The 57,671-nt window shown below is 60.2% G+C and carries 47 protein-coding genes; 28 read left to right on the top strand and 19 right to left on the bottom strand.

Annotated elements, in window-relative coordinates:
• Nucleotides 1-837, top strand: coding sequence for an IclR family transcriptional regulator (locus AC30D7_RS14045; protein ID WP_349746471.1), 837 nt, complete (start codon nt 1-3; stop codon nt 835-837).
• A 12-nt stretch (nt 838-849) separates the two neighbouring features.
• Here AC30D7_RS14045 and AC30D7_RS14040 read toward each other — a convergent pair whose 3' ends face one another.
• Together AC30D7_RS14040 and AC30D7_RS14035 are read right to left on the bottom strand one after the other, a co-directional pair.
• Complete coding sequence (locus AC30D7_RS14040; protein WP_490134460.1) at nt 850-1,602, bottom strand: anti-sigma factor family protein; 753 nt, start codon at nt 1,600-1,602, stop codon at nt 850-852.
• Nucleotides 1,599-2,105, bottom strand: a complete 507-nt coding sequence (locus tag AC30D7_RS14035) for an RNA polymerase sigma factor (protein ID WP_490134459.1) — start codon at nt 2,103-2,105, stop codon at nt 1,599-1,601. Before AC30D7_RS14035 ends, AC30D7_RS14040 begins: the two co-directional genes overlap by 4 nt.
• A gap of 164 nt (nt 2,106-2,269) precedes the next feature.
• Between AC30D7_RS14035 and AC30D7_RS14030 the strand changes: the two genes are divergently transcribed.
• Together AC30D7_RS14030 and AC30D7_RS14025 are read left to right on the top strand one after the other, a co-directional pair.
• Nucleotides 2,270-3,364, top strand: coding sequence for a catalase family peroxidase (locus AC30D7_RS14030; RefSeq protein WP_490134458.1), 1,095 nt, complete (start codon nt 2,270-2,272; stop codon nt 3,362-3,364).
• Nucleotides 3,361-3,906, top strand: coding sequence for a cytochrome b (locus AC30D7_RS14025; RefSeq protein WP_490134457.1), 546 nt, complete (start codon nt 3,361-3,363; stop codon nt 3,904-3,906). The genes AC30D7_RS14030 and AC30D7_RS14025 overlap by 4 nt, the downstream gene beginning before the upstream one ends.
• On the opposite strand, the gene AC30D7_RS14020 is transcribed toward AC30D7_RS14025, so the two are convergent.
• Complete coding sequence (locus tag AC30D7_RS14020; protein WP_490134456.1) at nt 3,799-5,130, bottom strand: MFS transporter; 1,332 nt, start codon at nt 5,128-5,130, stop codon at nt 3,799-3,801. The genes AC30D7_RS14025 and AC30D7_RS14020 overlap by 108 nt on opposite strands.
• 95 nt (nt 5,131-5,225) lie before the next feature.
• Between AC30D7_RS14020 and AC30D7_RS14015 the strand changes: the two genes are divergently transcribed.
• Nucleotides 5,226-5,672 carry a winged helix-turn-helix transcriptional regulator gene (locus tag AC30D7_RS14015; protein ID WP_490134455.1) on the top strand — a complete coding sequence of 149 codons (447 nt, stop codon included), beginning with the start codon at nt 5,226-5,228 and terminating at the stop codon, nt 5,670-5,672.
• A 60-nt stretch (nt 5,673-5,732) separates the two neighbouring features.
• On the opposite strand, the gene AC30D7_RS14010 is transcribed toward AC30D7_RS14015, so the two are convergent.
• Nucleotides 5,733-6,884, bottom strand: coding sequence for a M14 family metallopeptidase (locus AC30D7_RS14010; protein WP_490134454.1), 1,152 nt, complete (start codon nt 6,882-6,884; stop codon nt 5,733-5,735).
• Nucleotides 6,885-7,370: 486 nt separating this feature from the next.
• Nucleotides 7,371-7,712: a DUF6124 family protein gene (locus tag AC30D7_RS14005; RefSeq protein WP_019580038.1), complete on the bottom strand. Its 342-nt coding sequence runs from the start codon at nt 7,710-7,712 to the stop codon at nt 7,371-7,373.
• A 129-nt stretch (nt 7,713-7,841) separates the two neighbouring features.
• Between AC30D7_RS14005 and AC30D7_RS14000 the strand changes: the two genes are divergently transcribed.
• On the top strand, nt 7,842-8,507 hold the full coding sequence (locus AC30D7_RS14000; protein WP_258669590.1) for a LexA family protein: 666 nt from the start codon (nt 7,842-7,844) through the stop codon (nt 8,505-8,507).
• 39 nt (nt 8,508-8,546) lie between these two features.
• Here AC30D7_RS14000 and AC30D7_RS13995 read toward each other — a convergent pair whose 3' ends face one another.
• From AC30D7_RS13995 to AC30D7_RS13980, 4 genes are all read right to left on the bottom strand, one after another.
• On the bottom strand, nt 8,547-10,502 hold the full coding sequence (locus AC30D7_RS13995) for an acetyl/propionyl/methylcrotonyl-CoA carboxylase subunit alpha (protein ID WP_490134453.1): 1,956 nt from the start codon (nt 10,500-10,502) through the stop codon (nt 8,547-8,549).
• Nucleotides 10,502-11,317: a gamma-carboxygeranoyl-CoA hydratase gene (locus tag AC30D7_RS13990; protein WP_490134452.1), complete on the bottom strand. Its 816-nt coding sequence runs from the start codon at nt 11,315-11,317 to the stop codon at nt 10,502-10,504. Before AC30D7_RS13990 ends, AC30D7_RS13995 begins: the two co-directional genes overlap by 1 nt.
• 118 nt (nt 11,318-11,435) lie before the next feature.
• Complete coding sequence (locus AC30D7_RS13985; RefSeq protein ID WP_490134451.1) at nt 11,436-13,043, bottom strand: carboxyl transferase domain-containing protein; 1,608 nt, start codon at nt 13,041-13,043, stop codon at nt 11,436-11,438.
• Between the two features lie 12 nt (nt 13,044-13,055).
• A complete protein-coding gene (locus tag AC30D7_RS13980; RefSeq protein WP_007940933.1) occupies nt 13,056-14,219 on the bottom strand; it encodes an isovaleryl-CoA dehydrogenase in 1,164 nt (387 codons plus the stop codon).
• Between the two features lie 211 nt (nt 14,220-14,430).
• Here AC30D7_RS13980 and AC30D7_RS13975 point away from each other — a divergent pair, with 211 nt between their 5' ends.
• Nucleotides 14,431-16,128 carry an AMP-binding protein gene (locus tag AC30D7_RS13975; protein WP_490134450.1) on the top strand — a complete coding sequence of 566 codons (1,698 nt, stop codon included), beginning with the start codon at nt 14,431-14,433 and terminating at the stop codon, nt 16,126-16,128.
• Nucleotides 16,129-16,803: 675 nt separating this feature from the next.
• Here AC30D7_RS13975 and AC30D7_RS13970 read toward each other — a convergent pair.
• The 3 genes from AC30D7_RS13970 to AC30D7_RS13960 form a co-directional block, all read right to left on the bottom strand.
• On the bottom strand, nt 16,804-17,703 hold the full coding sequence (locus AC30D7_RS13970) for a hydroxymethylglutaryl-CoA lyase (protein WP_428636165.1): 900 nt from the start codon (nt 17,701-17,703) through the stop codon (nt 16,804-16,806).
• Between the two features lie 129 nt (nt 17,704-17,832).
• Complete coding sequence (locus tag AC30D7_RS13965) at nt 17,833-18,231, bottom strand: MerR family transcriptional regulator (RefSeq protein WP_007904077.1); 399 nt, start codon at nt 18,229-18,231, stop codon at nt 17,833-17,835.
• A 219-nt stretch (nt 18,232-18,450) separates the two neighbouring features.
• A complete protein-coding gene (locus AC30D7_RS13960; RefSeq protein WP_490134449.1) occupies nt 18,451-19,380 on the bottom strand; it encodes a LysR family transcriptional regulator in 930 nt (309 codons plus the stop codon).
• A gap of 176 nt (nt 19,381-19,556) precedes the next feature.
• Between AC30D7_RS13960 and AC30D7_RS13955 the strand changes: the two genes are divergently transcribed.
• Nucleotides 19,557-20,786 carry an acyl-CoA dehydrogenase gene (locus tag AC30D7_RS13955; RefSeq protein WP_030130892.1) on the top strand — a complete coding sequence of 410 codons (1,230 nt, stop codon included), beginning with the start codon at nt 19,557-19,559 and terminating at the stop codon, nt 20,784-20,786.
• Nucleotides 20,787-20,913: 127 nt separating this feature from the next.
• Here the strand turns inward: AC30D7_RS13955 and AC30D7_RS13950 are convergent, their stop codons facing one another.
• Together AC30D7_RS13950 and xthA are read right to left on the bottom strand one after the other, a co-directional pair.
• A complete protein-coding gene (locus AC30D7_RS13950; protein ID WP_490134448.1) occupies nt 20,914-22,254 on the bottom strand; it encodes a substrate-binding domain-containing protein in 1,341 nt (446 codons plus the stop codon).
• 191 nt (nt 22,255-22,445) lie between these two features.
• Nucleotides 22,446-23,258, bottom strand: coding sequence for an exodeoxyribonuclease III (gene xthA / locus AC30D7_RS13945; protein WP_490134447.1), 813 nt, complete (start codon nt 23,256-23,258; stop codon nt 22,446-22,448).
• 329 nt (nt 23,259-23,587) lie between these two features.
• Between xthA and AC30D7_RS13940 the strand changes: the two genes are divergently transcribed.
• The 7 genes from AC30D7_RS13940 to AC30D7_RS13910 all read left to right on the top strand — a co-directional run bounded on the left by AC30D7_RS13940 (nt 23,588) and on the right by AC30D7_RS13910 (nt 34,773).
• A complete protein-coding gene (locus AC30D7_RS13940) occupies nt 23,588-24,238 on the top strand; it encodes a GNAT family N-acetyltransferase (protein WP_490134446.1) in 651 nt (216 codons plus the stop codon).
• Between the two features lie 66 nt (nt 24,239-24,304).
• On the top strand, nt 24,305-26,032 hold the full coding sequence (locus AC30D7_RS13935) for an autotransporter assembly complex protein TamA (RefSeq protein WP_490134445.1): 1,728 nt from the start codon (nt 24,305-24,307) through the stop codon (nt 26,030-26,032).
• Nucleotides 26,029-29,703 (top strand): translocation/assembly module TamB domain-containing protein, encoded by a 3,675-nt coding sequence (locus AC30D7_RS13930; protein ID WP_490134444.1) that lies wholly within the window; start codon nt 26,029-26,031, stop codon nt 29,701-29,703. The genes AC30D7_RS13935 and AC30D7_RS13930 overlap by 4 nt, the downstream gene beginning before the upstream one ends.
• Nucleotides 29,704-30,001: 298 nt before the next feature.
• Nucleotides 30,002-30,481, top strand: a complete 480-nt coding sequence (locus tag AC30D7_RS13925; protein ID WP_490134443.1) for a MarR family winged helix-turn-helix transcriptional regulator — start codon at nt 30,002-30,004, stop codon at nt 30,479-30,481.
• Entirely contained in the window at nt 30,471-31,940 is a 1,470-nt protein-coding gene (locus AC30D7_RS13920; protein WP_490134442.1) for an efflux transporter outer membrane subunit, read from the top strand. Before AC30D7_RS13925 ends, AC30D7_RS13920 begins: the two co-directional genes overlap by 11 nt.
• 15 nt (nt 31,941-31,955) lie before the next feature.
• Nucleotides 31,956-33,164 (top strand): EmrA/EmrK family multidrug efflux transporter periplasmic adaptor subunit, encoded by a 1,209-nt coding sequence (locus tag AC30D7_RS13915; RefSeq protein ID WP_490134441.1) that lies wholly within the window; start codon nt 31,956-31,958, stop codon nt 33,162-33,164.
• 79 nt (nt 33,165-33,243) lie between these two features.
• Nucleotides 33,244-34,773, top strand: a complete 1,530-nt coding sequence (locus AC30D7_RS13910; RefSeq protein WP_490134440.1) for a DHA2 family efflux MFS transporter permease subunit — start codon at nt 33,244-33,246, stop codon at nt 34,771-34,773.
• Nucleotides 34,774-34,895: 122 nt separating this feature from the next.
• Here the strand turns inward: AC30D7_RS13910 and lpxH are convergent, their stop codons facing one another.
• A complete protein-coding gene (lpxH, locus tag AC30D7_RS13905) occupies nt 34,896-35,648 on the bottom strand; it encodes a UDP-2,3-diacylglucosamine diphosphatase (RefSeq protein WP_490134439.1) in 753 nt (250 codons plus the stop codon).
• Nucleotides 35,645-36,151, bottom strand: a complete 507-nt coding sequence (locus AC30D7_RS13900) for a peptidylprolyl isomerase (protein ID WP_490134438.1) — start codon at nt 36,149-36,151, stop codon at nt 35,645-35,647. Before AC30D7_RS13900 ends, lpxH begins: the two co-directional genes overlap by 4 nt.
• A gap of 262 nt (nt 36,152-36,413) precedes the next feature.
• Here AC30D7_RS13900 and AC30D7_RS13895 point away from each other — a divergent pair, with 262 nt between their 5' ends.
• Nucleotides 36,414-38,114 (top strand): glutamine--tRNA ligase/YqeY domain fusion protein, encoded by a 1,701-nt coding sequence (locus AC30D7_RS13895; protein WP_490134437.1) that lies wholly within the window; start codon nt 36,414-36,416, stop codon nt 38,112-38,114.
• Nucleotides 38,115-38,134: 20 nt separating this feature from the next.
• Nucleotides 38,135-39,517, top strand: coding sequence for a cysteine--tRNA ligase (gene cysS, locus AC30D7_RS13890; protein ID WP_019580054.1), 1,383 nt, complete (start codon nt 38,135-38,137; stop codon nt 39,515-39,517).
• A gap of 66 nt (nt 39,518-39,583) precedes the next feature.
• On the opposite strand, the gene AC30D7_RS13885 is transcribed toward cysS, so the two are convergent.
• The gene (locus AC30D7_RS13885; protein ID WP_490134436.1) at nt 39,584-41,476 is read right to left on the bottom strand and encodes a sigma-54-dependent Fis family transcriptional regulator; all 1,893 of its coding nucleotides are present in this window, start codon (nt 41,474-41,476) and stop codon (nt 39,584-39,586) included.
• A gap of 280 nt (nt 41,477-41,756) precedes the next feature.
• Here AC30D7_RS13885 and AC30D7_RS13880 point away from each other — a divergent pair, with 280 nt between their 5' ends.
• Genes AC30D7_RS13880 through AC30D7_RS13855 form a run of 6 tightly spaced genes read left to right on the top strand, consistent with a single transcriptional unit; the run spans nt 41,757 to nt 47,692 of the window.
• Nucleotides 41,757-42,851 (top strand): ABC transporter ATP-binding protein, encoded by a 1,095-nt coding sequence (locus AC30D7_RS13880; protein ID WP_490134435.1) that lies wholly within the window; start codon nt 41,757-41,759, stop codon nt 42,849-42,851.
• The gene (locus AC30D7_RS13875) at nt 42,851-43,948 is read left to right on the top strand and encodes an ABC transporter ATP-binding protein (protein WP_490134434.1); all 1,098 of its coding nucleotides are present in this window, start codon (nt 42,851-42,853) and stop codon (nt 43,946-43,948) included. The genes AC30D7_RS13880 and AC30D7_RS13875 overlap by 1 nt, the downstream gene beginning before the upstream one ends.
• Nucleotides 43,945-44,811, top strand: coding sequence for a carbohydrate ABC transporter permease (locus AC30D7_RS13870; RefSeq protein WP_019580058.1), 867 nt, complete (start codon nt 43,945-43,947; stop codon nt 44,809-44,811). The genes AC30D7_RS13875 and AC30D7_RS13870 overlap by 4 nt, the downstream gene beginning before the upstream one ends.
• A gap of 8 nt (nt 44,812-44,819) precedes the next feature.
• Nucleotides 44,820-45,620 carry a carbohydrate ABC transporter permease gene (locus AC30D7_RS13865; RefSeq protein WP_007940908.1) on the top strand — a complete coding sequence of 267 codons (801 nt, stop codon included), beginning with the start codon at nt 44,820-44,822 and terminating at the stop codon, nt 45,618-45,620.
• 10 nt (nt 45,621-45,630) lie between these two features.
• Nucleotides 45,631-45,903 carry a DUF2160 domain-containing protein gene (locus AC30D7_RS13860; protein WP_018925490.1) on the top strand — a complete coding sequence of 91 codons (273 nt, stop codon included), beginning with the start codon at nt 45,631-45,633 and terminating at the stop codon, nt 45,901-45,903.
• A 46-nt stretch (nt 45,904-45,949) separates the two neighbouring features.
• Entirely contained in the window at nt 45,950-47,692 is a 1,743-nt protein-coding gene (locus AC30D7_RS13855) for an ABC transporter substrate-binding protein (protein WP_490134433.1), read from the top strand.
• 82 nt (nt 47,693-47,774) lie between these two features.
• Here the strand turns inward: AC30D7_RS13855 and AC30D7_RS13850 are convergent, their stop codons facing one another.
• Nucleotides 47,775-49,184 carry a heavy metal sensor histidine kinase gene (locus tag AC30D7_RS13850; protein WP_490134432.1) on the bottom strand — a complete coding sequence of 470 codons (1,410 nt, stop codon included), beginning with the start codon at nt 49,182-49,184 and terminating at the stop codon, nt 47,775-47,777.
• Nucleotides 49,181-49,855: a heavy metal response regulator transcription factor gene (locus AC30D7_RS13845; RefSeq protein WP_007940896.1), complete on the bottom strand. Its 675-nt coding sequence runs from the start codon at nt 49,853-49,855 to the stop codon at nt 49,181-49,183. The genes AC30D7_RS13850 and AC30D7_RS13845 overlap by 4 nt, the downstream gene beginning before the upstream one ends.
• A 467-nt stretch (nt 49,856-50,322) precedes the next feature.
• Here AC30D7_RS13845 and AC30D7_RS13840 point away from each other — a divergent pair, with 467 nt between their 5' ends.
• The 6 genes from AC30D7_RS13840 (at nt 50,323) to AC30D7_RS13815 (ending at nt 57,626) form a co-directional block, all read left to right on the top strand.
• Nucleotides 50,323-51,582, top strand: coding sequence for a TolC family protein (locus AC30D7_RS13840; RefSeq protein WP_204124093.1), 1,260 nt, complete (start codon nt 50,323-50,325; stop codon nt 51,580-51,582).
• A 49-nt stretch (nt 51,583-51,631) separates the two neighbouring features.
• The gene (locus AC30D7_RS13835) at nt 51,632-52,825 is read left to right on the top strand and encodes an efflux RND transporter periplasmic adaptor subunit (protein ID WP_019580062.1); all 1,194 of its coding nucleotides are present in this window, start codon (nt 51,632-51,634) and stop codon (nt 52,823-52,825) included.
• 52 nt (nt 52,826-52,877) lie between these two features.
• Nucleotides 52,878-56,030 carry a CusA/CzcA family heavy metal efflux RND transporter gene (locus tag AC30D7_RS13830; protein ID WP_490134431.1) on the top strand — a complete coding sequence of 1,051 codons (3,153 nt, stop codon included), beginning with the start codon at nt 52,878-52,880 and terminating at the stop codon, nt 56,028-56,030.
• Between the two features lie 234 nt (nt 56,031-56,264).
• Nucleotides 56,265-56,465: a co-regulatory protein PtrA N-terminal domain-containing protein gene (locus tag AC30D7_RS13825; protein ID WP_349746488.1), complete on the top strand. Its 201-nt coding sequence runs from the start codon at nt 56,265-56,267 to the stop codon at nt 56,463-56,465.
• Nucleotides 56,466-56,543: 78 nt separating this feature from the next.
• Entirely contained in the window at nt 56,544-56,876 is a 333-nt protein-coding gene (locus tag AC30D7_RS13820) for a DUF2790 domain-containing protein (RefSeq protein WP_490134430.1), read from the top strand.
• A 369-nt stretch (nt 56,877-57,245) separates the two neighbouring features.
• Nucleotides 57,246-57,626: a DUF6124 family protein gene (locus AC30D7_RS13815; RefSeq protein ID WP_490134429.1), complete on the top strand. Its 381-nt coding sequence runs from the start codon at nt 57,246-57,248 to the stop codon at nt 57,624-57,626.
• Nucleotides 57,627-57,671 lie beyond the last annotated feature (45 nt).

Genomic DNA, 57,671 nt, shown 5'->3' with positions numbered 1-57,671 from the left:
ATGTCAGATTCCACTGATCGGAATGAAAACAAAAATGAAGTCGGTGTCGGTGCGGTCTCAAGACTGTTTGCGGTGCTGCGCAGCCTGGGTGACACCGTCGAGGGCGGCGAGCGCGTGACGCAACTGGCGCAGCGCATCGGTTTGTCGCAACCGACTACCCACCGCTTGCTGCGCAGCCTGATGGACGAGGGCATGGTCGAACAGGACGCCCGCAGCAAACGCTATCGCCTCAGCCTGGAGTTTTTTGCCTTGGCGGCCCGCGCCGGCAATACCAACAACCTGCGCGAACTGGCGCGGCCGGCGTTGCTGCGGTTGTCGGCATCGTTGGGCGATTCGCTGTTTTTACTGGCGCGCAGCGGCTTTGATGCGATCTGTCTGGACCGCAGTGAAGGACCGTTTCCGATCCGCACATTTACCGGTGACATCGGCGGGCGGGTGGCGCTTGGCGTGGGGCAGGGCAGCCTGGCGATTCTGGCGTTTCTGCCAGAAGAAGAGCGTGAAACAGTGATTCGTTACAACTTGCCGCGGCTCAAGGATTTCCATCTGTATGACGAGGTGTTCCTGCGCTCGGAAGTCGAGAATGTGCGCGCGCTCGGGTACGCCGGGCGCAACACCGGCGTGTTGCAGGGCATGGCCGGCGTAGCGGTGCCGATCCTCGATCGCGACGGCCGGGCGGTGGCGGCGTTGAGCGTGGCCACGATCAGTGATCGCCTGGGGCCGGATCGTTTGCCGACCGTGGTGGAAATGCTCAAGCGCGAAGCGGCGTTGATCGGACCGCGGATCAATCCGTTCGACCCGCTGTTGCGCAGGCCTTCGCAGGTGTTTGGGCAGGGGTGACCACAACCCGGATCAGAACTTCAGTGTCTGCTTGAGCATCTGCGCCGCCGGTGTGTCACTCGGGCTGACCATTGCGTAGTTGTACCCGGCATCTGACCAATACTCGGCCTGCAGTTCGCCGTCGCTGCGGCTGCCGCGGGGCAGGAGGAAGTTTTTCGGCCCTGGTGGACGAACGTAAAAGCTGATTTTGTGGCCGCCCTGATCTTCGTAAACCACCATCGCCGCCGGCCCTTGTTCGGTACTGAGCAAACGGCCGCTGACCGGTTTGTAGCCTGCCCCCGCCAGGTTCGGCAGACGATGGGCCTGGCTGAAATAGCGGTCGAGCCAACCCTGCATGTCGCCATCGTCGCTGACTTGGTAATCCGCCGGCAGCATGCCTTGCTGGGCAATCAGTCGGTAGGCCTGCATCGCATCGGCCATCGGCAGTGGGGGGCTGACCAGAGTCATCTCCCGCGCGTGCCAACCGCCCAATCCGCCGACGCTGACCGCAATCAACAACATCGCGGCGCTGGCCAGATGACGACGCGACTGGCGTTTGAGGCGCTGGCGAATCAGCGCCGGGTCAAGTTCCGGGTTGGCTGGTTGCTGCAAGGCGCCACTCAGGGCTGCGCGCAATTGCTGGGCGTCCTGCTGCCAGGCGCGCACTTGCGCGGCTACCTCGGCATTGCTGGCCAGATAAATTTCCACCTGATGTCGGTCGCTATCGCTGAGTTGGTGATCGACGTAAGCGTGCAGGTCATGTTCGCCGGGAGGCATGCTGATCATTTGAGTCTCCGCAGGGAAGGGCGGGTGATTTCGCCGTCGCTGAGCTGGCGCAAGGCCTGACGCGCGCGGGACAGGCGCGACATCACGGTGCCGGTGGGGACATCGAGAATCTCGGCGACCTCTTTGTAACTCAAGCCTTCCACCGACACCCAGAGCAGCAATGCGCGCTGTTCGGTGCTGAGTTGATCGAAGGCTTGCAGGGTCGATTGGGCAATCACCGTGCGTTCTACCGAAGGCTGCGCATCGTCGCGCCCGGTAAAGAATTCGAGCATCCGCGCATACCGCCGGGAACGGCGGTGGGCGTCGAGAAACTGCCGATAAAGAATCGAAAACAGCCAGGCCCGCAGGTCGCCCTCCGGACGCTTGGCGCTCCAGTTCGACAGCGCTCGCTCCAGGCTTGCCTGCACCAGGTCGTCGGCGCTGCTGGGGTTGCGCGTCAGCGACACGGCGAAGCGCCGCAGCCTGGGAATGATGTCCCTGAGTTGTTCGTCGATATCGCTCATGAAGTTCTGACTAGTCACTACGCTGTGGTGAGTGTTCAGGAAGACGCTCGGTATTTGAGGTTATTCCACGCCTGAAAAAATAAACATCGGACGATGGAATAAACCCGAGTGGGGTTCGTCTGCTTGATTCTTCTCACTTGTGGCCGATGGCCCTGGAGTCATTCATGGTAGATCGCTCATCACCGCCAACGGGGCCTGACCGGCCACCGCTGAACACCGCGAGCCTGACGTTGCGCCTGACCGGCATTGGCGTGGTGGTCGCCGCGCTGGCCGGGGCTTTTGCCTACGTCAACGGCACACTCGACCCACAGCGCCTGACGCCGAAAGCGTTGATCAATGTGCTGGAGAAAAACAACGGCGTGCACCCGGGGTTCCGTCGTAACCACGCCAAAGGGGTGTGTGTGATCGGGCATTTCGAGAGCAGCGGCCAGGCGCGCGAGTATTCCAGTGCCCAAGTGTTCAGTGAGGCGCGGACCCCGGTGGTCGGGCGTTTCGCGCTGCCTGCCGGCAACCCTTACGCGCCGGACAACAGCGTGCCGATCCGCAGCCTGGCGTTGCGTTTCACTCAGGCCAACGGTCAGCAGTGGCGCACCGGGATGAACAGCATGCCGGTGTTCCCGGTCGGTACGCCCGAGGCGTTCTACCAGTTGCAGCAAGCGCAGTCACCGGACCCGACCACTGGCAAACCCAATCCTGCGGCGGTGCCGGCATTCTTCGGTTCTCACCCGGAAGCCGCGCCATTTCTAGCCTGGATCAAGACCGCCAAACCTTCTGCCAGTTATGCGACCGAGACGTATAACAGCGTCAATGCGTTTTACCTGGTGAATGCATCGGGCCAGCGGCAAGCGGTGCGTTGGAGCATGACGCCGGTTGCTCAGGATGCGGCGGGCGCGACGGCACCGGAGGGCGCTGATTTTCTGGAGAAGGATCTGGTTCAGCGTTTGTCCGCCGGACCGCTGCGTTGGCAGTTGAACATCACCCTGGCGGCCCCTGGGGATCCGGTCAACGACGCAAGCAAGGCTTGGCCCGGCGACCGCAAAGTGCTGAACGCTGGCACTCTGGTGCTTGAGAGTACCCAGCCGCAACTCAATGGCGAGTGTCGCGACATCAACTACGACCCACTGGTATTGCCCAGTGGTATCGAAGGTTCTGACGACCCGCTGCTCGCCGCTCGTTCAGCGGGCTATGCCAATTCCTACCTGCGTCGCACCAGCGAAGTGAATCAGTTGCCCAATGCCAAACAGGAGTCTCATCAATGAGCGCTCAACCGAATCATTTCGCTCCCCTGGCGCGGCTGCTGCATTGGCTGATGGCGCTGATGATTATCGCGATGCTGTTCATCGGCGCCGGCATGGTGGCCTCGGTGTCCGAGCGCCATGAGTGGCTGATCCACCTGCACAAACCGTTAGGCATCGCCATTCTGCTGTTGGTGGTCGTGCGTCTGTCCGTGCGTTTTTCGACCCGGCAACCACCGCTGCCGGCGGACCTGCCGGGTTGGCAAGTGCTGGCAGCGAAGGCCTCGCATGTCTTGCTGTACGCCTTGATGCTGATTTTGCCGCTGCTGGGTTGGGCGATGATTTCGGCGGCTGGCGATCCGGTGATGCTCAGTAGCTCGTTGCAGTTGCCGTCGATCCTGCCGGCGAATGCGCAGGTGTTTGCATTTCTGCGCAAGGCGCATAGATATCTGGCGTATCTACTGTTCCTGACCGTGCTGCTGCACCTGGCGGCGGCGTTGTTTCACGGTTGGGTGCGCCGCGATGAGGTGCTGGACAGCATGTTGCGGGGCAGAGACCGTGGGTGAGTCGGGGGACTGCCGATAACTGTGGCGAGGGGGCTTGCAACAGGTGTTGGGTGTTTTGGCGGCGAGCGTCAGCCACCAATAGATCAACGCTACGGCGCTGATGCCCGCACCCAGCCAGCACACCGCGATCCAGCCGCCCCAGGCATACATCGCCGTCGAACCGATAGAGCCCAAGGCGCTGCCGATCGAATAGAACAGCATGTAGCCGGCGGTGAGTCGGCTTTGCGCTTCGGGGCGCACGCTGTAGATCATGCTCTGGCTGGTGACATGGACGGCCTGCAAACCCAGATCCAGCGTAATCACCCCGAGCAGCAGCGCCCACAGCGAGGATTGAGTGAGGGCGATGGGCAGCCATGAGGCGAGCATCAGCAACAACGACAGTCCGCTGGTCCATTGACCCAGGCCACGATCGGCCAGATGCCCGGCGCGAGCAGCGGCCAGTGCGCCGGCAGCCCCGGCCAGCCCGAACAGTCCGATTTCGGTGTGGGACAGTGAAAGCGGCGGGGCGCTCAACGGCAATACCAAAGGGGTCCACAGCACCATGGCACTGGCGAACGTCAGCAGGGCAAGGATGGCCCGTTGACGCAACACCGGTTCTTCCTTGAACAACGTGAAGACTGAGCCGATCAACGCGCCGTAAGCGCTATCCGGTCGCGCGTCTTCGTGCCTGGGCAGCACACGAAACAACAGCAGCGCCATCACCAGGGTCAACCCGGCGGACAGCAGATAAATCGAACGCCAACCAGCCAGGTCGGCCATGCCGCCGGCCACCGTTCGTGCCAATAGAATGCCGACGACAATGCCGCTGGTGATCACGCCTACCACACGTCCACGTTGCGCCGGGATGGCCAGCGTCGCGGCGTAGGCCACCAGGACTTGCGTCACGACCGCCAGAAACCCGGTCAGCGCCATGCCGAGCAACAGCCAGGTGCTGCTCGGCGCTAACGCGATCATCAACAAGGCCAGCGCCGACAGCAGGGTTTGCAAGACGATCAATCGGCGACGGTTGAGCAGATCTCCCAGAGGGACCAGCAGCAATAGGCCCACGCCGTAACCGATCTGAGTGAGGGTGATGACGATACCGATGGTTGCCGGGTGCATGGCGAAGGCTTCGGCCATGGCATCGAGCAATGGTTGTGCGTAATACACATTGCCGACGGCCAGGCCGCAGGCGACGGCAAACAGCAGCACCACGGCGCCGCTTAACGGCTGGTCAGGTTTCATCACAGGCTTCCTTGTGTGGTTGCAATATAAAACCAGTTGTACGGTAGAGAGTCTGGTTTTATATTGCAACCACATTGGTTGCCGGCGGACGCGTCATGGTTAAGCGTACAAGCATGCAAGGTGCCGAATGCCCGGTCGCCCGTTCACTGGATGCGATTGGGGATTGGTGGTCGCTATTGATCGTGCGCGATGCGTTCGATGGTCTGCGACGCTTTGGTGAGTTCCAGCGCAATCTGGGCATGGCCAAGAACATTCTTTCGGCACGCCTGCGCACATTGGTGGCCCACGGGATTTTCGATCTGGTGCCGGCGTCGGATGGCAGCGCGTATCAGGAGTATGTGCTGACGGAGAAGGGCCAAGGCTTGTTCCCGTTAATCATCGGGTTGCGGCAGTGGGGCGAGGCGTTTTTCTATGAGGCGGGGGAGGCGCATTCGCGGGTTGTCGATCGTGAGAACGGTCGACCGGTGCGGCCGCTGGAATTGCGCGCCGAGGATGGGCGGCTGTTGGGGCCCCGGGATTGTGTGCGGGTTCCGGTTGAGTAAAAGATCAAAAGATCGCAGCCTGCGGCAGCTCCTACGCTGCGATCTTTTGATCTCAAATAATCAACGCAGAGCATCGACCATGTCGGCAATGGTCGTCAGCACATCCTTGCCCAACTGTTTCGAACGCTTGCCAGACCAGCCAGTCAGCGCATTCGGCGCGTCGTTGTTGTCCTTGAAGGGCATTTCAATGGTAAAGGACAGGCAATCGAACTTCTGACCGACGCTGTTGCAGGCCAGGGTCATGTTGGCTTTGCCCGGTTCGTCGCGGGTGTAGCCGTGTTTGGTCTGAAAGTCCTTGGTCAGGTGCTTCAGATGGCTGCGGAAGCGCTCTTCGAGTTTTTCGATCCGCGGTGTATAGCCGGGGTTGCCTTCGCAACCGGCGGTGAACACGTAGGGAATTTCTTCATCGCCATGGATGTCGAGGAACAGGTCGACGCCGTATTTTTCCATTTGCTGCTGAACGAACAGCACTTCCGGGCTGATTTCCTGGCTGGCGTTCTGCCAGGCGCGATTCAGGTCCTGGCCCATGGCATTGGTGCGCAAATGACCGTGGAAGGCGCCGTCCGGGTTCATGTTCGGCACCAGGTACAGGTCGGCGCTGGCCAGGAGTTTTTTCAGTACCGGGTCGTCATGTTTTTCCAGACGCTCGATCACGCCCTCCATGAACCATTCGGCCATGTGTTCGCCGGGGTGTTGCTGGGCGATGATCCAGACCTTGCGCTGACCTTCGGCGCCAGTCCCTTTGCGCAACAACTGGATGTCACGACCTTCAACGCTCTTGCCGGTGGCCAACAGTTCGGTGCCAGCCTTGGTCTGTGCCTGTTCGATCAGCCAGTCGTGACGGCCACGGCTGTAGGGTTCGAAGTAGGCGAACCAGGCATGGGTGGCAGTGGCTTCAAGGCTGAAACGCAGGCAGTCGCCTTCGAAGATGGTCGGCACCCGGAACCAGTTGACGTGGTCGTAGGACGCCACCGCCTGATAACCGTCCCAGGCCTTGTTGTACGAGGATTTACTGGCGTTGCTCAGACGAAACCAATGCTCCTGACCCACATGCAGGCCGCTGGCCTTGAAATGGAACCACTGGAAATGCTGGCTGCGAGTGTCTGGCCTGATGGCCAGCAATGCTTGCAGAGGATTGCTGATGTCCAGCACATCAATGTTGCCGCTGTCGAAGTTAGCGCTGATGTCGAAAGAAGATTTAGCCCCGGCCATAATCAATTCCTGAATACGATTTTTATGGCTGCTACTTTACACGCAAGAGGGGGAGAAACCGGGGGGAAATTACGGGGGTGTAAAAGGGGGGCGTCCTCCTTGACGCCGATGCAGCTTAGAGACTGCGCAATTGATTCTCAAGTGCTATTTTTCGTTAGTTTGGCCCAGTGCTGCCGGGCTTCTCTTGGCAGTAGATATTCTTTTGATATCATCCGCGCCAATCGAATTTTGCAGCACCTACAGACTTCATTAGCCTGAAGCCAAAGCCAGCCTGACTGGCAAAAAAAAGACCCGGCAAAAAGCCGGGTCAAAAACCGTGATTAGCCTGATGAGGAGATAGTCCAGGAGTCCGACCTAAGGTCTCTTGGTCTATCGACTGATCTCGCGACCAGTTGATACAATAATAATCATTATCATTTGCAAGTCAAATGTTTCTACCTGCGCGATTGGAAAAATTTTCTTGTCCTCCTCCAATACGCTCCCGCCTCAATTGTTCTGATTGCCCTCCAGGGCCCGGTCGACCATCGCCTTGGCCATGTCGATCATGTGCACCGTCGAAAACGCCAGATCCCGGCTTGCGCCCTGCAGTTGGTTGGCTGACTCATGCGCGGTGGCGACGGCACACCGCAGCAGATCCGAAGCATGGACCAGCGCCTCTTCGCTGCTGATGTTACGGTTCACATCAAAGAAGCGTTCTTCGCTGGCCGCTTCTGACACAGCTGGTTTCAAGTAATAGTCCAGTGCCCGCTGCGCGGCGGCAGAGCCTTTTGGCGAGGTGAGGCTGGTGTCGATTTGCATGTCGGGCAGGGTATTGCTGGGGATGGTCATGACGATGGCGAGCTCCGTGAGAAATTCAAATCCGTGAGCCCAGCTTAGTACGTACTGTATTTGTGTCTTCAGTTTTAATACTACAATTTGTGTTTTGATGGTCGGAGTACCCCACGTATCGTGCCGCACATGGATAAATGGATTGAATTGGTCAAGGCCAAAATGAGTGAACTCAAAGTCACTCAGGAAATACTCGCCGAGCGCATCGGGATGTCCCAGGGTGGCGTCGGCCACTGGCTCAATAAACGTCGTCAGCCCGGCATCGCAGAGATGAATCGTGTCTTGCGGGCGCTCGGCATGGACTATCTGGAAGTGGCGATGGTGATCAGGGAGCCGCTGCCCTCAGAGGATGAGGAGATCTGTCTGACGCAAAAGTACAACCCGTACTTCCGCTACCCGGTCAGTGACTGGCGGGAAACCGGGGAGGTGCGCGACGGAGAGCTATCGACCTACGGCAACTCGCTGGCTGTCAGCAAGCCACGTTTCGAGCTGTCCGATTACCACGCACAGGGCGCGGCGTTCTGGCTGGTGGTGGTCGGCGATGCGATGACGGCACCCACGGGTGCGAGCATTGCCGAGGGCATGCTGATTCTGGTCGACCCGGCTATCGTGCCGGAGCCTGGCAAACTGGTGATCGCCCAATGGCCCGGCAGCGCCGAGGCGGTCTTTCGCAAACTTATTGAAGAGGGCGGGCAGCGTTACCTGGTCCCGCTCAATCCGACCTATCCGAAAGCCCTTTACACCGAAGAATGCCGAATCATCGGCGTGGTGGTTCAGGCGACTGCCAAATTCTAATCAGATCGGTCCTCGCAACGCGTAGGACCGATCTTCATTTCACGCTTGTTCCAACTCCACCAAGGCACTGCCTTCGCTGACCATTTCGCCTTCCTGGCAATACAGCGCCTTGATCACCCCGGCGTGGGGCGCGCGAATGCTGTGCTCCATTTTCATCGCTTCCAGCACCACCAGCTGTGCCCCGGCTTCGACCGTTTGCCCGGCCTCCACCAACACCCGCACGATGCTGCCGTTCATGGGTGCGGTGAGCCCGCCTTGATGGCTGTGGCTGGCTTCGACGGCGCTGATCGGGTCATACGCCTCGATGCGACGCAGCTCGCCGTCCCATTGCAGATACAGCGCATCGCCACGACGGATGGCCCGGTGCTGGCGGCGCAAACCGTTGTGTTCGGTCAGCAGGTATTCACCCTTGAGCCGTGCGGTGTGCGCGTCGGCATCGCCCAGGGTCTGCGCCCGGTCTTGCCCTTCGCAACTCAAGTGCAGGGTGATTTCTGTCGGCAGCCCGGCACGCAAACCAGTGTTGAAGGCCCACGGCGAACTCGGATCATCGGCGCGCAAAACAGCCGGCTGACTTTGCGCAAACGCCTGGGCCGCCGCTTGCCAGAACTCATCACTGAGCGGCGAAGGTGCTGGCAGCAGTTGCTCCTGATAACGCGGAATGAACCCGGTATCCAGTTCGGCGGCGGCAAACGCCGGGTGGCCGATGATCCTATGCAGGAAGTTGATGTTGGTCTTCAGCCCACCAATGGCAAACTCCTCGAGCATGCTCAGCAATCGCAGCCGCGCCTGTTCACGGTCTTCACCCCAGGCAATCAGCTTGCCAAGCATCGGGTCGTAGAACGGCGAAATCTCATCGCCTTCTTCGACGCCGCTGTCTACGCGACGCCCCGGCCCGTCGGCGGATTCGCGGTACAACGCCAGGCGCCCGGTGGCCGGCAGAAAATCGTTGCCCGGGTCTTCGGCATACAACCGTACTTCGATCGCATGGCCGATCAGCGGCACCTGATCCTGTGTCATCGGCAGCGCTTCGCCACGGGCTACACGAATCTGCCAGGCCACCAGGTCGAGGCCGGTAATGGCCTCGGTTACCGGGTGTTCGACTTGCAGGCGCGTGTTCATTTCCATGAAGAAGAACTCACCGCGCGCATCCAGCAAAAACTCCACGGTGCCGGCGCCGACATAACCGATCGCTTGAGCCGAACGCACGGCGGCTTCACCCATGGCCCGACGCAGTTCCGGGCTCAGGCCCGGAGCAGGCGCCTCTTCGACGACTTTCTGATGTCGACGCTGAATCGAGCAATCACGTTCATTGAGGTACAGACAGTTGCCATGCTGGTCGGCGAACACCTGGATTTCCACGTGACGTGGCTTGAGCAGGTACTTTTCCACCAACATCCGCGAGTCGCCGAACGAGGACAGTGCTTCCCGTTGCGCCGAGGCCAGGGCTTCGGCCAGCTGGCTGACGTCCTCGACCACTTTCATGCCTTTGCCGCCGCCGCCCGCAGTGGCCTTGAGCAGCACCGGATAACCGATGCGTTCGCAGGCGTCGCGGAAGGTGTCGAGGTCCTGGGTTTCGCCGTGGTAACCGGGCACCAGCGGCACACCGGCGGTTTCCATCAAGGCTTTGGCTGCGGACTTGCTGCCCATGGCGTCGATGGCCGAGGCGGGCGGGCCGAGGAAGATCAGGCCAGCCGCCTCGATCGCCCGGGCGAACCCGGCGTTTTCCGAGAGAAAACCATAACCGGGATGAATCGCCTGAGCGCCGCTGGCTTTCGCGGCGGCGATCAGTTTGTCGATTTGCAGGTAACTGTCGGCGGCTTTGCTGCCGCCCAGGTCGACGCGGATATCCGCTTCGCGGCTGTGCCGGGCGTCACGGTCGGTGGCGCTGTGTACGGCCACGGTGGTCAGGCCCAGAGCCTTGGCGGTGCGCATCACCCGGCAGGCGATTTCGCCACGGTTGGCCACCAGCAGGGTGGTGAGAACAGGTGCGCTCATCAACGCGGCTCCTTGAGGGTGATTTCGGCTTGCCAGGTGGGCGAACGTTTTTGCAGGAAGGCGCGCAGGCCTTCCTGACCTTCGGGGCTGACGCGAATTCGGGCGATGGCATTCTCGGTGTAGCGCCGCAGCGCCGGGGTCAGCGCGCCGTTGCCGACTTCGCGCAGCAGATCCTTGCTGGCGCGCATGGCTGCCGGGCTATTGAGCAGCAGATTGTCGATCCACTGATCGACTTTCTGCTCCAGCTCAGCCATCGGATAGCTCTCCGACAACAGGCCGATTTCCCGTGCCCGTTGCCCGCCGAAACGTTCGGCAGTCAAGGCATAACGCCGCGCCGCGCGTTCGCCGACGGCTTGCACCACGAACGGGCTGATGACCGCTGGCGCCAGGCCGATGCGCACTTCCGACAGGCAGAACTGCGCGTCGTCGGCGCCAATCGCCATGTCGCAGCAACTGATCAGGCCCAGCGCGCCGCCAAACGCCGCGCCTTGCACCACGGCCAGCGTCGGGACTTTCAGTTTGGCGAGGTTGTACATCAACTCCGCCAGTTCCCGGGCGTCATCAAGGTTGGTGTGGTAATCGAGTTCGGCCGATTGCTGCATCCAGGCCAGATCGGCACCGGCGCTGAAATGCTTGCCGCGCCCACGGATCAGCAGAAAACGCAGGCTGGCATCGCTCGACACTTTATCCAGCGCGAGAATCAGTTCGCGGATCATTTCGGCGTTGAACGCGTTGTTCTTTTCTTCTCGGCTGAGCCACAGGGTGGCAAAACCACGCGGGTCGGTCTGCAGCTCGAGGGTGTTGAAGTCGCTCATATTCATCCGTCTCCACAACTCTGGTTGTAGGAGCGAGGCTTGCCCGCGAAGAATGCGCCGCGGATTTCCTGTTGCACCGCGTCATAGCTGTTCGCGGGCAAGCCTCGCTCCTACGGGATCACATCCGGAACACGCCGAAGCGGCTCGGTTCGATAGGTGCGTTCAGCGACGCCGACAAGGCCAGGGCCAAGATATCGCGGGTCTGCGCCGGGTCAATGACGCCGTCGTCCCACAGACGAGCGCTGGAGTAGTAGGGGTGACCCTGTTCTTCGTACTGATCGAGGATCGGTTGCTTGATCTCGGCTTCCTGCTCGGCGCTGAAACGATGCCCGCTACGCTCGGTTTGCTCACGCTTGACCTGCACCAGCACACCCGCCGCCTGTTCGGCGCCCATCACGCCGATTCGCGCATTCGGCCACATCCACAGGAAGCGTGGATCGTAGGCGCGCCCGCACATGCCGTAGTTACCGGCGCCGAAACTGCCGCCGATAATCACCGTGAATTTCGGCACTTTGGCACAGGCCACGGCGGTCACCAATTTCGCGCCGTGCTTGGCGATGCCGCCGGCCTCGTATTTCTGGCCGACCATGAACCCGGTGATGTTCTGCAGGAACAGCAACGGAATGCCGCGCTGGCAGGCCAGTTCGATGAAGTGCGCGCCTTTCTGTGCGGCCTCGGCGAAGAGGATGCCGTTGTTGGCGAGGATCGCGATCGGGTAGCCGTGCAGGTGGGCGAAGCCGCACACCAAAGTCGTCCCGAACAGCGCCTTGAACTCATCGAACACCGAGCCGTCCACCAGTCGTGAGATCACTTCGCGCACATCGAACGGTTGCTTGGCGTCGGCCGAAACCACACCATACAACTCGTCGCTGCTATACAGCGGCGCGATCGGCGTACGTTGTTGCAGTTCGCCGAGCTTGCGCCAGTTGAGGTTGGCCACGCTGCGCCGGGCCAATGCCAGAGCATGTTCATCGCTTTCGGCGTAGTGGTCGGCGACCCCGGAAATCTTGCAGTGCACATCGGCCCCGCCGAGGTCTTCGGCGCTGACCACTTCGCCGGTCGCGGCTTTCACCAGCGGTGGGCCGGCGAGGAAAATCGTGGCCTGCTGACGAACCATGATCGCCTCGTCGGCCATCGCCGGAACGTAGGCGCCCCCGGCGGTGCAAGAGCCCATGACCACCGCAATTTGCGGAATGCCCATGGCGCTCATGTTGGCCTGGTTGAAGAAGATCCGCCCGAAGTGTTCGCGGTCCGGGAACACTTCATCCTGACGCGGCAGGTTGGCGCCACCGGAGTCCACCAGATAAATGCACGGCAGGCGATTCTGCTGGGCGATGGTTTGCGCACGCAGGTGTTTTTTCACCGTCAGCGGGTAGTACGAGCCACCTTTCACGGTGGCATCGTTGGCGACGATCATGCATTCGACGCCTTCCACCCGGCCGATCCCGGCAATCACGCCTGCGGCGGGAACGTCTTCGCCGTACACCGCGTAGGCCGCCAGTTGGCTGATCTCGAGAAACGGCGAGCCCGGATCGAGCAGGCGATTGATCCGCTCACGGGGCAGCAATTTACCCCGCGAGGTGTGACGCTCTTGCGCCTTCGGGCCACCACCTTGCTGCACTTGCGCGAGCAGGGTGTGCAGGGCGTCGACCTGTTTGAGCATCGCCGCGCTGTTGGCTGCGAACTCCGCCGAACGGGGGTTGAGCTGGGTATGCAGGATAGCCATGGACAGCTCCGTTTAGCGGGTTTCGTTGAACAGTTCGCGACCGATCAGCATGCGACGGATCTCACTGGTGCCGGCGCCGATTTCGTACAGCTTGGCGTCACGCAGCAGACGACCGGCCGGGAATTCGTTGATGTAGCCGTTGCCGCCGAGAATCTGGATCGCGTCGAGGGCCATTTGCGTGGCGCGCTCGGCACTGTAGAGGATCACCCCGGCAGCGTCCTTGCGAGTGGTTTCGCCACGTTCGCAGGCCTGGGCTACGGCATACAGGTAAGCGCGGCTGGCATTGAGTTGGGTGTACATGTCGGCGACTTTGCCCTGGATCAGCTGGAATTCGCCGATGCTCTGGCCGAACTGTTTGCGGTCGTGGATGTACGGCACGATCAGGTCCATGCAGGCCTGCATGATCCCGGTCGGGCCACCGGAAAGCACCACGCGCTCGTAGTCGAGGCCGCTCATCAGCACTTTCACGCCGCCATTGAGTACGCCGAGGATGTTTTCTTCCGGCACTTCGACGTCATCGAAAAACAGCTCGCAGGTGTTTGAACCGCGCATGCCCAGCTTGTCGAATTTGTTGCTGCGGCTGAAACCTTTCCAGTCACGCTCGACGATGAACGCGGTGATGCCGTGCGGGCCTTTTTCCAGGTCGGTCTTGGCGTAGATCACGTAGGTGTTGGCGTCAGGACCGTTGGTGATCCAGGTCTTGCTGCCGTTGAGCACGTAGTGATCGCCGCGTTTGTCGGCGCGCAGCTTCATCGAGACCACGTCGGAACCGGCGTTCGGCTCGCTCATGGCCAGGGCACCGATGTGTTCGCCGCTGATCAGTTTCGGCAGGTATTTGCTTTTCTGTTCATGAGTGCCGTTGCGGTTGATCTGGTTGACGCAGAGGTTGGAGTGCGCGCCGTAGGACAGGGCGACCGACGCCGAACCACGGCTGATTTCTTCCATGGCAACCACGTGCGCCAGATAACCCAGGCCGGCGCCGCCGTACTCTTCCGGCACGGTGATGCCCAGCAGGCCCATGTCGCCGAATTTGCGCCACAGGTCGGCCGGGAACAGGTTGTCGATGTCGATCTGAGCGGCGCGCGGGGCGATCTCTTTGGCGACGAAGGACTGAACCTGATCGCGCAGCATGTCGATGGTTTCACCGAGGGCAAAGTTCAGGGATGGGTAGCTCATGGGGCACCTTTTGGCTTTTTTGTAGGGTGGGGAGGGCAGTGATTCAGCTCTCACCTTTACGTTAACGTAAGCCTGTGACGAATGGCTGTCAATCACCCTTTACGTTAACGTCAACTTGAGCGAGAGTAGAGCCAGTTCTGAAAGACCAGCGTCGCCTTAGGTGGCTTGCCACACAAGCCTCGCTCCTACAATAAAGACAATAGGGGTCGTCATGGATCAACCCAGTGCAAACCCGCAGCGCAGCTATACCCGTGGTTCCCAGGACAAAGCCTTGCTGGCGATGACCATCGGCCAGGCGTTTGATAACACCGTCGCGCAATACCCGAACGGGGAGGCGCTGGTCGTGCGCCACCAACAACTGCGTTACACCTGGCAGCAGCTGTCGGATGCTGTTGATCTGCACGCCAGAGCATTCCTGGCGCTGGGTTTGCAAACCGGTGACCGGCTCGGCATCTGGGCCCCGAACTGCGCCCAGTGGTGCATCAGCCAGTTCGCCAGTGCGAAAATCGGCGTGATCCTGGTCAACATCAACCCGGCTTATCGCAGTTCAGAACTCGAATACGTATTGAAGCAATCCGGCTGCCAATGGCTGGCCTGCGCCGGTGCCTTCAAGACCTCCGACTATCACGGCATGTTGCAAGGGTTGGTGCCGGAATTGGCGGAGCAATCCATCGGCTACTTGCAGAGCGAACGCCTGCCGGAACTGCGTGGGGTCATCAGCCTGGATGCGCAGCCACCCTCGGGTTTCCTGCCGTGGTCGCAATTGGCCGATCTGGCGGCCAGTGTGTCGATCGAGCAATTGCACGAACGCCAGGACAGCCTGCATTTCGATCAGGCGGTGAATATCCAGTACACCTCCGGCACCACCGGTTTCCCCAAGGGCGCGACCCTCAGCCACTACAACATTCTCAACAACGGTTACATGGTCGGCGAAAGCCTCGGCCTGACCGCCGATGATCGGCTGGTGATTCCGGTGCCGCTGTATCACTGCTTCGGCATGGTCATGGGCAACCTCGGCTGCGTCACCCACGGCAGCACCATGATTTACCCCAACGATGCCTTCGATCCGCTGCTGACCCTGACCGCTGTCGCCGAAGAAAAAGCCACCGCGCTTTATGGTGTGCCGACCATGTTCATCGCCATGCTCGATCAGCCCAAGCGCGCCGAATTTGATTTGTCGAGCCTGCGCACCGGGATCATGGCCGGGGCGACGTGTCCGATCGAGGTGATGCGTCGGGTTATCGGCGAAATGCACATGAGCGAAGTGCAGATTGCCTACGGCATGACGGAAACCAGCCCCGTGTCTTTGCAGACCGGTCCGTCGGACGACCTGGAATTGCGCGTCACCACGGTCGGCCGCACCCAGCCGCAACTGGAAAGCAAGATCATCGACGAGGCGGGCAATCTGGTGCCACGCGGCACCATTGGCGAGCTGTGCACTCGGGGCTACAGCGTGATGCTCGGCTACTGGAACAACCCGCAAGGTACCGCCGAGGCTATCGATGACGCTGGCTGGATGCACACCGGCGATCTGGCGAGCATGAACGACGAAGGCTACGTGTGCATCGCCGGGCGTAACAAGGACATGATCATTCGCGGCGGTGAGAATATTTACCCAAGGGAACTTGAAGAGTTCTTCTTCACCCACCCGGCGGTTGCCGATGTGCAGGTGATCGGCATTCCTTGCTCCCGGTATGGCGAAGAGATTGTCGCCTGGATCAAATTCCATCCCGGCCACAGCGCCACCGAACAGGAGTTGCAGGCCTGGTGCAAGGAGCGTATCGCGCACTTCAAGACGCCGCGTTACTTCAAGTTCGTCGAGGAGTTTCCGATGACCGTGACCGGCAAGATCCAGAAGTTTCGGATGCGCGAGATCAGCATCGAGGAGCTGCGCAGCAAAAACGCCTGACACATAACCGGTGTGGGAGCGGGCTTGCTCGCGAATGCAGTGGGGCAGTCACCATCAATATTGACTGACACACCGCATTCGCGAGCAAGCCCGCCCCGCATGTGGATCGAGAAAAATAGAAAGGCAGGAAAGCACAAAGGGGAGCCGAAGCTCCCCTTTAATTTTGTCGTACGTGCTCTTTTTTTATTATTGAGGGGCGGTCTGTTGTTGTTTTTGGCAACCGTGGCCCTTTACCGCTGTTTTTGTCGATCCCCATCCGGGATCAAGAGCAAACGTATTTTTTTGAGCGCTGATCTACTTTTTCGCCAAGCGATCCAACCAGTTCGGGAGCTACCTGAAGGTAGTTTTATTGTTCTCTGCCCGGTTGCGGGTTACTCCGAAAAGCACCCTGAAAAGCACACCTTCTCCAAAAAAATCTGTTAGCTGCGTCTCTGCCGTGTTGTTCTTGTTATGTCAGAGTCGTTACGTCTTATTTTTATTGGTTTGCAGCTTTTTATTCTTGTTATGCCATAGAGATAGCAGAAGCCGTGCCAACTTTGAAAAGTCCTTTAAAATCAATGATTTGATTTTTTGTGAGATTTTTCATCCGTACCAAACCTGACAATTTGTTTCCGTGTTACTCGTTTCCGCCCCACGTGCCAGAACACGCGGTAACACCCGGACACATCCACGTTGTCACTGTGCGCTGCGAGCCTTGGCCACGCGAGAACCGGTAGGGCGCCCCAACACCGCGCAAATCTGCTGGCCGGCGCGAATCAAGGCGTCCAGGTCGATCCCGGTCTCGATGCCCAGGCCGTTTAGCAGGTAAACCACGTCTTCGGTGGCGACGTTACCGCTGGCGCCCTTGGCGTACGGGCAGCCACCGAGACCGGCGATGGAGCTGTCGAACACCGCAATGCCTTCCAGCAGGCTGGCGTAGATATTGGCCATGGCCTGGCCATAGGTGTCGTGGAAGTGCCCGGCCAGTTTTTCCCGTGGCACGTCGGCCGACACCACTTCAAACATCTTGCGGGTCGCGCCAGCGGTGCCGGTGCCGATGGTGTCTCCCAGCGAAACCTCGTAGCAGCCCATGGCATAGAGCTCGCGAGCGACTCGGGCGACTTGCGCAGGCTTGACGTCACCTTCATAGGGGCAGCCAAGCACACAGGACACGTAACCGCGCACGCTGACGCCGTGTTGTTTGGCCGCGTCCATGATCGGCACGAAGCGCTCCAGGCTTTCGCTGATCGAGCAATTGATATTGCGCTGGGAGAACGCTTCGGATGCTGCGGCGAACACGGCGACTTCCTTGACCCCGGCGGCGATAGCGTCTTCAAAGCCCCGCAGGTTGGGGGCGAGGGCGCCATAGGTCACGCCCGGTTTGCGCTGGATCTGCGCGAAGACCTCGGCGGAACCGGCCATTTGCGGCACCCATTTGGGCGAGACGAAACTGCCGACTTCTATATAGCCGAGGCCAGCGGCGGTGAGCGCATCGACCAGTTGCACCTTGTCGGCAACGCTGATGGGTTGGGCTTCGTTCTGCAGACCGTCGCGAGGGCCGACTTCGACCAGGCGTACGTGGGTGGGGAGGGACATGGGAATCGACCTGTTGAGATTGTATGAATGTTCACAGAGCCCTGTAGGAGCTGAGCTTGCTCGCGAAAGCGTTAGGTCAGTCGACATCCATGTTGAAGGACATACCGCTTTCGCGAGCAAGCTCAGCTCCTACACGAGCTGCTGGCTCTTGATCGTTTGCTCCAGCGCCTGGGTGCAGCGCTCTTCGGCTGTGTCGAGTTCCAGTTTCATCTGTTCGATGTCCAGCAGTTGCTGCTCGAGTTGTTCCCGACGCTCGGCAATTTTCGCCAGCATGCTGTGCAATTGCTTGGTGTTACCGCTGGAGGGGTCGTAGAGCTCGATCAGCTCGCGGCATTCGGCCAGGGAAAAACCAATGCGCTTGCCCCGCAGGATCAGCTTCAGGCTGACCTTGTCACGGGGCGAATAAATGCGTTCCTGACCGCGACGCTCGGGGCTGAGCAGGCCTTGCTCTTCATAGAAGCGAATGGCTCGGGTGGTGATGTCGAGCTCGCGGGCGAGGTCGGAAATGCTATAGGTCTGGCTGCTCATGGAAGCGCTCGAAAAAGGTCATGGCGCTAAGCTAATGTCAGGTTGACGTTTACGTCAAGGGGCATGAATTGTCTGTGTAGTGACGGGCCTCTTCGCGGGCAAGTCGGATCGCCGCACCGCTCGCTCCACAGGTTTGGTGTCGATCATTTAATCGTGGTTCGACGCTAACCTTGTAGGAGCGAGGCTTGCCCGCGAAGAACCATGACGCGGATTAACGTCCTACACCTTATCCAGCTTCTTCTCGTGCGCCGTGACCTGCTGGCACAACTCGATCATCTGCTCGCGCATCCAGCGGTTGGCCGGGTCCTGGTCGGTGCTTTCGTGCCAGTAGAGGTGGGTTTCCACCGGCGGAACTTCTTTGACCGGCAGGTTCACCGAGTACAAATCATGGCGACGAGCGAAGCGTTCCGGCACGGTCATGACCATGTCGGTCTGCTGCAATACCTGTGACGCCATCAGGTAATGCTGGGAGCGCAGGGCGATCTTGCGCTGGATGCCCATTTTGCCCAGGGCCAGGTCGACATAGCCCAGGCCGCTGCGGCGGCTGGAGATATGGATGTGGGTCAAGGACAGGTAATCGTCGAGGGTGAATATCTCTTTGCCCGCTAGCGGATGGCCCTTGCGCATGGCGCACACATAACGGTCTTCCATCAACTTGACGTGACGCACCTGCGGATCGGTGTTGAGCGGCGCATCCACCGCGAAATCCAGGCGCCCGGCCGCCAGTTCCTTGGTGGTTTCGCGGCGTTTGGACAGGAAACTCTCGATGATTACCGTCGGTGCCAGGCGTCGCAGGCGCTGGAACAGCGGCGGCAGGATCACTGCTTCAGTAAGGTCGGTCATGCTGATGCGGTAGGTCTTGACCGCCTGCAACGGGTTGAAGATGCGGCTTTCCTGCACCGACACCCGCAGCAGTGAGAGGGCGTTACGCACCGGCCCGATGATGTTCTGCGCCATCGGCGTCGGCACCATGCCTTGGGCGGTGCGCACGAAAAGCGGATCGTTGAAGGTTTCGCGCAGGCGGGCCAGAGCGTTCGACACCGCCGGTTGAGTAATGCCGACAATCTGCCCGGCGCGGGTCAGGTTGGCTTCGGTGTAGATCGCGTCGAAGACGATGAAAAGGTTGAGGTCGACCTTGCTCAGATTCATTACGCGGCTCTCTTGTTGTAGGGGCGGTTTTGGCCTTGGTAATCAGCCGATCATATATCGGTGATGAATGTTAATACACGCCGAGAATAGGTTAGGTAAATTTTCGTAGCTGTTCTAGCATCGATTGCATGACCTGAACAACTCCTCTGAACCCCTGATTAAAAGGTAGAGCTGCCATGGATTTCGCTTATTCGCCCAAGGTCCAGGAACTGCGTGAGCGCGTGACTGCGTTCATGGACACCTACGTTTACCCTGCCGAAGCGGTGTTCGAACGCCAGGTCGCCGAGGGCGATCGCTGGCAGCCGACGGCGATCATGGAAGAACTCAAACTCAAGGCCAAGGCTGAAGGCCTGTGGAATTTGTTTCTGCCTGAGTCCGAACTGGGTGCCGGCCTGACCAACCTCGAATACGCGCCATTGGCGGAAATCATGGGCCGTTCGTTACTGGGCCCCGAGCCGTTCAACTGCTCGGCACCCGACACCGGTAACATGGAAGTGCTGGTGCGTTACGCCAACGAAGAGCAGAAGCAGCGCTGGCTCGAACCACTTTTGCGCGGCGAGATCCGCTCGGCGTTCGCCATGACCGAACCGGACGTGGCCTCGTCCGACGCCACCAACATGGCTGCCCGTGCTGTGCGTGATGGCGATGAGTGGGTGATCAACGGCAAGAAATGGTGGACTTCAGGAGCCTGCGACCCGCGTTGCAAGATCCTGATCTTCATGGGCCTGAGCAACCCGGATGCGCCGCGCCACGCGCAGCACTCGATGATTCTGGTGCCGGTGGATACGCCGGGCGTGAAGATTGTGCGTCCGCTGCCGGTGTTCGGTTACGACGACGCGCCCCACGGCCACGCCGAAGTGCTGTTCGAGAACGTCCGGGTGCCGTACGAAAACGTCCTGTTGGGCGAAGGACGCGGCTTCGAAATCGCCCAGGGTCGCCTCGGTCCGGGCCGGATTCACCACTGCATGCGTTCGATCGGCATGGCTGAACGTGCGCTGGAGCTGATGTGCAAACGGGCGGTCAACCGCACTGCGTTCGGTAAACCTCTGGCGCGCCTTGGCGGTAACATCGACAAAATCGCCGACTCGCGGATGGAGATCGACATGGCACGACTGCTGACGTTGAAAGCGGCGTACATGATGGACACCGTCGGCAACAAAGTGGCGAAGAGCGAGATCGCGCAGATCAAAGTGGTCGCACCGAACGTGGCGTTGCGGGTGATCGACCGGGCGATCCAGATCCATGGCGGGGCAGGGGTGTCCAACGATTTCCCGCTGGCCTACATGTACGCCATGCAACGCACCCTGCGCCTGGCCGACGGCCCGGACGAAGTGCACCGCGCGGCGATTGGCAAGTTCGAGATCGGCAAGTACGTGCCTAAGGAAATGATGCGCAGCGGTCAGTAGCACCGCGTCATCGTTCTTCGCGGGCAAGTCGGATCGCCGCACCGCTCGCTCCTACAGATAATTTGTTCCTGTAGGAGCGAGGCTTGCCCGCGAAGGCGTCGGCCCATTCAACACAGCAATATCAGATTCAATACACCCAAACCTCAACCCGCCGATTCTTGATCCGCCCTTCATCCCCGCTGTTGGCCGCCACTGGCATCTCGGCGCCGAAACCGCGAATCTCGCGAAACACCACACCGCTTTTCACCAGTTCTCGCCGTACCGCCATGGCCCGCAGTTTCGACAGCAGGTCGGCCCGCGCGGGGTCGCTCTTGGCATCGCCAAACCCTACCAACGTCACCTGCCGATTGGTTTTGTCGTGCTGCTCTATATAGTCGAGCACCCGCGACAGGTCCTGGCGGGCCTTGTTGTCCAGCGTCGCGCTGCCTTCTTCGAAACGAAAATTCACCGTCAGCCGCTGGGCATGCCGACTGAGTGCCTGATACCCCTCGGGCATCAGCGCATTCGGTGTGACGGCCATGGCCTGAACGGTCTGCGCGATAAAACCATTGGCCGCGACAATCGCCTGGCCATTGCTGCTCTGGGCAAACTTCACCAGCGCCTTGGCCCAGGGGTTTGCCCCGTTCGGCGGCAGGTAAAAGAACAGCCGACGGGACAGCGGGTAATCTTCCGTCGCGATCAGGCTATTGAGCGGCAGCATGGCCTGGGAGTCACCATCGACAATGGCCACGGCTTTGGCCTGGCGCACGTACGGCAAACCGATGAAGCCGATGGCTTGCGGGTCCAGACTCACCGCGTCGGACAATTGCTCACTGGATTCGAAGCGTTTCGCGTTGCCGCTCAGCATTTTCCCACGCGGGCCGAGGACCAACTCCTTGAACGTGTCGTAGGTGCCCGATTGATCATCCCGCGTGTAGAGATGAATTGTCCCACCGCTGCCGCCGAGTTCTTCCCAGGTTTTCGTCTCGCCGCTGAAGATTCGTGCCAATTGCTCGGTGTTGAGCTGCTTCAGCGGATTGTGCGGATGAAGGATGATGGCCAGCCCGTCGATCGCGATGACTTGTTCGGCAACCGGGCTTTTCAGGTCGCCCAGCGGTTCGAGATCCAGTCGTTCGCTGTCCTTGATCGGCCGTGACGAGGCCGCAAGATCGGCGGAGGCGATTTTCAGGGCTTTGAACCCGGTGCTGGAACCGTGGGCCGCGACTTCCACCTCCACTCTGCGGCCCTGAGCGGTTTCGCCGACGATGCTTTGTTCGTTGGCTTTGTCCGGGGTTTCGCGATGCACCTTGAGCAGGCCCTGCTCATGCATCAACCCCTCGACCAGCGCCGGCCCCAACGCCGCGCCAATGGTGTTGGAACCCTGGATGCGCAACACCGAGCCGTGTTCGGGCGTCGGCAGATCGCCGGCCGACACCGTCAACGGCAGCACGGCGCCGAGCAGCAACAGGAACAACACGCGCAGGGTCATGCCGGCACCTTAATAAGCCAAAGAAAGTGCCGGGAGAATAAGTCAGTAAAGTTTCTGAACGATGACAATTTCCAAATGTGGTAGAGGGCTTGCTCGCGAAGGCGGTGGATCATTCAACATTGACGTCGACTGACTTGCCGCATTCGCGAGCAAGCCCGCTCCCACATTAACTTTGTGTCGAATTTGTAGAATCAGCTCAACTCAAGCCAGATCGGCGCATGATCGGAAGGCTTTTCCATCCCGCGCAGTTCGTAATCCACGCCCGCGTCCTTGACCCGCGGCAACAGCCCGCTGGATGCCATGATCAGGTCAATCCGCAGGCCGCGCTTGGGCTCATCTTCAAAACCGCGGCTGCGGTAGTCGAACCAGCTGAAACGGTCGGCAACGTCCGGGTTCAGATGACGGAAACTGTCCACCAGACCCCAGTTCTTCAGGCGGGCCATCCATTCGCGTTCTTCGGGCAGGAAGCTGCATTTGCCGGTTTTCAGCCAGCGCTTCATGTTGTCCGGGCCAATGCCGATGTCGCAGTCTTCAGGGGAAATGTTCACATCGCCCATCACTACGATCGGCTGGTCGTTGCTGAACTGGCTTTCCAGCAATTGCTGCAAATCGCTGTAGAAACGTTCCTTGGCCGGGAACTTGGTGGGGTGATCGCGGCTTTCGCCCTGTGGGAAATAGCCGTTCATGATGGTCACCGGCACGCCATTGGCATCGGCGAATGTGCCCCAGATAAAGCGACGTTGAGCGTCTTCTTCATCAGTGGCGAAACCTTTGTGCAGCGCAATCGGCTCCTGGCGCGAGAGCAGGGCCACGCCGTAGTGACTCTTTTGCCCATGGAAATACACGTGATACCCCAGCGCCTGCACCTCGGCCAGGGGAAACTGGTCGTCGTGGACCTTGGTTTCCTGCAACCCGATCACGTCCGGTTGATGCTTTTCGATCAGCGCCGCCAGCTGATGCGGGCGAGCGCGCAGCCCGTTGATGTTGAAGGAGACGATCTTCATGGTCGGCAGTCCTGGCAAAAGTGCGATGCTAGCTGACATGTAGGAATGGGGCCAGCGTGGGGTGAGGAGATTCGTTGTGTCCTGTCAGAGATGTGTTGGCAGATCCGGCCTCTTCGCGGGCAAGCCCGCTCCCACAGTATCCGTGGTGTACACAAAATCTGTGAACGCCACGGATACTGTGGGAGCGTGGCTTGCCCGCGAAGGCGTCAGCCCAGTCGATGAAGATGCTGGCTTGGTCTATACCTGTCTGGGGAACTGTGAAGCCACCCCAAGGTTCGTACCAAGAAGAGCGCAGCCATCTGAGCTGTGCCCCAGGGAGATCCGCCGTTATGCCCGAAACCTCGACCGCCATCGCCGATATTCACATGCTCGACAGCGGCTATTCCCGCGAAGCACGGTCCCTGTTGTACCAGGCGTACCGGCACGAGCCAACGTTCGGCTATCTGTTCGAAGCCGAACGCCCAGGTTACGAACAGCGGGTACGGGCGACGGTGCGCGAACTGATCAAACAGCACTTTGTGCAGGATTTGCCGGCCATCGGCCTGCTGGTGAATGACCGCTTGATCGGCATCGCCCTGATCGCGCCGCCGCAACGCCGCCTGGGCATCACCGAAAGCTGGGCCTGGCGCCTGCGGATGGTGCTCAGCACCGGGTTTCGCTGTACCCGACGCTACCTCGATTACCACGCCGCCGTGATGGCGTGCGTGCCGTCCGACTCGGTGCACGTCCTGCCATTGCTGGGGGTTCACCCGCAATTCCAGGGCAAGCACTTCGGCGAACAATTGCTGCAAGCGGTGCACAACTGGTGCGCGGTCGATGAGCACTCCCAGGGTGTGATCCTCGACACCGGGAATCCTCGCTATCTGGAGTTCTATAAGCGTCAGGGCTATGAGGAAATCGGCGAAGTGGCCGTAGGACCGATTCGTGAGCACGTGTTTTTCCACGCCAATCCGCAGGTGTTACAAACAGCAACAGCGTAATCGCCGAACTTTTTGGGGCAAGTCCGGCTCTATCAGGCTCCCAAGCTCGTGATAGCATCCGCGCCTATGAATGTTCCAGGAAGAATGACCAGCGGCCTGCTGATGCTGTTATCCAGCTGCGCGGCGCTGGCGCAAAGTGAATTGGATGTGCGGATCAAACCGTCCAACGATGAACTGAAGGCCAATATAGAGGGCTATATCGGTAGCCTCGGCGATCGCGATGAAGAAGCCTTGCTGCGCTTCAGTCGCGGCGCCGAAGAACAGGCGCGCAAGGCCGCCCAGGCCTTGGGCTATTACCAGCCGCAAATCGACAGCGACGTGAAGGGCGGCAAGACGCCGCGCCTGGTGCTGAACATCGATCCCGGCGAGCCGATCCATTTGCGTAACGTCACGATACGTGTCGACGGTCCTGCCGCCTCGCTCAAATCCTTTCGTGTGCCCAAAAGCGACCTGCTGAAACCCGGCGCGGTGCTGAATCATGGTCATTATGAAGACGCCAAGCGGATGATCCAGAACCAGGCCTCGCGCTTCGGCTTTTTCAGTGGGCGCTTCACTCGCCAGAAGCTGTTGGTGGACCCGCGTGCGGGCGTCGCCGATATCGAATTGATCTACGACAGTGGCCCGCGTTATGCGCTGGGCAAAGTCAGTTTTGAAGGCGACACCCCATTCGACGAAGACCTGCTGCAACGCATGGTGCCGTTCAAGGCCGGTACGCCCTATGACTCCGAACTGATCGCCGAGCTCAATCAGGCGCTGCAATCGAGCGGTTATTTCGAAGGCGTGCGCGTCGACGCAGCGCCCACCGCGTCCAAGGACGACGTGATCCCGGTGGCGGTCAAACTCGACACCCGCAAGCCGCGGACCATGGGCTTGGGTCTGGGGTTTTCCACCGACGTCGGCCCGCGAATCAAGGCCAACTGGACCCGGCACTGGGTCAACCCGCAAGGCGACAGCTATGGCTGGGAAGCCGAACTGTCGGCACCGCGGCAGAACGTCGGGGTGTTTTACGACATTCCCCTGGACCCGCCGCTGACCGACAAACTGCGCTGGGCCGCTGGCTATCAATATGAAGATATCGCTGGCACCGACTCCCGCAGCAAATTGCTGACCCTCGGCCCCGAATGGCACAGCAAGTTGCCCAGCGGCTGGCAGCGGGTGGTGTCGCTTAAATGGCAACGCGAGGAATACACACTCGGTGACGACTCGGGGCTCAGCACCTTGCTGATGCCCGGCGTGAGCTATTCGTACCTGAAAAGCGACAACCGCATCGACCCGCACAACGGCTATCGCCTGCAATTCGAAACCAAGGTGGCCAAGGAAGGATTGGGTTCGGACACCAACCTGGTGTATGGCACGGCACTGGTCAAAGGCCTGACCACGGTCTTCGATAAACACCGCTTCCTCGGTCGGGTGCAGGTCGGCGGCAGCGCCACCAACGGTTACAAGTCGGTGCCGCCATCCTTACGCTTCTTCGCCGGTGGCGATCAGAGCGTGCGCGGTTACGACTACCAGAGCCTGTCCCCGGAGAACTCCGATGGCGACCGTATCGGTGGCCGTTACATGGTGGCCGGCAGCGTCGAGTATCAATACTCCATCGCCGAAAAATGGCGGGTCGCAACCTTCATCGACCAGGGCAACTCCTTCAACACCCTCGAACTGCCGAACCTGAAGACCGGCGTCGGTATTGGCGTACGCTGGGTCTCACCGGTGGGGCCGATTCGCCTCGACCTGGCTCACGCGATGGACGACGACGGCGGCATTCGACTGCACTTTTCCATGGGGCCTGAGCTGTGAAGCGTGGTTTGAAAATAGCGCTGCTGGCGATCCCGGCACTGTTGATGCTGATCGTGCTGGCCTTGATCACCGTGCTGGGCACGGCGACTGGCAGCCGCTGGGCGCTCGGGTTTGTACCGGGTTTGACCGTGGAAAATTTCCAGGGCCGTTTGGGTGGACAGTGGAGCGCCGACCATCTGCTGTGGCAGCAGGACAACAGCCGGGTTGAGCTGAACCAGGCGATTTTCGCCTGGTCGCCGCTGTGCCTGACGCGCATGACGCTGTGCATCGAGCAATTGCAGGCCGAGCAGGTCAGCCTGCAATTCCCGCCAGGCGCAGAAGAGCAAAGCAGCGGGCCGATCAGCCTTCCGGATTTGAAGCTGCCACTGGCCATCGAGCTGGGTGACGTCAAGGTCGGCCGTCTGCTGTTCAATGGCAGCGAAGAACTCAAAGGCCTGCAACTGGCGGCGCACTGGACCGAACAGGGTTTGCAGATCGACTCGGTGCACTTGCAGCGGGATGAGCTGAGCCTGAACCTGTCCGGCCTGTTGCAACCGAGCGGCAACTGGCCGCTGACCGCCGAAGGCAAACTGACCTTGCCGGCGCCGGGCACCGAGCCCTGGGCACTGGCTTTGAAGGTCGACGGCGATCTGCTGAAAACCCTGAACCTGAAAGCCGACAGCAGCGGTTACCTGAACGGGCAGTTGACCGGTGAATTGCAGCCGCTGGTGGAAAACCTGCCGGCCAAAGTACGCATCACCGCTGACGGCTTCAAGGCCAGCGCCGAGCTGCCGGACACCCTGCAACTCAATCAACTGGAACTCACCGGCGACGGCGACCTGAAAAACGGCTACCAGTTGCTCGGCAAAGCCACGTTGCCCGCAGAGCTTGGCCCGGTCGCGTTGTTGCTGCAAGGCAAGGTCGACGCCAAGGGCGCGCAAATCGCTGGTCTCGACCTGACCGCCAATGACAAACAAAGCCTCAAGCTCACCGGGCAACTGGACTGGAGCAAAGGCTTCAGTGCCGAAGCGAAAATCGACTGGCTGGATTTCCCCTGGCACCGCCTCTATCCGCTGATCGACGAGCCGCAAGTGGCACTGCGCAGCTTCAACGGTGAAGTCTCCTACACCGACGGCAACTACATCGGTAACTTCAAGGCCGCACTGGATGGCCCGGCCGGTGCGTTCAGCCTGAACAGCCCGTTCAGCGGCGACCTGAGCCAAATCCATCTGCCACAATTCAAACTTGAAGCCGGGCAGGGCAAGGCCGAAGGGCACCTGAGCCTGCAATTTGCCGACGGCATCGCCTGGGATACCGCGCTGGACCTCTCGGCGATCAACCCGGCTTACTGGCTCGCGGAGTTGCCGGGTACCTTGGCGGGTCCGTTACGCAGCAAGGGCGAGATGAAGAACGACAGGCTCAGCCTGACCGCCGACCTGGACCTGAAAGGCAAACTGCGCGGGCAACCGGCAGTGTTGCAAGCCAAGGCCGATGGCGGCGGCGAGCAATGGAACCTCAGCGCGTTGCAGATTCGCCTGGGTGACAACAGCATCAATGGCCAAGGCAGCCTGCAACAGAAACTCGCCGGCCAGATCGACATCAAAATGCCGCGTATGGCCCAACTCTGGCCGCAACTGCGCGGCCAGCTCAATGGTCGGGTCAATGTCGCCGGCACGCTCAAGGCACCGCAAGGCAAGCTCGATCTGCAAGGCACGCAATTGGCCTTTGAAGACAATCGCCTGCAAAGTCTCAATCTCGACGCCACCCTCGACAGCGCCCAGCGGGCGAAAATCGACCTCAAGGGCAGCGGCATCCAGACCGGCGACACGTCACTGGGCACCTTGACCGCCAGCGGCCAGGGCGACATCAAAAACCAGAAACTGATCCTCGACCTGCAAGGGCCGAAGCTGAAACTGGCGCTCGGTCTCGACGGCGCGTTGGATAAAGGTAACTGGCGTGGGCGTCTGGCCAGTGGCGATATCCAGGCCGGTGGTCAGGACTGGAAGCTGCAAAATCCGGCCAGGCTTGAGCGACTGGCGAACGGTCAAATCAACTTCGGTGCCCATTGCTGGATGTCCGGCGCGGCCAGCCTGTGTGGCGAAGACCAGCGCTTGATGCCCGAGCCGAAGCTGCGTTACCACCTCAAGCAGTTCCCGATCGACAGCCTGGCGCAATGGCTGCCGAAGGATTTTGCCTGGCAGGGCCGGCTCAACGCCGACCTGCAACTGGACTTGCCGGCCAGCGGCCCGAACGGCCAGATCAGCGTCGATGCCAGCGGCGGCACGTTGCGCATGAAGGAAAAGGATCAGTGGCTGGACTTCCCGTACCAGACCCTGAAACTCACCAGCAAACTCACGCCAAAACGCATCGATACCGACCTCAGCTTCGTCGGTGGCAAGCTTGGTGAGCTGATGCTCCAGGCGCAGATCAACCCGTTGCCGAAGAACAAACCGCTGACCGGCTCATTCCGCCTCAATGGCCTGGATTTGTCGGTGGCGCGGCCGTTTGTGCCGATGGTCGAGAAACTCACCGGGCATTTGAACGGCAGCGGCACGCTGTCTGGCGGGTTGCTGGCGCCGCTGGTCAACGGCAACCTTGAGCTGCGCGACGGTGAAATCTCCGGGCCGGAGCTGCCGATGGCGCTCCAGGCCCTGCAACTGCAAGCCGTGATTGCCGGCGAAACCGTGCAGCTGAACGGCGGCTGGAAAAGCGGCAAGGCCGGGCAGGGCAGCCTCAATGGCAACATCGCCTGGGGCCAGGCGCTGGTGGTGGATCTGGCGCTCAAGGGCTCGCAGTTGCCGGTCACCGTCGAACCCTACGCCGCGCTGGAAGTCGCGCCGGACCTGAAGATCTCCGTGAGGGACGACAAACTGGCGATCGTCGGCAAGGTGCTGGTGCCAAAGGGCGAAATCACCGTGCGCGAGCTGCCGCCGTCGACGGTCAAGGTCTCCGATGACACGGTGATCGTCGGTCAGCAGACCGAAGAGGGCAAGCCGCCGATGGCCGTGGCGATGGACATCGACGTGGTGGTCGGGGACGACAAACTAAGCTTTGCCGGATTTGGCCTGACCGCCAACCTGCAAGGTCATGTGCACATCGGCGACAACATGGACACCCGTGGCGAGCTCTGGCTCAACGACGGGCGTTATCGCGCCTACGGCCAGCGGCTGACGGTGCGTCGGGCCCGCTTGCTGTTTGCCGGTCCCATCGATCAGCCGTACCTGGACATCGAAGCGATTCGCCAGACCGACGACGTGATCGCTGGCATTCGCTTGAGCGGCAGTGCCGAACAGCCGACCACGCAGATCTTCTCCGAACCGGCGATGAGTCAGGAGCAGGCGTTGTCCTACCTGGTGCTGGGGCGTCCGCTGAGTACCACCGGTGAAGACAACAACATGCTTGCACAAGCCGCCCTCGGCTTGGGTTTGATGGGCAGCTCCGGCGTGACCAGTGGGTTGGCCAAAGACCTGGGCATTCAAGACTTCCAGCTCGATACCCAGGGCAGCGGCAACACCACCAGTGTGGTGGCCAGCGGCAACATCTCCGAGAAGCTCAGCCTGCGTTATGGCGTAGGCGTGTTTGAACCGGCCAATACCATCGCCTTGCGTTACAAGCTGAGCAAAAAAGTCTACCTCGAAGCCGCCAGCGGCGTGGCCAGTTCGCTGGACATCTTCTACAAGCGGGATTTCTAACCCCCTGCGCGATCCCTGTGGCGAGGGGGCTTGCCCCCGTTGGGCCGCGCAGCGGCCCCAAAACTTGCCATTTCATTCCTTCTGAAACCCTGCAAATCGAAAAGCGACGACTGCTTCGCAGCCGAACGGGGCGGTGCGGCGTTCCGACAAGCCCCCTCGCCACAGAGATTTGTGGTGGTCGGTCGTGCGCCTTTTATCAGTCGAATACGAAGCATCCTAACGATTGCGTTGACATTCGCTGCCTAAGCAGTAATATCTCGACATACATTCACTGCCTAGGCAGCTAATCGGTGGCCAGATGAAACATTTCTCCTCATACGATTTCCATAATTGCCATCTCGGCCTCTTGCTCGGACGCGCCGCGCTGCTCAAGGACCGGATCATCGACACGCACATGGAACCCCACGGCATCACCGCCGCGCAGTTCAAAGTGCTGATCATCATGGCCCAGTTCGGTGTCGATACCCCGGCTGAGCTGTGCCGTCACCTGTCGCTGGACAGTGGTTCGATGACCCGCATGCTCGATCGTCTGGAACAGAAAGGTTTCCTCGCCCGCCAACGCTCCGAGGCGGATCGCCGTCAGGTGCAACTGGTGCTGACTGAACAAGGTCAACAGTTGACTGACCGTCTGCCGGAAATCGGCGCCGACGCCATGAATGAACTGGCCGGGGCCATCACCCCGGAAGAATTGAAAGCCCTGGAACACATCCTGAAGAAAATCCTGGTAGCGGCGGGTGACTCAATCACCTTGCTGCGGGTAGGTGGCCATGAACAGTAAACGCCTGCGTACCGGACTGAGCCTGGTGTTGTTGGCCATGAGCGTCGCCGGTTGCGCCAGTTACAGTGGCCTGAGCACTGAAGGCGTGAGCCTCGATGCGAAGAACCTCAAGGCCGGGCAGTCGCTCAATGGCGTGACCCTGACACCCGCCGCATGGCCGAAAAGCGACTGGTGGAAAAGCCTCGGCGACCCGCAGCTCGACGGCTTGATCCGCGAAGCCCTGCACGACAGTCCCGACATGCAAATCGCCGACGCCCGTGCCCATCAGGCCAGCGCCGCCGCGTATGCCGCCGACGCCGCGCGGATGCCCACCCTCGATGCCAACGCCGGTGTCAGCCGTTCGCGTCTGGCCCGCGACAAAGACCCGAGCGGGCAGGGTGGAACGTATTCCACCGTGCGTAACCTCGGCGCCAGCTTCAATTACACCTTCGACCTCTGGGGCGGTCAGCGCGATGCCTGGGAAGCCGCATTGGGACAGACCCGCGCCGCCGAAGTCGATCAGCAGGCCGCGCAACTGACCTTGTCCGCCGACGTCGCCCGCGCCTACAGCGATCTGGGGCAGGCGCACATCATCCATGACCTGGCCAGCGAAGACCTCAAACGCACCAAACAAATGCTCGACCTCAGCCAGCGTCGCCTGAGTTCGGGGATCGACAGTCAGTACCAGTTCCAGCAAACCGAAAGCCTTGAAGCCAGCGCCGAAGCCAGCCTGATCGACGCCGAGAAACGCCTGCAAAGCGCGAAAATCGCCTTGGCGGTGCTGCTGGGCAAAGGCCCGGATCGCGGCAGCGAAATCGCCCGGCCGAAAGTCCTTCAGGCCAGCGCCGTGGCGTTGCCATCGGTGTTGCCAGCGGAATTGCTCGGTCGTCGCCCGGACCTGGTGGCGGCACGCTGGCGGGTTGAGGCTGCGAGCAAAAACATCGCGGCGAGCAAGACCCGGTTCTACCCCAACCTCAACCTGAGCGCGGCGGCGGGGGCGGAGTCGTTGCTGGGGGATGCGATGTTCGGTTCCGCCAGTCGCTTCTTCAGCATCGCGCCGACGATCTCGGTGCCGATTTTCGACGGCGGCCGCCTGCGTGCCGACCTCGATTCTCGCGACGCCGATTACGACCTCGCGGTGGCGCAGTACAACAAAAGCCTGGTGAAAGCTTTAGGCGATGTCAGCGACACCATCAACCAGTTGCACGATATCGGCCGGCAAATCGGTGCCCAGCAACACGCCACCGACATTGCTCAGGATTCTTACAACACCGTGGTCCAGCGTTACGGTTCCGGCATCGGGAATTACCTGGACGTGCTCAGCATCGAGCAGCAATTGCTCCAGGCCCAGCGTCAGCTGGCCAACCTGAATGCCGAGCAGATCGACCTGTCGATCCAACTGATGCAGGCGCTGGGTGGCGGTTTTCAGGGCGAAACCCTGACCGCCGCCAACGCAAGCCCAGCCACGCAGCACAACTAATTCAAGGTACTTGTCATGGCCACTGCCGATACAACTCCAACCCCAGCTCCTGACAACGGTCAAGACACAAGCAATCCGCGCAAGCGCAAAGTGATGCTGTTTGTCCTGACGATCATGGTGATCCTCGCCGGAGCCGGCGTCTGGGGTTATCACCAATTCTTCGGCCGCTGGAGCGAAAGCACCGACGACGCCTATGTGAACGGCAACGTGGTGGAAATCACGCCGCTGGTCACCGGCACCGTCGTCAGTATCGGCGCTGATGATGGCGATTTGGTCCACGAAGGCCAGGTGCTGATCAACTTCGACCCGAACGACGCCGAAGTCGGTCTGCAAAGCGCCCAGGCCAACCTGGCCCGCACTGTGCGTCAGGTGCGCGGTTTGTACAGCAATGTCGATGGCATGAAAGCCCAGGTCAACGCGCAGCAGGCCGAAGTGCAAAAGGCTCAGGAAAACTTTAATCGGCGGAAGAATCTCGCCGCCGGTGGGGCGATTTCCCAGGAAGAACTGTCCCACGCCCGTGATGACCTGACCTCGGCGCAGAACGCTCTGGCCAACGCTCAACAACAGCTCAAGACCACCAGCGCGCTGGTCGATGACACCGTAGTGTCGTCGCACCCGGACGTGATGGCCGCCGCTGCGCAAGTGCGTCAGGCGTACCTGAACAATGCCCGCAGCACCTTGATCGCGCCGGTCACCGGTTATGTCGCCAAACGTACCGTGCAACTCGGTCAGCGTGTCCAGCCGGGCACCGCGTTGATGGCGGTGATCCCGCTGGATCAGCTGTGGATTGACGCGAACTTCAAGGAAACCCAATTACGTGACATGCGCATTGGTCAACCGGTGGACATCGAAGCTGATGTCTACGGCAGCGACGTCAAATACAGCGGCACCATCGACAGCCTCGGCGCCGGGACCGGCAGTGCATTTGCCTTGCTGCCGGCGCAGAACGCCACCGGTAACTGGATCAAGATCGTGCAGCGGGTGCCGGTGCGGATTCACATCAATGCCGAAGAACTGGCCAAGCACCCGTTGCGGGTCGGTCTGTCGACTCAGGTCGAGGTGAACCTGCGTGACCAGAGCGGTCCGGTACTGGCGCAACAGCCGCCGCAAAAGGCTTCGTTCAGCACCAACGTCTACGACCGTCAGTTGGCCGAGGCCGACGCGATGATCACCCAATTGATCCACGATAACAGCGCCGCAGTCAGCAAAACCGCGCATCGCTGATTCGCCAATCCGTCAGCTGCGCCTGTAACGGGCGCAGCGCCGGCCCCGCTCCAAGAAATTCAGCTCCAAAGGATTCGCGATGAGCAAAAACGCCTCTTTCTCGCCGCCCAGCCTGGTGCTCAGCACCATCGGCCTGTCGCTGGCGACGTTCATGCAGGTGCTCGACACCACCATCGCCAACGTGGCCTTGCCGACGATTTCCGGCAACCTGGGCGTGAGTTCGGAGCAGGGCACCTGGGTGATTACCTCGTTTGCCGTGAGCAACGCCATCGCGCTGCCGCTGACCGGTTGGCTCAGCCGGCGCTTTGGTGAAGTGAAATTGTTTCTCTGGGCGACGATGCTGTTCGTGCTGGCGTCGTTTTTGTGCGGTATCTCGACCTCGATGCCGGAGCTGATCGGTTTTCGGGTACTGCAAGGCTTGGTGGCCGGGCCGTTGTACCCGATGACCCAGACGCTGTTGATCGCGGTCTATCCGCCCGCCAGGCGCGGCATGGCCCTGGCGTTGCTGGCGATGGTCACGGTGGTGGCGCCGATTGCAGGCCCCATTCTCGGTGGCTGGATTACCGACAGCTACAGCTGGCCGTGGATCTTCTTCATCAACGTGCCGATCGGGATCTTCGCGGTGATGGTGGTGCGCCAGCAGCTCAAGGCGCGTCCGGTAGAGACCAGTTACCAGCCGATGGATTACGTGGGTCTGATCACCTTGATCATTGGGGTGGGCGCGTTGCAGGTGATCCTCGACAAGGGCAATGACCTGGACTGGTTCGAGTCGAACTTCATCATCATCGGCGCGGCTATTTCGGTGATTGCGCTGGCAGTGTTCGTGATCTGGGAAATGACCGACAAACACCCGGTGGTCAATCTGCGGCTGTTCGCCTACCGCAACTTCCGCATCGGCACCATCGTGCTGGTGGGCGGATACGCCGGGTTCTTCGGCATCAACCTGATCCTGCCGCAATGGCTGCAAACCCAGATGGGCTACACGGCCACCTGGGCTGGCCTGGCGGTGGCGCCGATCGGCATTCTGCCGGTGGTGTTGTCGCCGTTTGTTGGTCGGTACGCGCACAAATTCGACCTGCGATTGCTGGCCGGTGGCGCGTTCCTGTGCATCGGTTTGAGTTGCTTCATGCGTGCCGGGTTTACCAACGAAGTGGACTTCCAGCACATCGCCCTGGTGCAGCTGTTCATGGGCATTGGCGTGGCGCTGTTCTTCATGCCGACCTTGAGCATTTTGATGTCGGACCTGCCGCCGAGCCAGATTGCCGACGGCGCGGGGCTGGCGACATTCCTGCGGACCCTGGGCGGTAGTTTTGCGGCGTCGTTGACCACCTGGATCTGGATTCGCCGGGCCGATCAGCACCATGCGTATTTGAGTGAAAGCATCACCACCTATGAGCCGGCGACCCGGGAGGCGTTGAACACGCTGGGCGGGGCGGGCAACCCGGCCTACGCGCAACTGGATCATGTGCTGACCAGCCAGGCGTACATGCTCTCCACCGTGGATTACTTCACATTGCTGGGGTGGGCGTTCATGGGCTTGATTCTGCTGGTATGGCTGGCGAAACCGCCGTTTGCGGCGAAAGCGGGGCCTGCAGCAGCCGGTCATTGAGTCAACACAGTCCCTGTGGGAGCGGGCTTGCCCGCGATGACGGTGTATCAGTCAACAAAGTTGTTGAATGTGATTCCGCTATCGCGGGCAAGCCCGCTCCCACAGGTTCTTTTGTTCGGCAGTTAGTTCGCGGGTGCTGCCAACTGTGGGGGCGGGGTGAAATCAAATGGCGCCAACGCAAACCCTTGCTCATCCACCTGCAACGCCCAGCCTTGACGGTCCCAATCCCCCAGCACAATGCGCTTGGCCGCCTGCTCGCCAATCTGCAATTTGTGGATGGCGGGGCGATGGGTGTGGCCGTGAATCAAGGTTTTCACGCCATAGGCCTGCATGACCCGCGGCACTTCCTCAGGCGTAACATCGACAATGTCATTGGCCTTCATCCGCGTCTGCGCACGGCTTTCGCTACGCAACTTGCGCGCCAGTTTATGCCGGGTGCCCAAAGGCAGATGGCGCAGGATGAACAGGGTGATCGGGTTACGCAGGTAGCGCCGCAGCTTCATATAACCTACGTCGCGGGTGCAAAGGCTGTCGCCGTGCATCAACAGCACCGGCTCGCCGTAAAACTGCACGACACTCGGATCTTTGAGCAAGGTACAGCCGGCCGCTTTGCAGAAGGCCTTGCCGAGCATGAAGTCGCGATTGCCGTGCATCAGGAAAATGGCCGTGCCGCTGTCGCTTAAGTTCCGCAGGGCTTGGCAGATGGAACGCTGGAAGGCTGTCATGGCATCGTCGCCAATCCACGCCTCGAAAAAGTCGCCCAGAATGTACAACGCACTCGCCGAGCGGGCGCGTCCAGCGAGCAAATCCAGAAACGCCCGGGTAATGTCCGGGCGCTCCTCTTCCAGATGCAAGTCTGAAATCAGCAGTATCACGCTTCGATGATCTCGGCTTTCTCGATGATCACGTCGTCTGCTGGTACGTCCTGATGACCGGCCTTGGAGGTGGTGGCCACGCCTTTGATCTTGTCGACTACGTCGGTGCCTTCAACCACTTCGCCGAATACCGCGTAGCCCCAGCCCTGAACGGTCTTGGCGCTGTGGTTCAGGAAGCTGTTGTCAGCCACGTTGATGAAGAATTGCGCGGAAGCCGAATGCGGCTCCATGGTGCGGGCCATGGCAACGCTGTACTTCTTGTTCGGCAGGCCGTTGTCGGCTTCGTTCTGGATGCTTGGGCGCTTGTCTTTCTTTTCTTTCATGCCAGGCTCGAAACCGCCGCCCTGGATCATGAAGTTGCCGATGACGCGGTGGAAAACGGTGTTTTCGTAGTGACCGGCCTTGACGTATTCGATGAAGTTGGCAACGGTCAGCGGTGCCTTTTCAGCGTTCAGTTGCAGAACGATGTCGCCGAAGTTGGTAGACAGTTTGACTTGAGTCATGATCAGTACTCTTTATAGAAATTCGTGGGTTTCAGGGCGCTTTGGCCCTCAACCGGTCCGGCCAGTGTCGGCCAAGGTGCGCAGTTTAGCGTGCCGGGCGTGAATTTCGAGGCTGTTTTTCATTGCCGGCCGATTAAATGCAACCGATTGCCGGCCTGCTCTGTCAGCCACTTGACAGCATCGGCTATGATAAGCCCCTTTGATTTATAACAGCCGCTTTGATTTGGCCAACTGGCCGCGCACTTGTACGTTCAAGGATCCTATGAGCAAGCCCACTGTCGACCCTACCTCGAATTCCAAGACCGGCCCTGCCGTGCCGGTCAATTTCCTGCGCCCGATCATCCAGGCGGACCTGGACTCGGGTAAGCACACGCAGATCGTTACCCGTTTCCCGCCTGAGCCCAACGGTTACCTGCACATTGGTCACGCCAAGTCGATCTGCGTGAACTTCGGCCTGGCCCAGGAATTCGGCGGCGTCACCCACCTGCGTTTCGACGACACCAACCCGGCCAAGGAAGACCAGGAATACATCGACGCGATCGAAAGCGACGTCAAATGGCTGGGCTTCGAATGGTCCGGTGAAGTGCGCTATGCCTCGCAGTATTTCGACCAGTTGCACGACTGGGCGGTAGAGCTGATCAAGGCCGGCAAGGCCTACGTCGACGACCTGACCCCTGAACAGGCCAAGGAATACCGTGGCAGCCTGACCGAGCCGGGCAAGAACAGCCCGTTCCGCGACCGCTCGGTTGAGGAAAACCTCGACCTGTTCGCCCGCATGAAGGCCGGCGAGTTCAAGGACGGCGCACGTGTGCTGCGGGCCAAGATTGACATGGCCTCGCCGAACATGAACCTGCGCGACCCGATCATGTATCGCATCCGTCATGCGCATCACCACCAGACCGGCGACAAGTGGTGCATCTACCCGAACTACGACTTCACCCATGGTCAGTCGGACGCCATCGAAGGCATCACCCATTCGATCTGCACCCTGGAGTTCGAAAGCCATCGTCCGCTGTACGACTGGTTCCTCGACAACCTGCCGGTCCCGGCGCACCCGCGTCAGTACGAATTCAGCCGTTTGAACCTGAACTACACCATCACCAGCAAGCGCAAGCTCAAGCAACTGGTCGATGAAAAGCACGTCAATGGCTGGGACGATCCGCGCATGTCCACGCTGTCGGGCTTCCGCCGCCGTGGCTACACCCCGGCGTCGATCCGCAACTTCTGCGACATGATCGGCACCAACCGTTCCGATGGCGTGGTCGACTTCGGCATGCTCGAGTTCAGCATCCGTCAGGACCTGGACGCGAATGCCCCGCGCGCCATGTGCGTGCTGCGTCCGTTGAAAGTCGTGATCACCAACTACCCGGAAGACCAAGTCGAGAATCTCGAACTGCCACGTCATCCGCAGAAAGAAGAACTCGGCGTGCGCAAGCTGCCGTTCGCCCGTGAAATCTACATCGACCGCGATGACTTCATGGAAGAGCCGCCAAAAGGCTACAAGCGCCTGGAGCCGAACGGCGAAGTGCGTCTGCGCGGCAGCTACGTGATCCGTGCCGACGAAGCAATCAAGGATGCCGACGGCAACATCGTCGAACTGCGTTGCTCGTACGACCCGGAAACCCTGGGCAAGAACCCCGAAGGCCGCAAGGTCAAAGGCGTGATCCACTGGGTGCCGGCTGCGGCCAGCGTCGAGTGCGAAGTGCGTCTGTACGATCGTCTGTTCCGTTCTCCGAACCCGGAGAAGGCCGAAGACAGCGCCAGTTTCCTGGACAACATCAACCCTGACTCACTGCAAGTCCTCACCGGTTGTCGTGCTGAACCCTCGTTGGGCAACGCACAGCCGGAAGACCGTTTCCAGTTCGAGCGCGAAGGTTACTTCGTCGCGGATATCAAGGACTCGAAACCGGGCGCTCCGGTATTCAACCGTACCGTGACCCTGCGTGATTCGTGGGGCCAGTGATCAAGTCTTAAGGAACTGTCGTGCTTACGATCTACAACACGCTCACCAAGAGCAAAGAAGTCTTCAAGCCGCTGGATGGCAACAAGGTGCGCATGTACGTCTGCGGGATGACCGTGTACGACTACTGCCACCTGGGCCACGGCCGCAGCATGGTCGCGTTCGACCTGGTGACCCGCTGGTTGCGGTTCAGCGGTTACGACCTGACCTACGTGCGCAACATCACCGATATCGACGACAAGATCATCAATCGTGCCAACGAGAACGGCGAGTCGTTCGAAGCGCTGACCGAGCGCATGATCGCGGCGATGCACGAAGATGAAGCGCGCCTGAACATCAAAAAGCCGGACATGGAGCCGCGTGCCACGGATCACATCCCGGGCATGCACGCGATGATCCAGACCCTGATCGACAAGGGCTACGCCTACGCACCGGGCAATGGCGACGTGTACTACCGCGTCGCCAAGTTCATGGGCTACGGCAAGCTGTCGCGCAAGAAGATCGAAGACCTGCGCATCGGCGCACGAATCGAAGTCGACGAGTCGAAACAGGACCCGCTGGACTTCGTGCTGTGGAAAGGCGCCAAGCCGGGCGAGCCGAGCTGGCCATCGCCGTGGGGCGACGGTCGTCCGGGCTGGCACATCGAGTGCTCGGTGATGTCCACCTGCTGCCTGGGCGAGACCTTCGATATTCATGGCGGCGGCAGCGACCTCGAGTTCCCGCACCACGAAAACGAAATCGCCCAGAGCGAAGCGGCCACCGGCAAGACCTACGCCAACGCGTGGATGCATTGCGGCATGATTCGCATCAATGGCGAGAAGATGTCCAAGTCCTTGAACAACTTCTTCACCATTCGCGACGTGCTCGACAAGTACCACCCGGAAGTCGTGCGTTACCTGCTGGTGTCGAGCCACTACCGCAGCGCGATCAACTATTCGGAAGACAACCTCAAGGACGCGAAGGGCGCCCTCGAGCGTTTCTACCATGCGTTGAAAGGCCTGCCGAAAGTGGCACCGGCGGGTGGCGAAGCCTTCGTCGAGCGTTTCACCCAGGTGATGAACGACGACTTCGGCACGCCGGAAGCCTGTGCGGTGCTGTTCGAGATGGTCCGCGAGATCAACCGTCTGCGCGAGAGCGATCTGGATGCGGCGGCCGGTCTGGCGGCACGCTTGAAAGAGCTGGCCAGCGTGTTGGGTGTGTTGCAGCTTGAAGCCGATGACTTCCTGCAGGCCGGCGCTGAAGGGCGGGTCGATGCGGCTGAGGTTGATGCACTGATCCAGGCGCGCTTGACTGCCCGTGCCAACAAAGACTGGGCCGAATCCGACCGCATCCGCGACCAGCTCACCGCCATGGGCGTGGTGCTGGAAGACGGCAAGGGCGGCACGACCTGGCGTCTGGCTGACTGATCGCTGCGTTTGCTACAAACAAAACCCGCCTTGTGCGGGTTTTTGTTTGCGCCACTGATCGTCCTGTCACTCGACCTGGCGCAACCGCTTGTACAAGGTATTGCGACTAACCCCCAACCGTCGCGCCAAGTGCGAAATATTTCCCCCAGCCGCCTGCAATTGCCGATTCAATGCCTCGGCATCATTCAAATCAACGGCTATCTGCTCCGGTGTATCCACCGGCTCCATCTCGAGATCGACAAAAAAATCATCCGGTAAATGTTCCGGTCGCACCGGCTGTTCCTCGGCCATGGCCAACGCCACCTGCATCACGCTGCTGACCTGACGCAAATTCCCCGGCCACGGATGACGGCTGAACAGGTCCAGCACCTCGGGGCTCAACCCGGCCCATTGCGACGGTTCGCGGTGTTGTTCCCACAAGCGCTTGAACAGTGCCTGCTTGTCGCTGCGTTCCCTGAGCGGTGGCAGTTCCAGGGTCAAGCCACCGATGCGGTAATACAAATCCTCACGAAACCGCCCCAACTGCACCTGCTCGCGCAACAAGCGGTTGGTCGCCGAGATGATCCGGATGTCCACCGGGAACAACTCGCTGCTGCCTACCGGTTGCACGCAACGCTCCTGCAACACCCTCAGCAGCCGTGCCTGGGTCGGTAGCGGCATGTCGCCGATTTCATCGAGGAACAGGGTGCCTTTGTCGGCCTTGCGGATCAGCCCGATGCTGCCTTTCTGGTTGGCACCGGTGAACGCGCCTTTCTCGTAGCCAAACAGCTCGGACTCCACCAGTTCGGCGGGGATCGCTGCACAGTTGACGGCAATGAACGGTTGTTTGCTGCGTGAGCTGGCGTGGTGCAGGGCTTTGACGAAGACTTCCTTGCCGACCCCGGTTTCCCCGTGGATCAACAATGGAATGTCCTTCTCCAGCAAACGCTCGGCCTGGCGCACGGCTTTTTCCACGCGGCTGTCGCCAAAGTGCAGGGTGTTGAGGCTGATCGCGGCGGGCGCTGCCAGGGTGGGTTCGGGGCTCTTGGGGTCAGCACTTTTTGTTTCAGCACTCTTTATTTCAGTGCTCTTTTTTTCTGCAAACAGCCGCGCCTGAATCGACGCCTGCTTCGGTCGTTTCAGCACGCACTGGAAACGGTTGTTTCCTGAGGCTTGCAGGGAAAACGGCAGGCCGTCCGGCTGATTCAGCAGCTCCATCAACGAGACTTTGAACAGGCTTTCGACGCTGACCCGCGACAAGCTGATGCCCAGCAGATTGTCGGCCCGGCGGTTGGCCGACAGTACCTGACCGGTTTCATCGAAGATCAGCATCCCGGCCCATTGGCTGTCGAGGTTGTTCAACCCGGTGTTGAAGGTCAGTTGGAAATGCTGGCCGTGGAACAGGTTGAGGATCAGCCGGTTCTCCACGGTCTGGCTCATCATCTTGACCATGCCCAGGGTGTGGGAGGGCGGCAAGTAGCTGTCGCTGGACACGTCCAGCACCGCGATCACCTTGCGCTCGGCATCGAAAATCGGCGCGGCGGAACCGGTCATGAAGCGGTTGGCCTTGAGGAAATGTTCATCGTGTTCGATGTGCACGGCCTGCTCGCAGGCCAGCGCGGTGCCGATCGCATTGGTCCCGCTGCAATGCTCCATCCAGCTGGCGCCGACGCTGAAACCGCGGGTCAGGCTCGGCTCGATGAAACGCTGGGTGCCCCACGACGTCAGCACCTGGCCGTGATTGTCGGCGAGCATGATCAGGCAATTGGAGTTGCTGAGGATATTTTCGTAATACGGCAGCACTTCCTGATGGGTGGTCTGCACCAGGGAATGCTGGCTCTCCAGCAAGTGGGCGATGCCGTCTGCCGGTAACTGATCGAACGCCGGAGCGCTCTGATGATCGAGCCCGAACGCGCGGCAGCGGGACCAGGAGTCCTGGATGATGGCGTCGTGGGAGCGCTTTGAGACAGGTACGGCCATGGTGGTCGATCTCTGGGCAAGCTTTTATTGTTTTTATGGGTTTTGCATCACGTGAGGGCCACGCAAAAAACATCCGTAGAGTGTTGTTCACATTTGTTCATTGTCAATCGTTGAGTTGTTCAGTTGTTCATTCGTGGTTGTTCATTTCTGTTCAGCAACGAATGCGATTTTTATGTTGATTGAAGGGATTTCCAGCCAAATCAAACGCTTGAGATTTTTGGCACGGATGTCGCTACGTAGCTCCGGTCGCTTGACTCAAAAAATAAAAAAAGGCCGAGCCATGTCACTCATCCTGGAGCACGTCAGCCGCACCGTCGAAGGCCAGACCTGGATCGACGATGCGTGCCTTAATTTCGAACCCGGATCGTTCAACGTTTTGCTCGGTCGCACGCTGTCCGGCAAAACCAGCCTCATGCGCCTGATGGCCGGTCTGGACAAGCCCGACAGCGGCCGCGTCCTGATGAACGGTGTCGACGTCACCCAACGCCCGGTGCGTTTGCGCAACGTGTCGATGGTGTATCAGCAGTTCATCAATTACCCGACCATGACGGTGTTCGAGAACATCGCTTCCCCATTGCGTCAGGGCGGCGTTTCCAACGAGCTGATCCAGCGCAAAGTGCTGGAAACCGCGAAGATGCTGCGCATCGAGAAATTCCTCCAGCGCCATCCGCTGGAACTCTCCGGTGGCCAGCAACAGCGCACGGCCATGGCCCGGGCGCTGGTCAAGGACGCCGAGCTGATTCTGTTCGACGAGCCGCTGGTCAACCTCGACTACAAGCTGCGCGAGGAGCTGCGCCAGGAAATGCGCGAACTGTTCAAGGCGCGCAACACCATCGCGATTTACGCCACCACCGAACCCAACGAAGCCCTGGCGCTGGGCGGCACCACGACGATTCTTCACGAAGGTCGGGTGATTCAGAGCGGCAAGTCCTCCGAGGTCTATCACCAGCCACAAACCGTGCTGGCGGCGGAGCTGTTCTCCGAGCCACCGATCAACCTGATGCCGGGGCGCATTGCCGGCAACGAAGTCAGTTTCGCCAATTTCGTGCACTTTCCGTTGAACGTCGATCTGCGCCCGGTGGGCGAGGGCGAGTTCCGTTTCGGCGTGCGCCCCAGCCATATCTCGCTGGTGCCGAGCAACGACGATGACCTGGAACTGGCGGTGACTGTCGAGGTGGCCGAGATCAGCGGTTCGGAAACCTTCCTGCACGTGCGCAACGAGTATTTCCTGTTGGTGCTGCACCTGCCGGGGGTGCATGAATACGACGTCGATGCGCCGATTCGCATCTATATACCGACCCATAAACTGTTTGTGTTCGATATGCAGGGGCGGCTGGTCCAGGCGCCCGGTCGCCGCATTGCGAGGGTTGCCTGATGGCCGAAATCCGTTTGCAGAGCCTTGCCCACAGCTACACCCCTACGCCGACCGGCCCCGAGGATTACGCGATTCGCGAAATGGACCACGTCTGGGAGCAGGGTGGCGCTTATGCGCTGCTCGGCCCCTCGGGGTGCGGTAAGTCGACCTTGCTCAACATCATTTCCGGGTTGCTCAGCCCGTCCCAGGGTCAAGTGCTGTTCGACAGCAGAGTGGTCAACGAACTGACCCCGGAAAAGCGCAACATCGCTCAGGTTTTCCAGTTCCCGGTGGTCTACGACACCATGACGGTGTTCGATAACCTGGCCTTCCCGCTGCGCAATCAGGGCATGGTCGAAGCGAAGATTTTCAGCAAGGTGCATGAGATCGCCGAAGTCCTCGACCTTCAGGCATTGCTGCACAAGAAGGCCCGCAACCTCACCGCCGATGAAAAACAGAAAGTCTCCATGGGCCGTGGGCTGGTGCGCGATGACGTGTCGGCAATCCTCTTCGATGAACCGCTGACGGTGATCGACCCGCACCTGAAGTGGAAGCTGCGGCGCAAGCTCAAGCAGATCCACGAGCAGTTCAACATCACCATGGTCTACGTCACCCACGATCAGCTCGAAGCTTCCACTTTCGCGGACAAGATCGCGGTGATGTACGGCGGGCAGATCGTGCAGTTCGGTACGCCACGGGAGTTGTTCGAACGGCCGAGCCACACCTTTGTCGGCTATTTCATCGGCAGCCCGGGAATGAACCTGATCGACGTCCAGCCGCAGGCCGGCGGTGTCGGTTTTGCCGGGACTCACTTGCCATTGTCCACTGCGATGCAACAGCGGATCGCCGACGGCGAATGGAAAAGCCTGAAGGTCGGCATCCGTCCGGAGTTCGTCCATGTGTGGGAGGAGGCCTTTGATGACGCGTTGCGGGCAAAGGTCGTACACGTCGAGGACCTGGGCACCTACAAAATCATGACCCTGAACCTCGACGGCGTGCTGCTGAAAGTGCGCCTGGCCGAAGACAAACCGGTGCCCGAGGGCACGGCGTACATCAGTTTTCCGGGGCAATGGCTGATGGTCTACGCCGATGATTACTTGCTGGAGGTGCAGCCATGAACAAGGTGCAGAACAACAAGGCCTGGTGGCTGGTATTGCCGGTGTTCCTGCTGGTGGCGTTCAGTGCGGTGATCCCGATGATGACCGTGGTCAACTACTCGGTGCAGGACATCTTCGACCAGTCCAGCCGCTATTTCGTCGGCGCCGATTGGTACAAGCAGGTCTTGCTCGACCCACGGCTGCATGACTCGCTGCTGCGCCAGTTCATCTATTCCGGTTGTGTGTTGTTGATCGAAATTCCGTTGGGCATCGCCATCGCCCTGACCATGCCGATCAAGGGCCGCTGGTCGTCGCTGGTGTTGATTCTCCTGGCGATTCCGCTGCTGATTCCGTGGAACGTGGTTGGCACCATCTGGCAGATTTTCGGTCGGGCCGACATCGGCTTGCTCGGGGCCAGCCTCAACGGCATGGGCATCAGCTACAACTATGCGGCCAACACCATGGACGCCTGGGTCACGGTGTTGGTGATGGACGTCTGGCACTGGACATCACTGGTGGCGCTGCTGTGTTTCTCCGGGCTGCGGGCGATTCCGGACGTGTATTACCAGGCGGCGCGGATCGATCGGGCGTCGGCCTGGGCGGTGTTCCGGCACATCCAGTTGCCCAAGCTCAAGAGCGTACTGCTGATCGCGGTGATGCTGCGGTTCATGGACAGTTTCATGATCTACACCGAACCGTTCGTGCTGACCGGTGGTGGTCCGGGCAATGCCACGACCTTCTTGAGTCAGACCTTGACCCAAATGGCCGTAGGGCAATTCGACCTCGGCCCGGCGGCGGCTTTCTCGCTGGTGTACTTCCTGATCATCCTGTTGGTGTCGTGGCTGTTCTACACCGCCATGACTCACTCTGACGCCAATCGGTGAGGCCCGCCATGAGCAAGAGAAAGCTGATTCCACTGCTGGTCTACATCCTGTTCCTGCTGGTGCCGATCTACTGGCTGCTGAACATGTCCTTCAAAAGCAACACCGAAATCCTCGGCGGCCTGACGCTGTTTCCCCAGGATTTCACCTTCGCCAACTACAAGGTGATCTTCACCGACCCGAGCTGGTACACCGGCTACCTCAACTCGGCGTACTACGTCAGCATGAACACAATCATTTCCCTGATCGTGGCGTTGCCGGCGGCGTATGCTTTTTCGCGTTATCGCTTCCTCGGTGACAAGCACCTGTTCTTCTGGCTGCTGACCAACCGCATGGCACCACCGGCGGTGTTCCTGCTGCCGTTCTTCCAGCTGTATTCCTCGATCGGGTTGTTCGACACGCACATCGCGGTGGCGTTGGCTCACTGTCTGTTTAACGTGCCGCTGGCGGTGTGGATTCTTGAGGGCTTCATGTCTGGCGTTCCCAAGGAAATCGACGAAACCGCCTACATCGATGGCTACAGCTTTCCCAAGTTCTTCGTGAAGATTTTCGTTCCGCTGATCGGCTCCGGGATCGGTGTCACGGCGTTTTTCTGCTTCATGTTTTCCTGGGTCGAACTGTTGCTGGCACGAACCCTGACGTCGGTGAACGCCAAACCCATCGCCGCGGTGATGACCCGCACGGTCTCGGCGTCCGGTATTGACTGGGGCGTGCTGGCGGCGGCGGGGGTGTTGACCATCCTGCCGGGCATGCTGGTGATCTGGTTTGTTCGCAACCACGTGGCCAAGGGCTTTGCCCTGGGCCGGGTATGAGGAACTGATGATGGAATGGATGAGTTGGACTGGCCCGACGGCGGCGTTCTTCGGTGTCATTGCCTTGATCCTGGTGGGCATGACGACTTGGGAGTTGCGTTCGCCAAGCATTCTTCGAAAAGGTTTTCTGCCGATTACCACCACCCGTGGCGATCGGCTGTTTATCGGTCTTCTCGGCAGCGCCTACCTGCATTTGCTGGTAATCGGCGTCACCGACTGGAGCATCTGGATAGCGTTCGCGTTGTCCCTGGTGTGGCTGTTGGCTGTGATGCGTTGGGGCTAGTCGAATCGCTCGGCAATGTTGCTCCGAAACCCATAAAGGAGGTCTTATGTTCGATAAAAACAATAAGCTGCGACATAGCATTTCACTGGCAGCCATGCTGGCACTCAGCGGATTGAGCGCATCGGCCTGGGCTGATGCCTACGAAGACGCTGCGAAAAAGTGGATCGGCGGCGAATTCAAACCGTCCACCCTGACGGCCGATCAGCAACTCGCGGAATTGAAGTGGTTCATCAAGGCGGCCGAGCCGTTTCGCGGGATGGACATCAAGGTTGTCTCGGAAACCCTGACCACCCATGAATACGAGTCCAAGGTGCTGGCCAAGGCCTTCACCGAGATCACCGGGATCAAAGTGACCCACGACCTGCTGCAAGAAGGCGATGTGGTGGAAAAGCTGCAGACCGTGATGCAGTCAGACAAGAGCATCTATGACGGCTGGGTCAACGACTCGGATCTGATCGGTACGCACTTTCGCTATGGCAAGACCGAGGCGATCACCGACCTGATGGCCAACGAAGGTAAAAACTTCACCTCGCCGACCCTCGACATCAAGGACTTCATCGGCACGTCCTTCACCACCGCGCCCGATGGCAAGCTCTATCAATTGCCCGATCAACAGTTCGCTAACCTCTACTGGTTCCGCGCCGACTGGTTCGAGCGGCCGGAGCTGAAAGCCAAGTTCAAGGAAAAGTATGGCTATGAACTGGGCGTGCCGGTGAACTGGTCTGCCTATGAAGACATCGCCAAATTCTTTAGCGAAGACGTCAAGGAAATCGACGGCAAGCGGGTCTACGGGCACATGGACTACGGCAAGAAAGACCCGTCCCTGGGCTGGCGCTTTACCGATGCCTGGTTCTCCATGGCCGGCGGCGGTGACAAGGGCTTGCCCAACGGTTTGCCGGTGGATGAGTGGGGCATTCGTGTTGAAGACTGCCACCCGGTTGGCTCCAGCGTGACCCGCGGGGGCGATACCAACGGCCCGGCAGCGGTGTTTGCCACCACCAAATACGTCGACTGGATGAAGAAATACGCGCCACCAGAAGCGGCGGGCATGACCTTCTCCGAATCCGGCCCGGTGCCGTCCCAGGGCAACATCGCCCAGCAAATTTTCTGGTACACCGCGTTTACCGCAGACATGACCAAACCGGGCCTGCCGGTGGTGAATGCCGACGGCACGCCAAAATGGCGCATGGCGCCATCGCCACGCGGACCGTATTGGGAAGAGGGCATGAAGCTTGGGTATCAGGACGTGGGTTCCTGGACATTCATGAAGTCCACGCCTGAGAAACAGAAACTGGCGGCCTGGCTGTACGCGCAGTTCGTGACCTCGAAAACCGTATCGTTGAAGAAAACCATCGTCGGCCTGACACCAATCCGCGAGTCGGACATCAACTCGCAAGCGATGACCGACCTGGCACCGAAGCTCGGTGGCCTGGTGGAGTTCTACCGTAGCCCGGCCCGCGTGCAATGGACCCCGACCGGCACCAACGTGCCGGACTATCCGCGTCTGGCACAGTTGTGGTGGAGCCACATCGCCGAAGCCGCCAGCGGCGAGAAAACCCCGCAACAGGCGCTCGATGGTCTGGCCAAGGATCAGGACGCGATCATGACCCGTCTGGAACGCTCCAAGGCCCAGGCCACTTGCGCGCCGAAAATGAACCCGGAACGCGACGCGCAATACTGGTTCGACCAACCGGGCGCACCGAAGCCGAAACTGGCCAACGAGAAGCCTAAAGGTGAAACCGTGAGCTACAACGAACTGCTGAAATCGTGGGCGGATGCGCGTAAGTAATTGTCTGTAATGTGAAGCGCGAACGGCACCGAAAGGTGCCGTTTTACTTTGTGACTGTTCCACCGCCAGGTATTGCGGTGACCTACATTGCATTTTCGTTTTTGGGGAAAACCAGTCTGAACACGGTCATCGCACCGGGCGGACTTTCAACCTCGGCCACTCCCTGATGCACGCTCATGATTGAGCGCACGATGGCCAGACCCAGTCCGGTGCTGCCTTGCGAGCGGGAGCGGCTGCTGTCGACCCGGTAAAAGCGGTCGAACAGGTGCGGAAGATGCTGCGCTTCGATGCCCGCGCCGGGGTTGCTGACCCGCAGCGAAACCTGAGTCGGCTCTTGCTCAATGTGCAGCGAAACCGTTTGCCCGGCCGGGCAGTGGCGCAGGGCGTTGGACAGCAGGTTCGAGATCGCCCGTTGAATCATCAGACGGTCGCCCAGTACCCGTGCGCTGGCGCCTGTCACGCGCAGGCTGATGCGCTTGTCTTGCGCCGACAAGGAAAACAGGTCGGCCACTTTCTCGACTTCTTCTTCCAGGGCGACTGATTCGAAGGACGTGAGCGCTGCCGGATTGCTGGCCTGCGCCAGAAACAGCATGTCCGAGACAATCCGCGCAACACGCTCCAGCTCTTCAGTACAGGACACCAAGACGTTTTTGTACGCCTCGGCCGTGCGTTCCCGGGACAGCGTCACCTGTGCCTTGCCCATCAGATTGTTGATCGGCGTGCGCAGTTCATGCGCCAGGTCATCGGAGAACTGCGACAACTGCTGCACACCATTGTCGAGGCGATCCAGCATGAAGTTGATCCCCTGGGCCAGTTCACTGAGTTCCTGGGGCATGTCGAGCACCGACAGCCGATGGCCGAGGTCTTGCGTCGAGACCATCGCCGCCACTTTGCGAAACTCGCGCAACGGCATCAGCCCCCGCTGTACGGCGGCCCAGGCACTGAGGCCGATGAAGATCAGCAGCAATGGCAACGCAATCAGCGTCGAGCGCAGATAGGCGCTGAGCAACGCCTGATTGTGGGCATCGTCCATCGACAGCAGCACCGGGACGCGGGTGCCGTCCTTGATGCGGACCAACCGAGAGGCGGTCAGGTAGTGCTTGCCTTGATCGTCGGTGCCGTCGGAGAACGCCAGTGGTTCGTCGGCGGCCAGTACTGCCTTGCGTTCAAGGCGCGGGTCGGCCATGCCGGAGCCGGATTTCAACAGAGGCGTGCGCAAGTTACTGCGGTCATAAATCGTCAGGGTGAGGTTGTCATGGCCCATGACCTGATCGAGCAGAATGTGCGGCGCCGAACGAATTTCTGCGGCATCGGCGTACAGCGACAGGCTGTGTTCCACCTGTTCCATCTTCTGGGCCAGGCTGTCCCTGGATAACGCGTTCAACTCATGGGTCAGGGCAAAGTAGGCAAGGATCGCCAGGAACACCACCAGTAGCGCGCCGAGAATACTCACCGTCAGGCCCAGGCGCATCGACAGGCTGGCCGGCTTCATTCCCGCGCCTCCAGGACATAGCCGACACCGCGCAGGGTGTGGATCAGTTTGCTGTCGAACGGGTCGTCGATCTTCGCCCGCAAACGCCGGATCGACACTTCGACCACATTGGTGTCGCAGTCGAAATTCATGTCCCACACCAGCGAAATGATCTGGGTGCGGGTGAGCACTTCCCCGGACTGGCGCATCAGCAGATGCAGCAGGGCGAACTCCTTGGTGGTCAGGTCGATGCGCTGCTCGCCGCGAAAGGCGCGGTGACGGCCCGGATCAAGTTCCAGGTCGGCGACTTTGAGCACCTGCGGCACCGGGATGTTTTCGCTGCGGCGCATCAGCGTGCGCACTCGCGCCAGCAATTCCGGAAACTCGAATGGCTTGACCAGATAATCGTCGGCACCCAGATCCAGACCACGAATCTTGTCGGCCAGACGCCCGCGGGCGGTGAGCATCATTACTCGGGTGGAATGGGTGCGACGTAATTGTTCCAGCACGCCCCAGCCATCGAGTTCCGGCAGGTTCACATCCAGGATCACCAGGTCGTATGCCTGCTGTTGCGCCAGATGCAGTCCGTCGGCGCCAGTGGCCGCGTGGTCAACGATATAACCACTTTCCGTCAGTCCCTGATGCAAGTATTCGGCAGCTTTAAGCTCGTCCTCGACGACAAGGATTCGCATGATCTATCACCACTTTTATTTAATGGATATTTAATTAAGGTGGCCGGGAAAGTTGTTGTTTTTGTAGGGGCTTCCGGACGGTTTTGAATAACGACTAGAGGTTGTGAGTTGCTGGTTTTCTACAGCGGTTTCCCTGTGTGATGGCGTGCAAGGTAAAGGCTGTAGTGGCTACAGGGTCAACTGAAATGCTGGGTCTTGAGCCCTGAAAATGGCGATCTGCGACAGCCTGTCGCAGCAGGCAAGCCCGAATGCCCATGCGCCACATTCAGGCAAGTGCTGTTTGGCAGATAACTACCGTGTATTTGTTTCCATGTATTGCTATGTCGCCTTTCGCACTTCGCATCCTAGATCAAAACAACTTCCATAAACCGTGGATGACGGATTTGTAATGTTCCAGTCACCTTGCCGATAAGTTCAAAACCCTACCGTGGCGGCATCAAAGATTCTTGAATAAAGGAAGTCTTCCATTGCCCGGTTTAAAAGAACGGACGGCGCGAGCACGCCTGAAAAAAACAGCGAGGACAGTGACGGCCAGCGTTGTGTTGCTGGCCGGCACGGGGCTTGTGCATGCATCGACCCTGACCCTCGATCAAGCCCTGCAAACGGCATTCGCCGGTAACCCGGATCTGGCGGCTGCGCAGTGGGAAATCGGCATCGCCGAGGGTGAGCGCAAACAGGCCGGCCTGATCCCCAACCCCGAAGTGTCGTGGGAGGCCGAAGACACCCGGCGCGATTCGCGAACCACCACGGTGATGCTCAGCCAACCGATCGAACTGGGCGGCAAACGTGGCGCACGGATCGACGTCGCCAGCCGCGCGCAGGACGCCGCCGGGATAGAGTGGGAGCGCAAGCGCAATGCCTTGCGCGCCGATGTGATTCAGGCGTTCAACAGCGCCCGGACCGCGCAACAGCGCTTGCAGTTGTCTCGTCAGTCGCTGCAACTCGCCGAACACGGTTTGCGCGTCGCCCAAGGACGCATCGAGGCCGGCAAATCATCGCCGGTCGAAGGCACCCGGGCGCACGTGCAACTCTTAGAAGTACGCCTGGAACTGAGCCGCGCCGAGCGCGATCAGGCCAACGCCTATCAGCAATTGGCGCAGGTCATGGGCGCACCGTTGCCAGCCTCGACCACCGTGCAAGCGGCCACGCAAAGCATGCCCACCGTGCCACCGGCGAGCCGATTGCTGGAGCGCCTGAACGAGACCGCGGAGCTGCGTCTGGCCAAATTGCAGATCGATCAGCGCGAAGCCTCACTGGGTCTGGAAAAGTCGCAACGCATTCCCGACCTGACCGTGAGCATTGGCAGCCAATACAGCGAAACCGAGCGCGAGCGGGTCAACGTGGTCGGGCTGTCGCTGCCGATTCCGCTGTTCAACCGCAATCAGGGCAACGTGCTGGCAGCAGCCCGGCGCAGCGATCAGGCGCGGGATCTGCGCAATGCCACCGAGCTGCGTTTGCGCACGGAAATCCAGACCAGCCTTGAGCAATGGCAGACCGCCAACGGCGAAGTCGAGGCGTTCAACCAGACCATCCTGCCCGCTGCGCAAAGTGCGGTCGACAGCGCCACGCGCGGCTTCGAAATGGGCAAGTTCGGCTTCCTCGATGTGCTCGACGCCCAGCGCACCCTGATCAGCGCACGTAGCCAATACATCCAGGCCGTCAGCGAGGCGACGGACGCGCGAGTACGCATCGAACGCATCTTCGGCGACCTCACCGTCAGCCCTTGAATTTCATCTTTCAAATCACTGCGCGATGGCATGGCGCAGAGGAGTTTCCATGGAAAAAAAACTGATCGTGGTGGCTGCGGCGACGTTGGCGCTGGGCATTGGTATTGGCTCGATGTGGCCGGGCAATGCGTCCATCGACGCGCACGCCGATGAAGCGGCGGAGCACGCCGATCACGCTGAAGAAGGCGCAGCAGCCGACGGCGAACATGCAGAAGAAGGGCACCTGGAGCTGAGCGCTGAACAGATCACCGCGGCGGGCATTCAACTGGCCGAAGCGCGGGCGCAGTACATCAGCCTCGGCTTGCCGTTCCCCGGCGAAGTGCGCTTTGACGAAGACCGCACTGCGCACGTAGTGCCTCGGGTGCCCGGGGTGGTCGAGTCGGTGTCGGTCAATCTCGGGCAGTCGGTGAAGAAGGGCCAGTTGCTGGCGGTGATCGCCAGTCAGCAGATCTCTGATCAGCGCAGCGAACAGGCTGCCGCGCAGCGTCGCCTGACCTTGGCGCGCACCACCTACGAACGCGAGAAAAAACTGTGGCAGGACAAGATCTCCGCCGAGCAGGATTTCCTTCAGGCACGCCAGGCATTGGAAGAAGCCGAAATTGCCCTGACCAATGCCCGGCAAAAAATCAGCGTGCTCAGTGGCAGCGTGGTCGCCACCGGCGGCAATCGCTATGAACTGCGCGCGCCGTTCGACGGTGTGGTGGTGGAAAAACACCTGACGCCGGGGGAGGTGGTCGATGAATCCACAGCGGCTTTTACCCTCTCCGACCTGTCGCGGGTGTGGGTGACGTTCGGCGTTTCGCCCAAGGATCTGACCAAGGTGCAAGTGGGCAAACCGGTCACCGTCAGCGCCCCGGAACTCAATGCCGAAGTCGCCGGCACCGTGGCCTACGTCGGCAGTTTGCTCGGTGAACAGACCCGCACTGCAACGGTCCGCGTGACCTTGGAAAATCCGCAAGGCTCGTGGCGCCCCGGCCTGTTCGTCACCGCGCTGGTGGCGACCGACAGTCGCCAAGCCAGGGTCGCCGTACCTGAAACCGCGATCCAGACCGTCGAGGACAAACCCACGGTGTTCGTGCGCACCGACGACGGCTTCAAGGCGCAAGCGGTGGAGCTGGGCAGTCGCGCGGCCGGTCTGGTGGAAGTCACCCAAGGGCTGGAGCCGGGCGTGCAAGTCGCCAGTGCCGGCAGCTTCGTCCTCAAATCGGAATTGGGCAAAGCCTCGGCCGAGCATTCTCACTGAAGACGCTCACTGAAGGCTCCCACCGATCCGCCCCCTCGACGAGAAGGTTCTCATGTTCGAACGCCTGATCCAGTTTGCCATCGAGCAGCGCATCATCGTGCTGCTCGCTGTTCTCCTCATGGCCGGCCTCGGCATCGCCAGTTATCAAAAGCTGCCGATCGACGCCGTGCCCGACATCACCAACGTCCAGGTGCAAATCAACACCGGCGCGGCCGGGTTCTCGCCGCTGGAAACCGAGCAGCGCATCACCTTCCCGATTGAAACCGCCATGGCCGGTTTGCCGGCGCTGGAGCAGACCCGCTCGCTGTCGCGTTCGGGGCTGTCGCAGGTCACGGTGATCTTTAAGGACGGCACCGATCTGTTCTTCGCCCGGCAATTAGTCAACGAGCGCTTGCAGATCGCCAGGGAGCAATTGCCCGAGGGCGCGGAAGCGCTGATGGGGCCGATTTCCACCGGGCTTGGCGAGATTTTCCTGTGGACGGTGGAGGCGCAGGAAGGTGCGCTCAAGGACGACGGAACCGCCTACACGCCAACCGATTTGCGGGTGATTCAGGACTGGATCATCAAGCCGCAATTGCGCAACGTGCCCGGTGTGGCCGAGATCAACACCATCGGCGGGTTCGCCAAGGAATACCAGATCGCCCCCGACCCGAAGCGGCTGGCGGCTTACAAATTGACCCTCACCGATCTGGTCACGGCGCTGGAGCGCAACAACGCCAACGTCGGCGCCGGTTACATCGAGCGCAGCGGCGAGCAGTTGCTGATTCGCGCGCCTGGGCAAGTGGCGAGCACCGATGACATCGCCAATATCGTGATGGCCAATGTCGACGGGACGCCGATCCGGATCAAGAACGTCGCGACGGTAGACATCGGTCGCGAACTGCGTACCGGTGCCGCCACCGAAAACGGTCGCGAAGTGGTACTGGGCACGGTGTTCATGCTGATCGGCGAAAACAGCCGAACGGTCTCCCAGGCAGTGGCGACCAGGCTTGAGCAGATCAATCGTTCCCTGCCCAAAGGCGTGATCGCGGTGCCGGTGTATGACCGCACGCACCTGGTGGACAAGGCCATCGCCACGGTGAAAAAGAACCTGGTGGAAGGGGCGATTCTGGTCATCGCGATTCTGTTCCTGTTCCTGGGCAACATCCGCGCGGCGTTGATCACCGCGATGGTCATTCCGCTGTCGATGCTGTTCACCTTCACCGGCATGTTCACCAACAAAGTCAGTGCCAACCTGATGAGCCTCGGCGCCCTCGACTTCGGCATCATCGTCGACGGCGCGGTGGTGATCGTCGAAAACACCCTGCGACGGCTGGCCCATGCGCAGCAGCATCACGGGCGTTTGCTGAGCCGTTCCGAGCGTTTCCACGAAGTATTCGCGGCGGCCAAAGAAGCGCGGCGGCCGCTGATTTTTGGCCAGTTGATCATCATGGTCGTGTACCTGCCGATCTTCGCCCTGAGCGGTGTCGAAGGAAAAATGTTCCACCCGATGGCCTTTACGGTGGTCATCGCGCTGTTGGGCGCCATGCTGTTGTCGGTGACCTTTGTGCCGGCGGCCATCGCGTTGTTTGTCACCGGCAAGGTCAAGGAAGAAGAGGGCGTGGTCATGCGCGGCGCGCGTCGCGTTTATGCGCCGGCGCTGGCGTGGGTGATGTCCCATCGCGCCATGGCGGTGGGGGCGGCGCTGGCTGTGATTGTGCTCAGCGGCGTGCTTACCAGCCGCATGGGCAGCGAGTTTGTGCCGAGCCTCAGTGAGGGCGATTTTGCCCTGCAAGCCTTACGCGTACCGGGCACCAGCCTCACGCAATCGGTGGATATGCAGCAGCGTCTGGAGACCTTGATCCTCAACAAGGTGCCCGAAGTCGAGCGTGTGTTCGCCCGTACCGGTACCGCCGAAATCGCCTCCGACCCGATGCCGCCGAACATCTCCGACAGCTACGTGATGCTCAAGCCGAAGGCGCAGTGGCCGGATCCGGGCAAGTCCCGCGAGACCCTGGTGGCGGAACTGCAACAAGCCGCCGCGACGCTGCCGGGCAGCAACTATGAACTGTCGCAGCCGATCCAGTTACGCTTCAATGAACTGATCTCCGGCGTGCGCAGTGATGTGGCGGTCAAGGTGTTCGGGGATGACATGGACGTGCTCAACGCCACGGCGGCGAAGGTCGCTGCCGCCATGCAGAAGGTCAATGGCGCATCCGAGGTCAAGGTCGAGCAAACCACCGGCCTGCCGGTGCTGACCATCAACATCGACCGCGACAAGGCGGCGCGTTACGGGCTCAACGTCGGTGACGTGCAAGACACCATTGCGGTGGCGGTCGGCGGGCGTCAGGCCGGGACACTGTATGAAGGCGATCGGCGTTTCGACATGGTGGTGCGCCTGTCTGATGCCATGCGCAAGGACATCGACGGTTTGTCGGCACTGTTGATTCCGGTGCCGGCGCCCCCGAATGGCGCGGCTGATCAGATTGGCTTCATCGCCCTCAAGGACGTCGCCAGCCTTGATCTGGTGCTCGGGCCGAATCAAGTCAGCCGCGAAAACGGCAAGCGGTTGGTGATCGTCAGCGCCAACGTGCGTGGGCGCGATATTGGCTCCTTCGTTAAAGAGGCCGGCGAGGTGATCGAGCGCGATGTGCAGGTGCCGGCGGGTTACTGGACCACGTGGGGCGGTCAGTTCGAGCAACTGCAATCGGCGGCCAAGCGCTTGCAGATCGTGGTGCCGGTGGCTTTACTGTTGGTGTTCGGGCTGCTGTTCATGATGTTCAACAACCTCAAGGATGGCTTGCTGGTGTTCACCGGAATTCCGTTTGCGTTGACCGGGGGCGTCATGGCGCTGTGGCTGCGGGACATTCCACTGTCGATCTCGGCAGGCGTCGGTTTCATTGCGCTGTCGGGGGTGGCGGTGCTCAACGGGTTGGTGATGATCGCGTTTATCCGCAATTTGCGGGAGGAGGGGCGTTCGCTCGCTGATGCAATCAATGAGGGTGCGCTCACACGTCTGCGCCCGGTGTTGATGACGGCGCTGGTGGCGTCCCTGGGCTTCATTCCCATGGCTTTGGCGACCGGCACGGGTGCCGAGGTGCAGCGACCGTTGGCGACGGTGGTGATCGGTGGGATTCTGTCTTCGACCATCCTGACGTTGCTGATCTTGCCGGCGCTGTATCAGTTGGCGCATCGGCGGGATGAGGAAGCAACTCCCACCCCCTAAACCAACTCTGTGAATACAACCCCTGTGGCGAGGGAGCAAGCTCCCGCTGGGCTGCGCAGCAGGCCCCGCTTTTCAGATGAAGAGCAAGGGCCGCTTCGCGCCCCAGCGGGAGCAAGCTCCCTCGCCACAGGTGCCTTTCAGGTTACATAACGGATATGTAATTTGCGCGCCACCGTCATGAAAGGTTCGGATTGTTACCTTGACCTCGTTAGTTAATTAAACGAGGAATCAAACATGAAACTTGTACAACTGAGTGCGTTTGCAGCGGCGTTGGTGATGTCTTCCGTTGTTTTGGCTGAAGGTGGCGGCGACAGAACCTTTGAAAAAATGATGGCGGCCAATGACCGCTCGGTGGAGGCGTTTGTCGCCAAGGAACAGGCGCGCAACCCCATCGTGTTGAATGAAAAAAAGGACGACAAGACCAAAGACTTGTAAGCGTGTCGCACCTGAACTGGCCCGTCATCGATTGCCGATGCCGGGCTTTTTTTGAGCCTGGATTTGAAGGTACTGGGTATGACAGTTTTTAAGTGGATGGCGTTCGCCGGGGCGCTGGCGATGTCGTTGAATGCGCTGGCAGAAGGCGGCGGTGACAGGACGTTTGAGAGGGCGTTCAGTGCCAACGCCAAAGCCATGGAACAGTACGCGGCCAACCAAGGCAAACCTGCGCCGGTGGTGAAGGACTACGAATACGGAATGAAGCTGGATGTGGTGAAAGTGGTGAGCGTTGTGCGACCGCAAGTTGCTTGTGCCGTGGTGCCCACCGCAATGACCTACGAAGATTCAAAGGGCCAAATCAACACCATCAAATACACCGTGGCTGGCGATTGCCGCCGACAGGGCGGGTGAGGGCGCAGAGAGTTTCCAACCTACGTTGAGTATTTCAATTCGGGATGTTTAATGGATGTGGCGCAAGTACAGACGCTTCCCACAATGTTTTCAGGTTGTCCGTCGGACGTCCGGTCTCTAGCCTGTGTTCGTCGCTGAAAATTCAGCGACCGGGCTTGGAAACCCCGGAGGTAAGAGAGCACAAAAGCGCCTTTCATAACGTATGCTTGCGCACCTTCATGGTGTGCACTCTGTTATGGCGGCTGTACGCGGGAGACCTTCGTGTCTGCCGGGTTGCTCTCTCCCGGGTTTCCAACCTGCGTACAGCTGCCACCCATTCGCTTGGAAACCGAATGGGCCAGCTGCAACTATCAAAGAGAGAGAAACATCATGAAAAAACCAACACCAAACCCTCCCGAAGCAAACACAGCTACGGACACCGACACAACATCCCCCTACGCCTCCATCGACTCCAAAAAACTCCACGAAGCTGCCGAGCGTGCGCTCGATTACTACCTGAATCCGACCGCCCACGTCATGGCCACGCCCTACACCCCCAACCAGATGTATTTCGCCAATCCCAAAGCCGATACCGAATCCCTGCTGGCCAATGCCAGCGAATCATTGTCCTCGGCCACGGTCATGCTCGGTGACTTCGCCGCGCTGCTGGAAGGCACCCATCGCAAGACTCTGTTGGGTATTGCGCAAGTGGTGATGTTGGGAGAGTTGGCGGTGAATCAGGCGTTGGATAACGTCGAGGTGGCTACATAGCCCTGTGGGAGCGAGCCTGCTCGCGATGGCGGTGGGGCAGTCGAC

This window comes from Pseudomonas sp. DF5 (assembly GCF_058148225.1).
Note: the sequence above shows the minus strand (reverse complement) of the source record. Positions and strands in the feature narration are given on the sequence as shown.

Bases quoted from the DNA above. Each gene is read 5' to 3' on its own strand.
- AC30D7_RS14045 (WP_349746471.1), top strand. From the start codon at position 1: ATGTCAGATTCCACTGATCGGAATGAAAACAAAAATGAAGTCGGTGTC.
- AC30D7_RS14040 (WP_490134460.1), bottom strand. From the start codon at position 1,602: ATGATCAGCATGCCTCCCGGCGAACATGACCTGCACGCTTACGTCGAT.
- AC30D7_RS14035 (WP_490134459.1), bottom strand. From the start codon at position 2,105: ATGAGCGATATCGACGAACAACTCAGGGACATCATTCCCAGGCTGCGG.
- AC30D7_RS14030 (WP_490134458.1), top strand. From the start codon at position 2,270: ATGGTAGATCGCTCATCACCGCCAACGGGGCCTGACCGGCCACCGCTG.
- AC30D7_RS14025 (WP_490134457.1), top strand. From the start codon at position 3,361: ATGAGCGCTCAACCGAATCATTTCGCTCCCCTGGCGCGGCTGCTGCAT.
- AC30D7_RS14020 (WP_490134456.1), bottom strand. From the start codon at position 5,130: ATGAAACCTGACCAGCCGTTAAGCGGCGCCGTGGTGCTGCTGTTTGCC.
- AC30D7_RS14015 (WP_490134455.1), top strand. From the start codon at position 5,226: ATGGTTAAGCGTACAAGCATGCAAGGTGCCGAATGCCCGGTCGCCCGT.
- AC30D7_RS14010 (WP_490134454.1), bottom strand. From the start codon at position 6,884: ATGGCCGGGGCTAAATCTTCTTTCGACATCAGCGCTAACTTCGACAGC.
- AC30D7_RS14005 (WP_019580038.1), bottom strand. From the start codon at position 7,712: ATGACCATCCCCAGCAATACCCTGCCCGACATGCAAATCGACACCAGC.
- AC30D7_RS14000 (WP_258669590.1), top strand. From the start codon at position 7,842: ATGGATAAATGGATTGAATTGGTCAAGGCCAAAATGAGTGAACTCAAA.
- AC30D7_RS13995 (WP_490134453.1), bottom strand. From the start codon at position 10,502: ATGAGCGCACCTGTTCTCACCACCCTGCTGGTGGCCAACCGTGGCGAA.
- AC30D7_RS13990 (WP_490134452.1), bottom strand. From the start codon at position 11,317: ATGAGCGACTTCAACACCCTCGAGCTGCAGACCGACCCGCGTGGTTTT.
- AC30D7_RS13985 (WP_490134451.1), bottom strand. From the start codon at position 13,043: ATGGCTATCCTGCATACCCAGCTCAACCCCCGTTCGGCGGAGTTCGCA.
- AC30D7_RS13980 (WP_007940933.1), bottom strand. From the start codon at position 14,219: ATGAGCTACCCATCCCTGAACTTTGCCCTCGGTGAAACCATCGACATG.
- AC30D7_RS13975 (WP_490134450.1), top strand. From the start codon at position 14,431: ATGGATCAACCCAGTGCAAACCCGCAGCGCAGCTATACCCGTGGTTCC.
- AC30D7_RS13970 (WP_428636165.1), bottom strand. From the start codon at position 17,703: ATGTCCCTCCCCACCCACGTACGCCTGGTCGAAGTCGGCCCTCGCGAC.
- AC30D7_RS13965 (WP_007904077.1), bottom strand. From the start codon at position 18,231: ATGAGCAGCCAGACCTATAGCATTTCCGACCTCGCCCGCGAGCTCGAC.
- AC30D7_RS13960 (WP_490134449.1), bottom strand. From the start codon at position 19,380: ATGAATCTGAGCAAGGTCGACCTCAACCTTTTCATCGTCTTCGACGCG.
- AC30D7_RS13955 (WP_030130892.1), top strand. From the start codon at position 19,557: ATGGATTTCGCTTATTCGCCCAAGGTCCAGGAACTGCGTGAGCGCGTG.
- AC30D7_RS13950 (WP_490134448.1), bottom strand. From the start codon at position 22,254: ATGACCCTGCGCGTGTTGTTCCTGTTGCTGCTCGGCGCCGTGCTGCCG.
- xthA (WP_490134447.1), bottom strand. From the start codon at position 23,258: ATGAAGATCGTCTCCTTCAACATCAACGGGCTGCGCGCTCGCCCGCAT.
- AC30D7_RS13940 (WP_490134446.1), top strand. From the start codon at position 23,588: ATGCCCGAAACCTCGACCGCCATCGCCGATATTCACATGCTCGACAGC.
- AC30D7_RS13935 (WP_490134445.1), top strand. From the start codon at position 24,305: ATGAATGTTCCAGGAAGAATGACCAGCGGCCTGCTGATGCTGTTATCC.
- AC30D7_RS13925 (WP_490134443.1), top strand. From the start codon at position 30,002: ATGAAACATTTCTCCTCATACGATTTCCATAATTGCCATCTCGGCCTC.
- AC30D7_RS13920 (WP_490134442.1), top strand. From the start codon at position 30,471: ATGAACAGTAAACGCCTGCGTACCGGACTGAGCCTGGTGTTGTTGGCC.
- AC30D7_RS13915 (WP_490134441.1), top strand. From the start codon at position 31,956: ATGGCCACTGCCGATACAACTCCAACCCCAGCTCCTGACAACGGTCAA.
- AC30D7_RS13910 (WP_490134440.1), top strand. From the start codon at position 33,244: ATGAGCAAAAACGCCTCTTTCTCGCCGCCCAGCCTGGTGCTCAGCACC.
- AC30D7_RS13900 (WP_490134438.1), bottom strand. From the start codon at position 36,151: ATGACTCAAGTCAAACTGTCTACCAACTTCGGCGACATCGTTCTGCAA.
- AC30D7_RS13895 (WP_490134437.1), top strand. From the start codon at position 36,414: ATGAGCAAGCCCACTGTCGACCCTACCTCGAATTCCAAGACCGGCCCT.
- AC30D7_RS13885 (WP_490134436.1), bottom strand. From the start codon at position 41,476: ATGGCCGTACCTGTCTCAAAGCGCTCCCACGACGCCATCATCCAGGAC.
- AC30D7_RS13880 (WP_490134435.1), top strand. From the start codon at position 41,757: ATGTCACTCATCCTGGAGCACGTCAGCCGCACCGTCGAAGGCCAGACC.
- AC30D7_RS13875 (WP_490134434.1), top strand. From the start codon at position 42,851: ATGGCCGAAATCCGTTTGCAGAGCCTTGCCCACAGCTACACCCCTACG.
- AC30D7_RS13870 (WP_019580058.1), top strand. From the start codon at position 43,945: ATGAACAAGGTGCAGAACAACAAGGCCTGGTGGCTGGTATTGCCGGTG.
- AC30D7_RS13865 (WP_007940908.1), top strand. From the start codon at position 44,820: ATGAGCAAGAGAAAGCTGATTCCACTGCTGGTCTACATCCTGTTCCTG.
- AC30D7_RS13860 (WP_018925490.1), top strand. From the start codon at position 45,631: ATGGAATGGATGAGTTGGACTGGCCCGACGGCGGCGTTCTTCGGTGTC.
- AC30D7_RS13855 (WP_490134433.1), top strand. From the start codon at position 45,950: ATGTTCGATAAAAACAATAAGCTGCGACATAGCATTTCACTGGCAGCC.
- AC30D7_RS13850 (WP_490134432.1), bottom strand. From the start codon at position 49,184: ATGAAGCCGGCCAGCCTGTCGATGCGCCTGGGCCTGACGGTGAGTATT.
- AC30D7_RS13845 (WP_007940896.1), bottom strand. From the start codon at position 49,855: ATGCGAATCCTTGTCGTCGAGGACGAGCTTAAAGCTGCCGAATACTTG.
- AC30D7_RS13835 (WP_019580062.1), top strand. From the start codon at position 51,632: ATGGAAAAAAAACTGATCGTGGTGGCTGCGGCGACGTTGGCGCTGGGC.
- AC30D7_RS13830 (WP_490134431.1), top strand. From the start codon at position 52,878: ATGTTCGAACGCCTGATCCAGTTTGCCATCGAGCAGCGCATCATCGTG.
- AC30D7_RS13825 (WP_349746488.1), top strand. From the start codon at position 56,265: ATGAAACTTGTACAACTGAGTGCGTTTGCAGCGGCGTTGGTGATGTCT.
- AC30D7_RS13820 (WP_490134430.1), top strand. From the start codon at position 56,544: ATGACAGTTTTTAAGTGGATGGCGTTCGCCGGGGCGCTGGCGATGTCG.
- AC30D7_RS13815 (WP_490134429.1), top strand. From the start codon at position 57,246: ATGAAAAAACCAACACCAAACCCTCCCGAAGCAAACACAGCTACGGAC.